The following is a 57671-nucleotide window of genomic DNA, read 5'->3' as shown; positions in this document are numbered from 1 at the left end:
TTGCGCACTTGATATTATTCTCTCTTTTAACGTATTTGCTTCTGATTTCTTCTTTTCTAGTATTTTTTCACTTATTACCTTTGCTTCCTTTACCCTTTCATCAATTATATGTTTTTGTTTTTTGTCTGCTTCTTCACTGATTCTACTAGCTTCAGCTTTAGCATCTTCCATTATTTTCTGGGTAAGGCTCTCTAAATTTTGCATAGCTTCACATCCTTACTTTATTCAAAATAAAAAATACTAAAAACTAACAGCGTTTACTAAAATCAAGGAAGTTACAAATGATAATAGTGCGTAGGTTTCAACCATTACTGCGTAAATGATACCATATGTTGAATTTTCTTCATTTTTTGCTAATAGTGTAATACCTGAAGCTGCTACTCTACCTTGTGATATCGCAGATTTCCAACCAACTAATGCAATCGGCAAACATGCAGCAAACAAATATAACCCTTCAGCTAATGGCATCCCAACATCTAATTTTCCTAAAACTAACAATCCTATTACGAAACCATAAAGCCCTTGTGTACCTGGTAACAATTGAAGTATCAAGGATCTCCCGAATTTCTGAGGTTCTTCTATCATCAACCCTGCTGCTGCTTCACCAACTATACCTACTCCTCTTGCTGATCCTATCCCTGATAATATTACTGCACACGCAATCCCTAGACCTGCAAAAAATATTCCACCATAATTAACTAAAAATTCACTAATTGTCATTTAAAATTCCTCCTTGTTATTTAATATTGATATATTTTGGTTTTGCCCTTAGTAAATTAAATTTAGGGCCTCCACCTTCATAAAACTTGCCAAAGAACTCTACATATATCAATCTGATAGAGTGTACATATGCTCCTAATAAACTCAAGCCTAGATTGAATAATTGTCCTGCTATAAATATAACAATAGCTAATATAAACCCTACGACTCCAAGTCCCGAAACCATACCAGCGATCATATTTATTGCACCTGCAATAAATCCACCTGCAAGACCTAAAGCCATAAGTCTAGAGTACGATACAAAATCCCCTATATAACCTGTTATGCCATAGAGTGAATAAAATCCACCTGCAAGCTTTCCTCCGATACTCCCAGAACTTCTACCACCAGTTGCCACGATTCCTAGCATTCCGACAATCATCATCACTAAACTTATAGTTTTTATGACTCCTCCAATTATCCCCATTGTGCTTAAGAGGAATACAATGCTTCCAATTAATGCAAAATACCAAAATCCAACATCAAATAATGCATCGAGGATTTTCCTATCTCGAATTAGCATGTACGCTTTCAATCCAAGTGCAAACATGACGTGTATAACTCCAAAGGCTATTGACATCAAAAGTACAGTATTGTAGTCATTAGCTGGATCTATAAGCCCAGGTATCTTTACGACTCCACCAAACAACGAACCATAGATAAACCCCCATATGATTACAGAGAAGCTAAGGTAGTAGAAAAATTTAATGGATTTTCTTTGTGCATCTGAGAGTTTAAATTTCTTTAATGCGAAAAATGTTCCCAAGAGCATTATCAATCCATACCCTACGTCTGCTGCCATCATTCCAAAGAAAAGTGTATAAAATGGTGCTAAGAAAGGAGTAGGATCAATTTCGCTGTACTTTGGTAAAGCATACATCCCCGTCAAAGATTCAAAAGTCTCAGCATAATTTGAGTTTTCAAGTAATATTGGAACTTTTGGATTCTCTTTTTCGGCTTCTTTGATTTCTAAATAATATACATTCCCCAGTGCTTCTCTTACACTTTTTTCAAACTCATCTTTTTTAGATGTTGGAATATACCCTTTAATAAAAACTACTTTTTCGGTCTTTATGAAATTTTCCGAAACAGAAAATCTAAGTTTGAGATTGTTCAAGTAATCGAATGCAAGTTTTAGATTTTCTAGATAATCTAGTCTTTCTTTCAAGTTGTTTTCAATTTCTTCTATTTCTAATTCGTATTTTTTAATTTTTTCTTCCCTTATCTTGATCTCTTCATCAGGCGTTAACTTTATCTGAAGTTTCACTTTTGTAAAACTCAAATTTTTTAAAGAGTCGATTAAATCATCAGTGTCTGATTTGTGAGATATCAAAAGTAAATAAAGATTATTCTTATCCTCATTTATAATCTCATAATAACCATTCTCTGCCTCGCTCATAATCTCAATAAGTTTTTCTTTTAGTTTCCTTGATACAGTACCTATTGTAATATCGGAAAAGTAAGTGTTAGATAGTGTTTCGATACTTGCACCCAAGTATTGCCAAGGTTTAAGTTCATCTATTTCTGTCCTTAAATGTTCAATTTTTTGCACAATATCATCTTTTTCCTTCGAAAGGCTCAAGATCTCATCTGCTAAAGCTATATAATCTATGTCTAAAACAATTTTTTCTAATTCTTCGAAAGAATATGTCTTATTGCCTTCCATCATGGCTTTTATACTTGATTCTTTCTGTTCATACTTAGAGAGAATACTTACAGCAGATGAAACTTTAGAAAGCTTTTCTTCTATTTCAGTTAGCTTATGTGGAACTTTTACTGGTTCAAGCCCTAGTGATTCATCTCCAAATTCTTCGGTTAGATTGCTAAAATGGACATATCCGAAATTTTGAAGAGTTTTTAAAAGAGCTTCTTTTTCAACATCAAAAGCAAACAAGCTAAACTCACTCATTTTAACTATTGCCATAGCCGTTCACAATCCTCTCGATAATAATATTACTAGCCTCTTTCAGTTTATCTTCATCTATATTTTTTATTTTTTCAATTCGCTTCATCCCGTCTTCTATGATTGGTTTTGCAAGATTGTTTCCATTTTCTTTTGCTGACTCAATTATTCTATCGCCTTCAAGTTCTGCATCAGCTATAATTTTATTGAATTGTTCTTCAGCTAATCTTTGAGCTTCAGCTACAGTTTTTTTTGCATAGGCTTTAGCATCTTCTATCAATTTCATAGCTTCATTTTCTGCATCTTTAATAATCTCAATAGTTTCCTTTGCCACTTTATCACCTCCATCTAAAAACTCAAAAACTTATCCCATTCTAATTATCAATTTTATAACAATCTAGGGGATAAATCAATAAAATAATCAATTTATTCTAATTTATTAAAAAATATTGTATTATTTAACAAATTGTTTATACCCAATATTTCCGGGTATCATTCGAGTATTATAATAGTAAATTATAAAAAATAATTAAAGGAGTGATTTTATATGGCTGGTGTATTAGGTTCATTAAGTGCTATTTTATTTTTATTTTTGATCTTGCCTTTTGTATTGAATCTCATCAATAAAAGATTTTACGATTATCACAATCAGGCCCTCATGAAATGGTCTAAAAGATTTAGAAAATATCATAAACAAGCCGGAGGTTTAATCGCAATTATAGCAATCATACATGGTAGTTTGATGTTAGGAGAATTTAAGCTCCACACTGGCTTTGTACTGTATGCAGGCATATTGATCACAGCAATTTTGGGCTTTTCTTATTACAAAACGAAAAATAAATCTCTTTATGTATGGCATAAGAGAATGATGTTTGTAGATTTAGTACTATTAGTTCTTCATTTAGCTGTTCCTGATTTGTTTGGTTAAATCATGTAAAAAAGAAATTAAAATTTTAACTTAGAGATTTTTCTCTAAGTTTTTTTATTTTTTTTTAAAAATTGTTGATTATTTTTTAAAGAAAGGGTATAATAAACTTACAACTTGAATATAAGTTGTAAGTTGTTAATGTTTATTATATTTAATTAATATAGATGGTTTGTGGTAAGGAGGTAATGATATGGTTTTAGGAAAAGGTGTATTAGTAAAAAATAAGCATAAAGAAGATATGCAGTTAGAAGAATATAAGATGAAATTAATTGATAAAAATAGATTAAGAGAAGTAGTTGAACTTCAGCAATACGTATATGAAAACCTACCAAATAAAGAAGTCCTATACATTGATTCATATGAAGATATGTTAGGTGACTTAGAAAACGGTGCTAAAATAATTGGTGTTTTAAACAGTAAAGATAGATTAATTGCCTATAGATACATTTCATTTCCTAGAGAAGAAAAAAGAAATTTAGGTTATGATATTAATCTCCCTGAAGAAGATTTGAAAAAAGTTGTTCATCTTGAAACAACTGTTGTGGATCCTCTTTACAGAGGCAACGGACTGCAACTAGTGACTTTAGAAAAAGCAAAAGAAATTGCAAAACAAGAAGGTTACAAACACTTTATGTGTACAGTTTCACCATATAACTTCTACAGTCTTTACAATGTAATGAGGGGTGGACTAAAGATAAAAGCTCTTAAAAAGAAATATGGAACAAAGCCCGATAATTCTGATGGTCTATGGAGATTCATTCTTCACAACGATTTAGATAAAAAATACTATAACCCAGTGGATTTAGTATTATCTAAATGGGCTAACTTAGAAATGCAAAAATCTCTAATCGATCAAGGTTATATCGGTTATGAAATAATCAAAGACACTAAAGAACTCAGTTATATCAAAGTCGATGAGGCTTATGCTTAATACATGTGATCTTTTTCCTCCTACTTAAAAAGTCGATAAAATTTTATCGGCTTTTTAAGTTTTATTTTTGGGTATTAATAAATTAAGGAGAGTGATAATATGTTAGATAAAAAAATAGAAGTGTTTGATGATGAATTAAGTCTTTTGAAGAGAATAACAGAGCTTGAACTTCTTGGTTATGAAGAACAGGACATGTATGTTATCGTAAGTAAAGATGAGGATATATCAATGGTAAAAGGAAGTACCGATGTACTGATAAAAGAAGATGATGAGTCTATATGGGATAGGTTTAAGAGTTTTTTAAGTGGTGAGGACTCGGTTATTGATGCTCTTAATCGTTTAGAACTATCCGAAGAAGAAAAGAAAAGCTACTATGATGAAGTTAAAAACGGTAAATTAGTTCTTTTGGTTGATCCAAATTATAAGAGTAAATACGAACTTAATGAAGATGGACTTTACTATCCAGTAGAAAACTCTAATGATTCTAATGAAAAAGAAAATATTGAGGATTTGCCAGATGATCTCAGGGAAGATGTAGGCTTAAATCCACAAGAACATAATGTTGATATAGGTAAAGAAGTTTCAGAAAATATTTTAAGAGAAAGACAAAGAGGAGTATAAGGATTTTCCTTATACTCTTTCTTTAAATAACTCAATGCTTCTATCTAGTATGCCGGTTAGATAAGCCATCGTAATTCCATAGTTTGTAATGGGTACATTTGCTTGTTTTGCTAATCTTATGCGCGATAAAATTTCTCTTCTATTTACCATACATCCGCCACAATGAATTATAAGATCATAATCGCTTAGATTTTCTTCAAAATCATAACCACTTTTAAAATCAAACTGAATATCAGAAAATGTTTTTTGCCTTATTAAATCTGGAATTTTTTTTCTTCCAATGTCTTCATGATTTGTGTTGTGTGTACAATTTTCAGCTATTAAAACTCTGGAGTTTTGATTCAGTTTTTCAATAGCTCTCACACCTTTTACAAATTCGTTTAATTCCCCCTTTTGCCTAGCAAATAGAATTGAAAAACTAGTTAGAGGTATGTTTTTTGGTACAATTTCATCAACTTCTTTAAATACTTGTGAATCTGTGATGACTAAATCTACTTTTTTAATATCTTTTAAAGCATTTTCTAATTCAGTATTTCTCACCACAAAGCTCTTTATGCCATGATCAAGTAAATCCCTCAAAGTCTGAACTTGTGGCAATATAATTCTGCCTTTTGGAGCTAATTTGTCTATTGGTATAACTAAAATTACATTGCTATCAGGTTTTAACATATCTCCTACAATGGGTTTATCTTCATCTATCGATTGTATCAATGCTATGAGCTTTGCTTTTAATAGCTCTATGTCATTTTCATTTTTAGTGGAAATAAATATTGCATCAGGATACTTGTCTTTTAGTTTAACTATACTTTCTTCATCCAATAAATCTGTTTTATTCACTACTTTTAACAGAGGTATGTCATAGTACTTTGACTCTGTTTCAATATTTTCTAAGTTTTTATCATCTTCATCTAATCCATCTATGATATATAAAGCTATGTCAGTTCTTCTTAAAATTTGAAAGCTCTTTTTTATTCTTAAATTCCCTAGATTCCCTTCATCATCGATCCCAGCAGTATCTATAAACAATACCGGACCTGCTGGAATCAATTCCATTGCTTTTTTTACTGGATCTGTAGTTGTTCCCTTTACATCACTTACAATCGAAACCTCTTGATTTGCAATAGCATTTAATAATGATGATTTACCTGCATTTCTGTTCCCGAAAATTGAAATTGTAACTCTATTTGAATTTGGTGTCTTTTCCATGATTTCTCCTTCTAAATGTAAACATCTCTTTGTCCTTGTTCAATGAGTTTGATCTTATTCTCTATCAGCTCTCTCCTATTTGGACTTTCTTTTCCTATTTTTTCTAATTCTTTTTCAATCATCTTCTCACCCATTATTTTGGTTTGTGGGCTTGCGTAGTCAATTAAATACTCTTTAAAAGTCAATATTCCATTTGCTGCACAAAAATGCTGTATATCTCCGGGCTTTGCTATGCACATAAAATCTTCACCAGTTCTGCCAGATCTGTAACAAGCTGTACAAAATGAACTTAGAAAGTTCATCTCTGACATCTCTCTTACTACATCATCTAGTTCTCTCGTATCCCCCAATTGAAATTGTTCTTTTGTAGGAACTAGAGTATCTAGCGTGTATCCACCAATTCCTATTCTTGAGCCTGCATCTATTTGAGAAATTCCATAGGGAATTATTTCTTTTCTCACTTCTTTAGTTTCTCTAGCAGTTAGGATCATGCCTGTATATGGAACAGACAGCCTTAATATAGCAACTATTTTCTTAAAATCATCATCAGATACTTTATATTGTGTTTGATTGTAGTACTCATTATTTAAAGCGGGTTCAATTCTAGGAAATGAAATAGTGTGAGGTCCTACCCCAAATTTTTCTTCTAAGTGGATTGCATGAAATAACAATCCCATAACTTCAAATCTCCAGTCATAAAGGCCAAACAGTGCTCCAATCCCTACATCATCTATCCCTGCCTCCATAGCTCTGTCTAAACCATAGAGCCTATATGAATAGTCTCCTTTCATATCGCCTTGAGGATGAAGGTATTGATAAGTTTCATGATGATACGTCTCTTGGAATATTTGAAATGTCCCTATCCCTGCTTCTTTTAGTTTTTTATAATCTTCAACTTCCATAGGTGCTGCGTTTATGTTTACTCTTCTTATCTCTCCATTCTTATTCTTAGTGTCGTAAACAGTTCTCATCGTTTGCGCGATAAAATCAGCATCATAATCAGGATGTTCTCCATAGACTAATATCAACCTCTTATGTCCTTTGCTTTCAAGAATTTTTACTTGTTCTCTTAATTCTTCTAAAGTAAGGGTCTTTCTTTCTATAGCTGTATTGTCTCTTTGAAACCCACAATATTTACAGTTGTTTATGCATTTATTTCCAATGTATAAGGGTGCAAAAAATACTATCCTATCTCCGTAGATTTCTTCCTTTAGGGTATTCGCAGCTTTGAATATCTCATCTAAGAGTTCTTTATCCTCTACATTTAGTAGCTTTGCTGTTTCTATCGGCTCTAATCTCTGCTTAGATAAAGATTTTTGAATGATTTCTAGTATTTCTTCTTTTGATGAATTTTTACCTTGCTCCAATAATGAAAATATCTTTTCGTCATCAATAAAACTTTTTAATTCATTTTCTGTCCTTGCCATTTCCCTTCCTCCTCTTTTGACCAATCAATGTGGTCACCTCTTTTTATATAAGCTTGATATCCAATGTTTTCTAATCTCTCTGCGACTTTTTCTAAATCATAGACGCTTTTAGTCTCCCTATTTTTGTATAGTTCATATTTTTCTTTTAATTCTTGAGGTGATAAATTTAACATAAGCACATTTCCACCTGAATCTATTCCCTTTTCTAACCCCTTTTTATCTAAAGTATTCACTGCGGTTGTCACAGGAATCATGGCTTTTGGCAGAAAAAGTCTTGTCAGCGATATATAAAATAAAGTGTCTTCTACAGAACCATCTTTATAATTTTTAAGTGGCGTGTCTTTATGTATTATCAATGGACCTATGCCAACCATATGAGGTTCTAAGTTTTTTAAAAATATAAGATTTTTTGCCATGATAGTCGGATTTGAGTTAGGCAGACCCACTAAAAACCCAGCACCCACTTGATAGTCCAATGCTTTTAAATCATATAAGCACCTCTTTCTTTCTTCAAAGCTCATATCAGGATGAAGTTTTTCATATTGCTTTTGGTCTGCTGTTTCATGCCTTAATAAAAATCTATCTGCTCCAGCTATTTTAAATTCTTTATATTCTTCAAAACTTCGTTCTCCGATAGATAGAGTTATTGCTATACCTTTAAAGTTTTCTTTTAAAGTAATAATTATATCTGATAATAAGTCTTTCGTATAAAACTCATCTTCTCCACTTTGCATGACAAATGATCTATATCCAAAATCATATGCTTTCCCTATAGACTCTATTATCTGATTCTTTGTAAGTCTAAATCTATCAACTTCTTCGTTGTCATTCCTTAAACCACAATACATACAGTTTCTCTTGCAGTAGTTTGAAAACTCTAATAATGCCCTGATGTAAATTTTATTTCCATAAATACTTAACGTGAGCGCTTTAGCATGGTCTTTGATATCGTTAATTATCGTTGTATCAGCATTTTCAATCAAATACACAAGCTCATCCATCTCTAAGTCATGGGTATTATAAAGTTTATTTAAGATTTCTCTCACAGCTACACTTCCTTTTTAGAAATAGATATCTTAACTGTACAGTTCTTTAAATTTCCAAGCTTCCCTGTGAAACTATTTATCTCATCGATATCACCGACTGCTACCAACGTAATGACAGATACATCGTATTCATTAAAAGGTATCCCCATCCTGCCTTTTATTATGTCTTTGTAGTTAGCGACAATTCTATTGAAATCATACTGAGTATTTACACTGTCTTCTAAAAGAGCACTTATTACTGCTATTTTTTTCACATTTTTCACCCCTAACAAAAAAACCTTCCCATAAAGGGAAGTTAAAGTCATGACAAAACCCTAAATCCCTTAAAGCTTAAAGAAAACTCTAAAAGCTTAGGTATTAGCTAATTTAAAACCCATTTCATCAAGGTTTCCCTCAAAAAAACGGAAAAATATTCTTTGTCATTATATTAACAAAAGGATGTTATGCTGTCAAGGTATTTTGGTATTGAGTTTTGCTTTGTGCTCACTTTAACAAATCTATTAAAAATTTTCTATACAAGATACGAGCACAAGCTTCAAATTCTTCAAAGACTTCTATAGGCAATTCATAAAAGTGAAGAAAAATATAAATACTACCATATTATTTTATCTCAATAATTTTATTTGTATATTTACTAGGAAGATCATTATGAGATATGACAAACACTATTTTATTTTTCATCTTCTCAAAAATCCTGTCGTATATTTCTTTAGCAGTTTCTTCATCAATTCCAGAAGTAATCTCATCAAGCAGTAGCAAATCTACATCATTATATAAAATTCTTGCCACAGCTATTTTTTGTTTTTCTCCTCCAGATAAATTGCCTGCCCCTTCTGTAATAATCGAGTCCATTGTTTTGTTTTTAAAGATAGATGCTAACAAAGGATCTTTTTTCATTTCTTCTTCTATTTTTGAGCTGTAAGGGATATCCAAGAATAAATTATCTCTTAAGGTTCCTTTTATAATTGGAACATTTTGCGACAGGTACTCTATTCTATGGCGCAAACTTTCTAGGGTGTACTCACTTATTTTTCTGCCATTAATTAGTATGCCATCTACAGTCCTAAACCGTGGAATTAGTTTTAAGAGTGTGCTTTTACCTGTTCCGCTATCCCCTTTAACCCATATAAAATCTCCTGGTAGGTATCTTTCATTTATGTTCATTTTTTTATGATGATCGCCTATTCTCATCTCATCTAAATTTATCTCAAGAGAGTTGATCTCTTTTAAATTAACACTTCCTTCCGTTTCAAGGTGTGATTTCCAAGTACTAAAAAATGAATTTGAAATGTCAAAATCTCTTCGATTTAGATTTGAGTTTGTAATCCCTTGTAGTGATTGATTAAATAGTGGAATAAGTACACTAATGAGAAGTATACTCATATAATTGTTGCTCTCCAGCCCTCTTAAAATAGTTAAAACCATAATCATAGTCTGTGCTACATTTGATATCCCAGATATTAAAGCAGAGGAAGATTGGGCATATACATTTACCTTTGATTGTGCTTTGTATATTTCTTCTAAGTTAAAGTCTATAATCTTATTTATATGTTGATAATCTCCCAATTGTTTTATATAATCCGTTTGATTTAATATTGATAAAATATCCCTCCATCTAGTGGAAGAAATTTCTTGAAGTTGTTTTGATCTTTCTGAAAGTTCTTTATTTAAGTGTTTATATCCAAAATAGTGCAATGGTATCAATAAAAATAAAATCAAAAAAATTACTTTGTTTTGTAAAAATACAATCGTTAGAATTCCAAGTAAAATAACAATGTTAGAGTAAATTTGGATTGCATCTCCAGTTAAATATTGGTATATACTGTTTACACCTATGATCATCCTTTCCATGAGTGTCATAGGTCCTTGTTCAGTTATGTAATCATAATCTAATTTATAATATTGGCTTAAATAATTTTTAAAATTCTTCTTGTTGAATTCTTTTGCGAATTTTTCTCTAAAATAAGTCAATACTATTTTAGTTCCGGTTGCTAGTATCATGACACCTAATAGAATGAGTATTTCTTCATTAGTTATCTCTTGACCGATATTTGACCAATAATTGATTAAAATTGGGCTTATTAGAGAAAACACACTGCTAATTAAAACTATAGCTACCATTAAAATTGTAAATTTTTTATATCCTTCTATATGTATTTTTGACATCCTACCATTCCCTTCTTTTTTATTTTTGTAGTATTCTGAAAATTATATTTACTATAAGTTTAACAAAGCTCTTTTGGAAAAGCAATCCACAAGTTTAGTTGCTAGAAATACTAGAAAAATAAGTGATTTTTACCACTTTTTAGTTTTATGTCTATAAAAAGTGCCTCCACTATATGTCATGTGGTAAATGATCATATATTAGAGGCATTTCTTATTTTTTATTTTCACAATTATATTTTCTTACATTATTTCTATGTCATCTCCAGCTTTTATCACTCCGCCTTTTAAAACTCTAGCAAATATACCCTCTCGTGGCATGACACAGTCGCCGACCTTTTTTTTAATCGCACAGCCTTCATGACATTTTTTGCCAATTTGGGTAACTTCAAGTTCACATTCTCCTACCTTTAGTTTTGTTCCTATTGGGAGTTCATATAAGAGTATGCCAGATGTTGTTATGTTTTCTGCAAAATCTCCTAATTGTAAATCATCAAGCCCTTCTCGTTTCATCTTGTCTATGCTTTCCACTCCAAGTAAGCTTACTTGCCTGTGCCACTTCCCAGCATGTGCATCGTCTTTAAGTCCAAAACCTTCTATGAATTCTCCTTTATCAATCGGAACTTTTACAACTCCTTTGGTTTCGGAAATGTTTACAGAAACTACTTTGCCTTTGATTTTTCTTAAAAATACTCCTGATTTCCCGCCTGTTTTTTTAATCAGTTTCACATCTTCTATTACCATAGCTCTGTCTACCGCTTTGGCCATGTCATATATGGTTAGCAATGCTGTGGTTACAGAATTTAAGGCTTCTATTTCAACTCCTGTACTTGATGTAGTCTTTACCTTTGAGTAAACCTCAATGAAGTCTTCTCCATAGTTAAAAGTCATATCGACAGAAGTTAAAAATATATTATGAGTCATTGGGATAATGTCACTTGTCTTTTTAGCAGCCATTATTCCTGCTACTTGAGCGACTGACAAGACATCTCCTTTTTTAATCTTACCATCTCTTATCAAATTGATAGTTTCTTTCTTAGCCGTTATTTTTCCATAAGCTATAGCAACTCTTTCGGTTTCTTCTTTATCTCCAACATCAACCATCTTAGGTAAACCCTCAGCATTAAAATGTGTAAATTCCATATTATCCCCCGATTTCATTCATATTTCTATTTATAGTGATATCCTTTTCTAGTTCATGTTCTTTTTCTTTAGACAAAATAGCCTCTCTAATCACTTCTTCTAAATTTTCACCTTCATAAAGGTATTTTTTTAAATCTATCTCTCTATTCGAGTGTAAACACAATTTTAATTTCCCCGTAGAAGTTAGCCTTACTCTATTGCAGTCTTTGCAGAATTTGCAACTTATAGGATTTATAAGTCCAACTTTGCCAATCGCATTTGGAAGCTTATAGTATTGTGCAGGTGAGTGAATGTCGTCATTTTCGATTTTTTCTAATGCACTCACTCTAGAAAGCACAGTAGAGTTTGGGATAAATTTAGCTTTAGCAAAGTTTTTAGCCTCTCCCATTGGCATAAGTTCAATAAATCTAACGTCTATAGGATGATTGATTGTTAAATTTACAAAATCTTCTATTTCATCATCATTGAATCCGCCAATCAATACTGTATTTATTTTTACAGGGTTTAAATCGTATTCAATTGCTTTCTTTATAGCCCTTTTTACCCTCTGTATATCTCCACCTCTTGTGATTTCTTTGTACTTTTCTGCGTCTAAACTATCAAGGCTTATGTTTACTCGATTAAGTCCTGCTTTTTTAAGGGGTTCAATATAATCCTCAAGTAATATACCATTTGTAGTCATCGTTATTTCTTTAACGCCTTCTAATTTGCTTACTCTTTCTATCAAGTCAACAGCTCCGAGCCTTACCAATGGTTCTCCACCTGTAAATCTTATCTTTTTTACCCCAGTATTTACGAAAACTTTTATTATCTCATACATTTCCTCTAGAGTAAGCATTTCTTCATGGGGTAGTTTATTTGCTATTCCCTTTTCAGGCATGCAGTAAACACATCTTAAATTACATCTATCAGTAAGTGAAACTCTCAAATAATCTATCTCTCTTCCAAACGCATCTTTCATATAATCACCGTCATTCTATTATTATTATTTCGCCAGTGTTTTCAAAACCATATCCACCTAAGGCGTCAACTCTGTTTTTAAACTCTTCGCTTTTTAGTATTTCTATGAACTCTTTTATCCTGTCAAGCTCTAAATTTTTAGCATAAGTTAAAAAGTCGTACTCCTCTGGTTTTAAAGGATAAAAATCCAAATCTAAAGCTTTGCTTGCAGAATATACACCTAAACCTACATTTGCGCTCTTGTTCTTAACAGCTGCAGCAACAGCCATATGAGTAGAAAATTCTCTTTGATATCCCTTTATTTTCTCTGGGTTCACGTCGTTTTTAGCTAACTCGTAATCTAATAGTACTCTTGTTCCAGAGCCCCTTTGTCTGTTTGCAAATACCACATCTTCCCTTACTAAGTCGTTGACCGATTGTATGTTTAGAGGATTTCCCTTTTCTACTATAAAGCCTTGTATTCTATTTAAGCCTTTTATGAGTGCCATCTTCTCCCCATTAAAATACTTTCTTACATAGCTGATATTGTATTCTCCTGTATCGGCATCTAATAAATGAATTGGTGCTAAATGGCATTCTCTACGTCTTAAAGATAGTATACCTCCCATGCTACCTACATGAGTGGATTTAAGTTTCATCATGTCGGCTACTATATCCATGCATATATCATGGCTTCCTATGGAAACAAGACTTTCTTTTATCTGATTGAGCGGCCTTAGTAGTTTCACATCTACTGTATCTGAAACGTCATAACCTTCTACATTCCTTGGTATTTTGCATAGTCCGTCTGCTTTTACTAAGCTCATTATAACTCCAGCTCCAGATTGTAGGGGTGTTGCAATGAGTTTATCATCAACAAACCCTAGAGTTACTCTGATTATTTCTTCATTTTTGAGAGATGAAACTACTCTTTTAGTAAGGGTGGCCTTTGCTATTTCATCCTTGTCATCTTCAAGTCCTAAAAATTTTAATATAACTGGTTTTACAAAAACATCAAACACTAAATAACTAGAAACGGGATATCCCGGTATTCCTATGATAGGTTTTCCCTTTACTATTCCTAAAATAGTTGGTTTCCCCGGTTTCATGGCTACTCCATGCACTACCACTTCTCCAATTTCATCGATTACATCTACTGTATAGTCCATTGTACCTGCTGATGAACCTGCATTTACTAATACTATGTCGTTTTTTTCAACAGCTTCTAAAACCATTGCTTTTATTGTTTCGTATTCATCTACTGCTATCGAACCCTTGTTGGGAATTCCACCTAATTCTAAAACTAGATTTTCGAATACATATGAATTTGAATCTATGATCTTTCCTTCTACTACTTCCTCCACATTTTCAACTATTTCACTCCCAGTGGGGATAAGGGCAACTTTTGGCTTTTCATAAACACTTATCTCATCAATCCCACCTGAGATAAGGGCTCCAATGTCTACAGGCCTTATCTTGTGCCTTGAAGGTAAGATCATCTCTGTAGCTACAATGTCTTCCCCAATCTGTCTAATGTGCTGATAAGGATACGCTGGAGATAAAATCTCTATGGTATCCTCATCTTTTATAATACAATCCTCTATCATAATCACTGCATCAAATGGCTCTTTTACAGGATTTCCAGTATTTATATAAATAAAGTCTTCATTTAGTTTCAATGTCTTTGGTTCACTCTCTGTTGCACCCGTGGTATAATCAGATATTACGGCTATTCCATCCATAGCGGCAGAATTGTAGCTCGGTGATGAAAGCTTAGCATACACAGCTCTTGAAGTCACTCTGTTTAAAGAGTCTTTTACTTTTATCAATTCTTCTTTAGGATTAATTTCTAATTTCTTAAAGTACTCATCAATTGCCAAATTTACATCTATATTATCGATATATGCTTTTCTACTCATATTAACCTCCTACAGTAAATAGACTTCTCTTATTTCTCCTTTGTTTACCCCTTCTTCATGAATTTTTATGACAATGTAACCATCGGCTTTTGAAAGATTTGTTATCATTCCTGACTTTCCAAACTTTGGTGTAGCATAATATTTTCCTTCTTCTTTTTTTATGTTTACAAAAACATACGTATCTTTACCAGCAGAAGATGGAAAATTTTCAGTCATCTGTGCGAATATGGTTGGTTTTATCGTGTTTAAGGAGTATAATTTCTCGATAAACGGTTCCACTACAGCCATAAAAACCGTCATAGCAGATACTGGATGCCCTGGAAGTCCAATGACAAGTTTTCCTTTTGCACTAGCAATAAGTGTAGGTTTCCCAGGTTTTATTGAGATTCCATGAGCAAGCACGCCTTTCCCTCCAAGAGAATTAATTGCCTCTTTAGTGTAATCTCTTTCTCCAACTGAACTTCCCCCTGAAAGCAATACTATATCACTTTTTTCTAGCCCATCTAATATTGCCTCTTTCAATTGAATAAAATCATCTTTTACAATTATATTTCCAACTACTTCTAGCCCTATCTTTTTAGATTGGGCTTTTAAACTATATGAATTGATATCTCTTATTTTCCCAAATTCTAATTTTTCTTCTATTCCTATTATCTCATCTCCTGTTGATATGATGAAAACTTTAGGTTTTTTAAATACCTGTACTTTTGATATCCCAAGACTTGCTAAAGCACCGATATGAGCAGGATTTAATTTTTTTCCTCTTTCTATTACAACTTCATTTTCTTTAATATCTTCCCCACGTTTAATTATGTTTTCCTGAATCCTCACAGGTTTTTGGACTAGGAGGGTTTTTTCATCCATCTTTTCAGTGTTTTCAATCATTATGACGGCATTGGCTCCTTTGGGTATCATTCCCCCAGTTGGAACATAAGCACATTTTCCACTGCTAACCACTAGTTCTGTCCTATCCCCCATTTTAACTTCTCCTATGATTTCCAGCACCGTTGGTATAGTATCAGTTGATCCATAGCTATCTTCTGCTACTATTGCATATCCATCAACTGTTGATCTATCAAATTCTGGTACAAACTCTTTTGATATTACATCTTCATAAAGTACCTTATCGTAAGCATCATCTAAATCTACAATTTCTGATTCCAATTTATAGTCTTTAAACTCCTCTTTTATAATATTTACTGCTTCTTCAATCAAAATGGTTTTAAAAAATTCCACTAAGAAATCCTCCCTCGTTCTAAAAATACTACCTCATCACAGATTCTATCTGATTGAATAGCATCATGTGTAACAATGATTATAGTAGCATTTGATTGTTTGTGAAAATTTAATATGCAATTTTCTATAGTAATCATAGCTTCTTCATCAATACTCGAAGTGGGTTCATCAAGTAGCAATAACTTGGGCCTTATCACTAAGGCCCTTGCTAAAGCGACTTTCTGTGCTTCTCCACCTGATAGTTGATTTCCTCTCTTATTTAGCAAATCTTCTATCTCTAAAGCTTTAGCTAATTCTAAAGTCCTTCTTTCAATTTCAACTTTGTCTAATTTTCTTAAAAGCATTGGATACTTAATATTATCTTTGACTTTTCGCTTAAATAAAAATGGTTTTTGAAAAACTTCTGTAATTTCTTTTTGTATTTTTTCATCTAAGGGTTTCCCGTCATAGAGTACTTCTCCTTCAAATTGTGGATCCAAACCAGCAATGATGTTTAATAATGTGCTTTTACCAACTCCATTTGGCCCTCTTAGTCCGATTATTTGCCCTTCTTTAAATGTATAATCAGCTATATCTAAAACTAAATTTTCTTTATAATACTTCTTTAAGTTTCTTACCTTAACTTCCATTTAATCCTCCACGTTGAAAGAATAAATTATACTGTGAATGGCAAAAGAAATCAGCAATAGTATAATCCCAAGAGCTATTGCCATAGGATAGTCTCCTCTTGAATTCATCATAGATATAGTCGTAGTCATCACTCTGGTTTGCCCTTTTATGTTCCCGCCGACAATCATAACAGCGCCAACTTCAGAGATTGCTCTTGAAAAAGCGGTTGCTATATTAGCTATTATATCTGAATTCAGTTCTCTGATTATAAGAATGGTGGAGTGAAAATCTCCTCCACCTAATGTCTTTACAACTTTTTTGTATTCCATTCCCCTGTGCATCGCTAAATTGTAGGTAAGCCCAAATATAAATGGCAATACCAGAAGTGACTGCGCTAATATCATGGCTTTTGGAGTGTACATAATCCCTAAAAAGCCCAAAGGGCCATTTCTCGTGAATAAAAGTGCAACAACCAAACCCACTATGACGGATGGAATGCTCATAAACGTGTAAACTAGCCTTGAAAAATGCCTTTTATGCTTAAATTCTTTGATTCCAAAATAACAGCCTAGAGGCACAAATATAAGCGAGGCAATTAGAGTAGCCGATGTTGAAACAAAGAGCGAAAGCCCTATTATTCCATATATCTCTTTGTCAAAATTTATCAATAATTCTATTGCCTTTATAAAACCATCCAATATATAATCCATATTGCACCTCTAAGCATTTATTTGCTATTTATAATTAGGAATGAACAATGCTTGACCATATTCCTCTATTCCATATTCTCCGATTAGCTGTTGAATGTCTTCTCTTGTAATCCATTCCATAAATTTAACAGCGCCTTCGTAATTTATAGTTTCAAACTTCTCTGGATTCACTGGCAATACGCCGTATTGATTAAATAAATTCTCGTCGCCTTCGACGATAATATCTAAATCCAATGTGTCTTTTAAGCTCAAATAAGTACCTCTATCAGCAATTGTATATGCTCTCTTTTCATCAGCAACTTTAAGTGTATCTCCCATACCGCTGCCAGTTTCGATATACCATTCTCCAGTTGGCTCTACATCAATAAGTTTCCAGAGAGATAATTCTTTTTTATGTGTACCAGAGTCATCGCCTCTAGATACAAAATTCAACTTGTTGTCGTTTATTTCCTTTAATGCGGCTAATATGTCATTCCCTTTTTGCAATTTACCGTCTGCAGGTCCAACTAAAATGAAGTCATTGTACATTACATCTCTTCTTTCAGTCGCAAAACCTTCTTCCACGAGTTTTAATTCATCTGGTTTTGCATGGACTAGCAGCACATCTGCTTCTCCATCTCTAGCCATTTGAATTGCCTTACCAGAACCAACTGCAATGGTTTTTACCTCTATGTTGGTTTCTTCTGTAAACAATGGAAGTAAATAATCCAATAATCCAGTATCCTGTGTGCTCGTTGTAGTAGCTAAAATAATGCTGCCAGCAGGAGATGCTGCTTCTTCTTCAGTGTTGTTCTCGCTTGTGTTTTCTTCAGTTTGAGTTGAAGTACAAGCGCTTAAAACAAGAATCAATGACAACAAAATCAAGAAAAACGTTTTTCTATTTTTCATACTATCCCTCCATTCTTTTATTGTATAGTATCACTCTAAATCAGCCAATGTCAAGCTTTGAGATTGATAGAAAGATAACCATACTTTAAGATATTAATACTATATCTTAAAAGGATGGTTATAATTCTTACGGTAGTAATTTCAGATGCTTAAATTAAAAAATAGGGGAATATCATGATTTATCTAAATGTTTATAAATTAGATTTATTACTCAAAACATTTAAATTCCAATCATTAAAGAGTCTATTCTTTTTCTAACAGTTTATAAAGAAATTCACAAAGGAATTTCACCCATACTAAAAGCACAATAGGTAGTAAGTATGTTATATAAAAACTGTATATATCCATCGCAAGTTGGCTACCGTTTGAGTCAATGGTGTAGCTTTGTAAATATATAAAACTATAAGAAAGTATAAAACTTAATACAAGCAAAACCGAACATATAGTTTTATTAGTAAACGTACCAAATCCAAATACCCTTTTCATAGAAACCTCCTTTTATACTTTTCCGTTTTGTAAACCTTTATAAATTATTTAGATAAATATTGAATACAAAGGTCTTAATTATTTCTATTTTTTTTAATAAACCAATTTACTAAAATAAATAGAATTACTATCAGCCCAATAGCATTAATAATAGGCATATAAAATAATATTTTATCTAACATCTAAATTACACTCCCCCAATCGCATTAATAGTAGACATATAAAACAATATTTTATCTAATAAATCACACTTGTTATAAAAATCATATGTTCCATGTTAAAATCATCTGACCAAAGCTTTACTAAACCATCTATAAGGAAATAATAATCAATCGTACATGTGCCTGTTGTCGTAATACTACTTCCTCGAGACGATATTGTAGATAAACAAGAAATATCTCTAATGTCTAGTCCCACAGTAAAACCAGTCAAACTCATAGACCCTGTAGCCTGAGTAAATCTATGCGTTGTCATTCCTGGAACTTGTTCATAACTATATAGTGTTTTTAAATTTAAAGAAGCTCCCGAAGCCGGAATAGTAGATGTTTGATATGAACCAGATCCAGATGAACGAGTTGCATAAATTAACAATTTATCCAAAGACTCAGAAGGATTAGCAACTTCCACGGATTCCGTTTTAATAGAATTTTTACTTGATAATTGTGTACTTAAGTATTCTTCAAGCTCTTCTTTAGTCTCAAATGCTAAAGGTTGAATATGTTGAGGAATATCCTCAGCACTAATGGTTTCTAAAGAATCAACCAAAGGCGTATAACTAACATATTCCGCATAAACATTAGATGATAATGAAAGAAATAAAATTAATAATAAACCAATTTGTTTTTTCATAAAAACCTCCTTTTATATTATACCGTTTTGTAAACTTAAATGAAAATTGAGGAATCCAAACTCTCTATGTACAATGTTTTCGCTTCGATTGTATAACTCTGGATTCCGAACGCCAATAATTTATATTTTTAAATTATATAGCGCATTCATATTCTTTACAAATTCAATAATAACCATATTCCCCTAATAGATTTTTACTAGAAATATATTTATTAGAATATTCAGTATAAATCTTAACATAAGTATATCATAGTAGATTTTCCATGTCAAATTTTTGTAAATAATAATACAGTATAAATTGTTTTTAAAAAAATGATTAATTAATACTATCTTATCCATATACAAATAGACAGTTTTATTAAAATTGTTTATACTAAAGTAGATAATAATTAAATATGGTGGTGGTTTAAATGGATCGTGCGACAATCCAAAGAGATAATATATTAAAAAATTCATATAGATTATTTAAAGAAAAGGGTTTTAAAAATACCACTACTAGAGAGATTGCAAATCAATCTCAAATTAATAAAGGTCTTTTGCATTATTATTACAATCAAAAGGAAGACATTGTAATAGAAATGTATGAAGATATTTTAGATGCATTATATAACTATGTTGAAAAAAACTATAAAGATAAAATAAAAGGTTATACTTATTTAGCACTCTTAAATATACTCTTTTACAAGGCTATGACATCAACTAATGAGAGTTTGAATTTTTTATCAGAAATGATGTCTAGTAGAGAATTAACAAAAGTAAAAATCGAAAAGTATATTGATTCTTATTATAAAATAATCGAAAATGATGATATCCCTATAACAAAATATCAGATGTTGCTAGCTTTGACTGTCGCAGTTGGAGCAGAATCTGAGTTGCTCCTAAGCATAAGAGAAGGAAAAATTAAAATGACTTATGATAAATTAGCAACGACTGTAAATAAAATTATGTTTACCATGCTAAAAGTACGAGAAAAAGATATCAAAAAAATTAATGATAAAGCTAAAGAGATAGCTGATACTGTTGAATTAAAAGAAATTACATCATTTTTGATAGAAAGCTGTAAATGGGCAAGGGACTGACCTTGCTTTTTTTGAATTATTTTTTAGGCAAGCCTAAATCTATACTTGCTAATTTGGTATCGCTGTAATATAATAAAATTAACAAGATTAGGCACGACCAATATTTATTATTGGATAAGAAAGGAGAGGTAATATATGCTTTATGGGTATGCAGGAAAAATGCTATTTATCGACTTGACAACAGGAGAGATTGAAGAGAAAGAGACTCCAAAAGAACTTGCTGAAGACTTCATCGGAGGTTATGGTTTTGGCGCTAAAATTCTTTACGATATGATGAAACCTGGTACAGATCCACTTGGCCCTGACAGTGTGCTTGGGTTTATAACTGGGCCTACAAGTGCTACAAAAGCTTGGTTTGGAGGCAGATACACAGTTGTAAATAAATCCCCTATAACTGGTGGGTGGAACGATGCAAATTCAGGAGGATTTTTTGGTCCTGAGTTGAAAAAAGCAGGATATGACGCATTATTCATCAAGGGAATATCCCCAAAACCAGTGTATATTTACATCAACGATGGAAAAGTAGAAATAAGAGATGCTTCTCATCTTTGGGGTATGGATACAAAGAAAGTTTGGGAAGCATTGAAAGAAGAAACTAATGAGCCAAGATTAAGAGTAAGTGCTATTGGGCCTGCAGGAGAAAGAGTTTCTTTGATTTCGTGCCCTATTAACGATGGACATCGTGCTCCAGCTAGAGGTGGTACAGGTCCAATAATGGGTTCTAAAAAATTGAAAGCTATCGCAGTTAGAGGAACTCAAAATATTCCTGTCGCTAACCCTGAAAAAGTTTTAGAAATCAATAAAAAAGTAACTGAAGCCATGAAACAAAGCGAATTAGCACAGGCTTTTGGAGCCTATGGCACAGGTGTAGGAACTCCTGCATCAGCTTTGAATGGGGACTCGCCTGTTAAAAACTGGGGTGGTGTAGGTGTAGTAGACTTTGGCGAAGAAAAAGCTGAAAAAATGGGTTCTATCGCACTTGACCGATACAAAACAAAAAAATACAATTGTGCATCTTGCCCATTGGGATGCGGTGCTGAATACGAAGTAAACGATGGACGTTGGCCTTTAGGCCCAACCGAAAGACCTGAATATGAAACAGCTGCTGCTTTCGGAAGTACTCTTTTATGTGGAGAACCTGATGCAATGCTTAAATGCAATGAAATCTGTAACACTTATGGTTTCGATACAATTTCAGCTGGTATGACAATAGCTTGGGCAATGGAATGTTATGAGAGAGGTATACTTACAAAAGAAGATCTAGATGGTATTGAATTGACATGGGGCAACGGTGAGGCTATAGTAAATATAATGCAAAAAATGGCTGATGGTGAAGGCTGCGGTGCTATATTATGCCATGGTTCTCAATACGCTGCTAAATATTGGAATAAAGGAGAAGAATATCTCCAAACTGCTTCAGGAATAGAACTCCCAATGCACGACCCAAGACACTCTCCAGGTTTAGCTAGAACTTATAAATTCGATCCAACTCCTGGAAGACACGTTAAAGGTGGTATAGGTGGAGTCCAAATGCTAGAGCCTATTAAAGAAGAAAACTACATCTTCGATGGCACTGGCCCAGCAGATTTAGGTATGACTCTTTTTGTAGAAGTTCTAAATGCATCTAGCATGTGCTATTTTAGTACACTTTGTGCTCCTCCTGAAACAGTTTATGAGTATATAGCTGCAATTACAGGCATGAACTTTGATCAAGAAACTGCTTTTAATACTGGTTTAAGAATATTTATGATGAGATATGCATTTAATCTCAGAGAGGGTATAAAACCAAAAGACATGACTCTTACTAAGAGAGCAGTTGGTGAACCTCCTCTAGAAGCTGGACCATTAAAAGGATATAGTGTTGATGTAGAAAAATTAGGTAGAAATTTCTTTAAAGAAGCTGGTATCGATTTTGATAGTGGTCTACCAGATAAGGCTCTTTTAGAAAAATTAGGTGGATTAGATGAAGTGATAAAAGATATTTATGGGGAAGATAAATAAATGGTAATAAAACTAAAATACATGGGTGTCATTCACGATAAAATGCCTGATGTTTTAGATTTAGAAGAAGGCACAAATGTAAAAACTCTCAAGACAATTCTAATAAATATGTCTGATGAAGAACTAAAACCAATCCTATCGAATGCCTCGTTCATCGTTAACAATATGAATGCAAACGATGATACAGTCTTAAATGATAATGATAAAGTACTAGTGTTGACACCTTTGGGTGGGGGTTAAAAAATATATAATATAAGCTCATCTTTTGATGAGCTTATATTATAATCTAAATAGAGGTGTGTTATGAAAAGATACTTAAGAAATATGGATATGCTTTCACTTGAAGAAAATGAAAGCTTAAGAAAATGTAAAGTCTGTGTAGTTGGATGCGGTGGATTAGGTGGCTATGTAATAGAAATGCTTGCACGGCTTGGAATTGGCTATATAACTGCTATTGACGGCGATGTTTTCGAAGAAACCAACCTCAATAGGCAAATTTTATCAACCATGGATAATTTAGGTCAAAACAAAGCTCTAGCAGCTAAATTGAGAGTTAATGAAATTAATCCTGATGTAATTGTAAATAGTGTCAATTCACATATTTCAGAAGAAAATTACGTGGATATTTTAAAAGGGCACGATGTGATTGTCGATGCGGTGGATGACATAAAGACAAGATTTTCACTTCAACGTTTTGCAAAAGAACTTAATATACCATTAGTCCATGGAGCTATCTCAGGATGGTTTGGACAAGTTTCGACGATCATGCCAAATGACAACACACTAAATCTCATATATAAATCTAGTGAAAAATTAGAAAACAAACTAGGAAATCCCTCTTTCACACCTGCTTTAGTTGCAGCAGTTGAAGTGAGTGAAGTGGTAAAATTATTAATAAAAAGAGGAGAGATCCTTAGATACAAACTCCTCTTAATAGATACTTATACTCAAAATTATTCCGTGGTTGATCTAAAAAGTAATTAAGTTTCAATAAATTATATTATCGAAATTTGTGTAGATATTTAACCTCTTCCCTCTTACAAACCCAACTAGTGTGATATTCAATGCATTAGCTAGTTCTATTGAATAAGATGTGGGAGCAGAGTGGGATACTACCATAGGGATAGCTCTTTTTGACATCTTTGAGATCAGCTCATGAGAGACCCTCCCAGATGTAAGAATAATCTTGTCGCTATAATGAGTTTTTTGTATGTCTGCTCTGCCAAGCACTTTATCTATGCAATTGTGCCTTCCTATATCTTCATAAAAGTACAATATGTCTTTTGCATTCGCTAAAGCTGCAGAATGTACCCCCCCTGTTTCTATGAACAATTTTGAACTCTTATTAAATTTTTCCATGAGTTGAAATAAATCAAGAGCTTTGATTGAAAAATCGTTAGTTATTTTTTTGCTCTTTATAGAATCAATTACATTGTAAAATAAAGGTGCATTTCCACAGCCCGAACTAATTAACCTCTTGTTTAACAACGATTGCTTTAATGTCTTATCTTCAAAAGTAATTACTCTTGCTTCGAGGGTTTTTTCATAGATTTTTACGTCTTTTATCTCTTTAATTGAATCTATTAACCCTTCAGAAATCAAAAATCCTACCGTCAGCTCATAGAGCGAATCTGGGCTTACCATCAATGTAGCAATTTCTACGTCATTAACAAAAATTGTGAATGGCTTTTCTACTGCCACAAAATCATTCTCTACTGAAGTGTTCGCATCTTTTATTTTTACTATTTTGACTTCTTTTTTGGTAGATAAATCATCTGCTTTGGGATCTCTCATATTTTTCTAAATCCTCTTTTGTATTTAAATTTAAGAACATACTCCAATCAGGGCTCATTTTTAAAGCTTTCTTATGAGGAATATAGGTAGTATTCACTGTTTGAAGTAAAGTCTTTATATCTATTTTGTCGTTATTAAGATATAGTTCAATTACCTTATATAAGTCTCTCGAATAAAAAGCATTAAATGGTTCTATGCCTATTCTATCTTCTGTGACCACAGCATCGCTTTCTTTTATCTTCAATAAGGCCATCATGTATCGAATGTAGTCTAGATTGACTATTGGCATATCACAAGCTATAAGATATGCGTATTTTGATTTAGATTCTTTTAGGCCAATGTGAATGCCTGAGAGTGGCCCTTTATCTTTTATTTCATCGCTTACCAGCTTTATTTTTTCATATTTTATTTTTTCATCATCATACTCATTTGGTTTATTTGTTACAATTATAAAATCATTAAAAAGAGGGGATAATTTTTCTATAAGCAATTCGACATTGGATTTATTTTCTAGTTTTAAAAATTGCTTGTCAAACCCCATCCTCATGCTCTTTCCACCAGCTAAAATTATTGCGCTCCCAAATGAATTAACACTATTCTCTAGCACATTCACTCGCCCTTCCCGTCAAAATCTCTAGTCCATGTGGCAATGCTTTTAATATGACTTCTAGTGATTCTTCAACAGCTCTTGGACTGCCAGGGAGATTTATGATAAGTGTGTCATTTCTTATGCCACTTACAGCTCTAGAAAGCATTGCATGGGAAGTCTTTTCAAGACTTTTATTTAAAATAGCATAACTTATCCCCATGGCCAATCTGTCTACAACTTCTAAAGTGGCTTCTGGGGTTACATCTCTTTTGCTAAATCCAGTGCCACCTGTAGTTAAAATCAAATCTACTTTTAGCTCATCTGCCATATACATAAGCTCTTTTTTTATCTTCTCTTTATCATCTTCTACAATTGTGGTACTTAAAATTTCAAAACCATTTTCTTCCATGATTTCTTTTATTCGTTTGCCTGATATATCTTCTCTCAAACCTTTTGAACCCTTGTCACTTGCTGTCAAAACACCTACTTTAAACATAGTCCTCCTCCTTATCTAACTTTTCGATGTTCACCGCAGATACTTTTAGTTCTGGTATCTTTGCTATCTCATCTACAAAAGTATTTGTCAAGTAATTAGCCTGCCCATCTGTAAAATGAAAAGGCATAAATACAACATCTCTATCTATTGTATCAACCACTTTTGCCTTCGTTATGATCTCTCCTCTTCTGGACTTGACTCTTACTTTATCGCCATTTTCTATGTTCATTCTGTTAGCGGTTTCTTCATTGATCTCTATATATGAACTATTTACTATATCATTGAGTCCTTCTTCTCTTCCTGTCATTGTCCTGGTGTGATAGTGATAAAGAATCCTACCCGTAGTGAGTATAAATGGATAGTTTTCATCTGGCGTTTCTCTGCTTTTCACATATTCAACAGGCATGAATAAACCCTTGCCTCTGGAAATCTTATCTTTGTGTAAAAATTTAGTTCCCATGTCATCTTTGTCTTTGCACGGCCATTGTATTCCGTTATCATCTATTTTCTCGTAGGTAATCCCACTGTATTGAGGTGTTAGAAAACTTATTTCCTCCATTATCTCTTGAGGATTAGAATATTTCTTGTCATAACCTAAAGTATTCATTATCTCCATGATGATCTGCCAATCTGGTTTTGCTAATCCGTTTTCTTTTACTGCTTTTCTAACTCTTTGAACTCTCCTCTCTGTATTAGTGAAAGTTCCATCTTTTTGAGCAAACGAAACTGCTGGCAAAACTAAATCTGCATATTCACAAGTTTCAGTAAAGAATATGTCTTGAACAACTAAAAAATCTACTTTTTTTAATGCACTAATCACATGATTAGTATCAGGATCAGAAACTACAGGATTTTCTCCCATGATGTATAAAAACTTTATTTCGTCTTCTTCAATAAGATTAAACATCTCAGTTATAGTCGCACCGACTTTATCAGAAAGTTTTGTACCCCATGCTCTTTCAAATTTCTCAAGACTTTCTTTGTGAAAAATCTTTTGATAACCTGTTAACTCCGCAGGTGTAGCTCCCATATCACTTGCCCCTTGAACATTGTTCTGCCCTCTAAGAGGATTTATACCTGCATTTTCTTTCCCTATATTTCCACATAAAAGAGCTAAATTAGATAAGCTCATTACAGCATGTGTGCCAGTGGTATGTTGAGTGACTCCCATTGTATAGTAAATTCCTGCGTTTGGGGAGTTTGCATAAATTAAAGCTGCTTTTATAATTAAATCCTCATCCACTCCACAAATTTCTGCACTTCTCTTTGGTGGATAGTTTTTTACAAGTCTGACTAATTCATCAAAGTTTTCGCAATTCTTCCTGATGTACTCTTCATCATACAGTTTGTTTTCAATGATGACATTCATCATCCCATTTATGAGTGCAATATTTGTCCCTGGTTTGAGCTGGAGATGAACATCTGCAAATTTAGTAAGTTCTATTTCCCTTGGATCTGCTACAATCAATTTCGCACCACTTTTAACTGCCTGTTTTATAAACGCTCCTATAACAGGATGTGTCTCTGTGGTATTTGAGCCAATTACAAATATCGTGTCATTGTGTTTGATTTCTGAAATACTATTTGTCATAGCGCCTGTACCAAGTGTAGTTGCAAGCCCTGCAACTGTTGAGGAATGTCAGAGCCTAGCACAGTGATCAATGTTATTTGTCTTTAAAACTGCCCGAAAAAGCTTTTGGAAAAGATAATTTTCCTCATTTGTACATCTTGCTGAACTTAAACCTGCAAAGGAATCAGGCCCATTTTCAGCCATATATTTATCTACCTTTTCTTTTATAATCTCATATGCCCTATCCCAAGAAATTTCTTTAAATACCCCATCTTCTTTTAACAATGGTGCGTTTAACCTATCTGGATGATTTATAAAATTAAATGAAAACTTTCCTTTAACGCACAATAGTCCTTCATTGACAGCATTTTTAACAGGCTCTACGCCAACTACTTTATCATCTTTAGTAAGTAAATTAATTTGGCAGCCTACTCCGCAAAATGTACAAGTAGTCTTGACTTTTTCCACTTCCCATGTTCTAAATTTTTCTTTAGATTTTGGCATCAGTGCTCCTGTTGGGCAAACTGAAACACAATTCCCACATGACACACAGTCTGAATTTATGAGTCCATCATTAAATGGCGTTCCAATTATTGTATCAAACCCACGATTTACAAAATCTATTGCCCCTGTGACTTGAAGTCTTGAACATACTCTCACACATAAACCACATAAAATACATTTTTGAGCATCATATACATAAAATGGATTCGAATCATCTATATATCGATCTCTAATCTTTCCTGTGTGATTTCTAAATTTAACATCGTATTCATAAGCGTAATCTTGAAGTAAGCAATCCCCTGCCTTCTCACAAGTAAGGCAGTCATTTGGGTGATTGTCTAATAGCAGCCTTAGTATCTCTCTTCTTGCCTGTATAACTTTTTCTGTTTTAGTATGTACCACCATTCCATCTCTCACTTTTGTAGAACAAGATGTTTGGAGTTTTTTACTTCCCTCTATCTCTACAACACACATTCTACAAGCTCCAAAAATATCAAGTCTTTCGTCATAGCAGAGATTTGGTATCTTGATCCCAACTGAATTTGCTGCTTGCATAACTGTAAGTGAACTATCAACCTCAATTTCTTTGTTATCTATAGTAAGTTTTACTGTTTTCATGATTTCCTCCTAGTATATCTCTACTGCTTTTACTGGTTTTACAGGACAAACCTCATAGCAGCTGCCACATTTTATACATTTTTCTATATCTATGCTGTGTTTTACTTTGAGTTCCCCCTGAATAGCATCTACAGGACAGTTTTTCTTGCACAAAGTACAGCCTATGCATTTGTCTGAAATGGTGTAAGTTATAAGTGGTTTGCAGCTTTTTGCAGGACATTTCTTATCAACTATATGTGCAATATATTCATCCTTATAGTATTTTAAAGTAGTTATAACTGGATTTGGAGCGGTTTGCCCAAGCCCGCATAACGAAGTATCACTGACGACATGCGCAAGGTTTTCTAGCTCTTCTAAGTCACTCATCTGCGCTTTTCCTTCAGTTATGAGCTCTAATATTTCATACATTCTTCTTGTGCCCTCTCTACATGGAATGCACTTGCCACATGATTCATCTACGCTAAACTCCAAAAAATATTTAGCGATATCCATCATACAAGTGTTCTCGTCCATAACAACCATTCCACCTGAACCCATGATAGAACCTATGCTAGCTAAAGACTCAAAATCAACAGCTACATCTAGATATTCTTTAGGGATACACCCTCCTGATGGTCCTCCAGTTTGTACTGCTTTATATTCTTTGTTGTTTTGGCAACCTCCCCCAATGTCAAAAACTATATCTCTTAACTTAGTGCCCATTGGAACTTCTACAAGCCCTGCGTTTTCAATTTTCCCAACGAGTGAAAATACCTTTGTCCCAGGGGATTTCTCTGTGCCTATGCTTCTAAACCATTCGGCACCATTTAATATTATTGGAGCAACATTTGCAAAAGTCTCTACGTTGTTTATTATCGTAGGCTTGCCCCACAATCCCACATGCGCAGTTCTCTGTAATTTAGGTCTAGGCATACCCCTATGCCCTTCAATAGATTCTATGAGAGCAGTACCCTCTCCACAGACAAATGCACCTGAACCAAGCCTTAATTCAATGTCAAAATCAAAACCCGATTTGAATATATCTTTGCCTAAAAGTCCTAGAGTTTTCGCCTCCTCAATCGCATGTTTTAAAGTCTTTACTGCCTGAGGATACTCTGCTCTTACATATATAAAACCTTTATTTGCACCTATTGCATATCCACCTATTGCCATGCCTTCTAGTACACTGTGAGGGTCTTTTTCTAAGATTGACCTATCCATAAAAGCACCAGGATCGCCTTCGTCTGCATTGCAAATTATGTATTTTTGGTCTGCATCAAATGTAAATGCTTCCTCCCATTTCTTTCCTGTAGGAAAGCCAGCGCCACCTCTTCCTCTAAGAAGTGAATTTTTCATTATATCAACTACTTCTCTTTGAGAAAGATTAGTTAAAACATTATGTAGCGCTAAATAACCGTCAAAGGCTATGTATTCTTCAATATCAAAGGGATTTATTATATCGCAATTTCTTAAAGCAATGCGCAGTTGATTTTTATAGTAATCCCCCTTTAACACCACTTTATCTTCTACTAACTCAATCAAGTCATTCTGCAATAGATTCTCTATTATCTTTGCCCTTTTCTCCTCTTTAATGGAAATAAGTCTATTTTTATCCATGCCACACCTCTATCGTAAATCTTCGAGTATTTTCTTTACATCTTTTTTCTTAACTAGCGGAAATAAAGTAGAATTGATCATAACGACTGGCGCTTTTGAACAATCTCCTAAACACCTAGCCTCGTTAATTGAAAATTTCAAATCACTCGTGGTTTCCCCTTGTTTTATACCTAGCTCTTTTTCAAATTCTTCTAATATTGCTTGTGCTCCTTTTACATAGCATGCAGTCCCTAGACAGACACTTATTTGGTTTTCTCCTTTAGGTATAAAAGAAAACTGCGCATAAAAAGTAGCTACCCCATAAATTTCTGCAAGTGGTATCCTCAATTCTTCGCTAACTATTTTCAATACTTCTTTAGGGAGATAATTAAAAAGCTCTTGTGCTTTTTGAAGCGCTGGCATAAGCGCTCCATTTGTAGCTTTAATCATTTTTAAAAAGTCTTTGTACTCTGTCAATTTATCTTTGTTCTTTTCTAAATCAAATGTGTATTCCATATAGCACCTACCTAAAATTGCATATATTTTAAGTTTACACTATAATAAATTTTAATGATTGTCAATGTAAAAACTCACTATTTGATTAAATTTTTTAATAATTCTATGGAGTGTGAATAATTTGTCAAATTCATATAATGCTTTATTGATCTATGCTATAATCATAAATCTGTATTCTTTTTATCTCTTTGGAAAAGACAAAAAACTATCTAAAAATCATAAATGGAGGATAAGTGAAAACAGATTATTGTTAGTGTGCTTTATAGGCGGTTCATTAGGGGGACTTTTGGGAATGAAGTATTATTCTCACAAAACAAAAAAGAGGAAGTTTACAATCCTCATTCCTCTTTTTTTGATATTGCAATTGTATTTAGTTTATGAATTTATTTTATAGGTATTTATTCAACCATTCGGCTGATTTTTCGAGCATGCTAACTGTGAAATGATGGTTTAAATTAGGATAAGTAATTAAATTTATGAGCTCCTTATTTTTGTATAGTTTTTTTGCCGTTTCATAAAATTGCTTTTGAGGGTTTATATCCACTATACTATCTGCTTCTCCATGTAAAAGTAAAAGAGGCCTATCTACAATGGTCTTTATATTTCTTAGCGGATCATTGTTTGATATATGTCTTTCCATTTCTTCAAATTTCTCATCATCTTCAATACCAAGTTTGTTCTTAAATATTTTATTGCTTTCTAAATAGTCACAAGAGCCATTCACAATTATAGCTGTCTTTAGAGCTTCATCTTTTCTAAATATACCGCTTGAAGTGAAACCTCCCATTGAATGACCCATTACTGCCATTCTATTTGGATCTGAATGCAATTTTTCTGTGGCGAAGTCTTTGATGGTATCATATTCTTCGATGTTTTTTAAAACTATCCTCCAAAAAACCCCCTCATAAACTTCTTTTTCATAGTCTATATTACCTCTTTCGCCGTGATATAAACTGTCGGGAAGTATTATTTGATAGCCAAGTGAGGCTAAAATTTCGGCTCTAAATTTTTGGTTTTCTTTATTTGAAGTAAATCCATGATAAAAGATTACAGTAGGGTAATTTCCTTCTATAAATGATGGTCTAATCACTAATACAGGTATATTTTCGATGTATAACTTGTTTTCTTCAACGCCAAATAAATTCATTTCTTCCTCCTATATATTTTCTATTTTCCAATCTATAGGGTCTTCTCCATTTCTTACTAAAAAATCATTCGTCTTTGAAAATGGCTTTGAGCCAAAAAAACCCCTTGCTGCTGAAAATGGACTTGGATGAGGTGATTTTATTATTAGATGTTTTTTATTTGTAATAAGATTCTGTTTTGATATGGCATTGTTACCCCAAAGTAAAAAAACAACTGGTGTCTCTTTTTTATTTACAAGCTCTATCACTCTATCGGTAAATATTTCCCAGCCCAACCCTTTATGGGAATTAGGCTGTCCTTTTCTTACTGTAAGTACTGTATTTAATAGTAGTACTCCCTCTTTAGCCCATTTTTCTAGATTTCCATGATTTGGGATGTCATATCCTAAATCAGATTTTAATTCTTTATATATGTTCATCAAAGATGGCGGTATGGCCACCCCTTTTTTTACACTAAAACTCAATCCATGAGCTTGATTTTCCCCATGATAAGGATCTTGCCCTAATATGACCACTTTAACGTCATTATACGGAGTGTAATGAAGTGCATTAAAAATGCTATACATGTCAGGATAAATTATGTAATCTCTATACTCTTTGATGAGTATCTGCCTTAAATTTATGTAATAGTCCTTTTCAAACTCATCTTTTAAAATTTCTTGCCAATCATTCTTTAAAATCTCTTTCACACTATATCACCTTCATTTTACGATAACATTTGCCGCAGTGTAATAATCTTTAACTCCTGAAATTAAATTGTTTTCACTTACCCTAGTGTACATCCCAGCGTATTTTTTATTGTATAAAAATGCACCAACTAAATATTTTAATTTCTTCTTTTTTAATCCTTCCTCATAAACTATAAATTCTCTCTCAAAAGGTTCTACAAACTCTTGATAGATGTAGTTATTGTCAAAGGCTTTTTCTAATCCCTTTTGCCATGTTGCGCTGTCTAAATCTCTTCCAATCAATACTCCTTGTGAAGCGTTCATATCCATAGGTTTTATCACATATTTATCTTTATTCACAAGTACTTCATTAAATACACGTTTTTCTCCACCAAATATCCCCGTATACGGTATGTGTTTCTTTATAAAATCAATTTCTTCATCTTCAAATAAATATCTAATATCCTCATCGTGCAAAACTTTGAAAAATATCTTATTGTGCGCTACTTGGCTTCTCAATGAACCTATAGTTACCACGCTTTTATTTTTATATGCTTTTATAAATGCTTCAGCTTCACTGAATTTCTCGATTAATTCAAATGTCACAATCCTTCTATATATTAAATCTATCCTAGTATTATCATAGTACAGTTTTTCATCTCTATACACTAAATCCCTTGGGTCTACTATAAATGCCTTTAGTCCTCTTCTTTCATAAGCTTTTTTAAATTCTATGAATTCATAAATAGTGGCGCTCTCTTTAAAATCAACTATTGCCACGTTAGGATTTCCTTCACGAAATCTAGCTTTTTCATATAATTTTAAACTCTCATCCACCCATTTATCTATCAGTTCTCTATTTATAAACTCTTTTCCATTTTTAAAGTCTTCCATGGCTTTTGACTCTAATAATATCCTTGCTATGGTGTTATCTTCATTCATAGCCGATGACCCATCAGTATTTAGTTCACAAAATTTAAAATTATCATTGTCTTTGTAGAACATGTCAAATCTAGCTATTGGAATATTTACATCATAAGGGTTTTCTAATAGAATCAGCTCTTCAATCTCTTTGGGAAATAAAAATCTCTTTCTGAACTCAGCATTTTTAATGTATTCATAAGTTACTTTATCACAAATTTTCATCATGTATTCCATGATATACTTTATATTCTCTTCATCCTCTTTAGTAAAAAACATTGGGTTGTAAGTAAAAGGAACAGGCTTACCCTTGTAGATGGCAGATGAATTTTTTACTTTTTCCGCTATATTTAAGTAATCTTTTTCATAATAGTCTTTCTCTCTTAATACCATCTCTATAAAGCTATTGTTTATATATTCACCTTTCAAACCACTTCACCCTTTACTTTTGCCCAATCCAAAGCATTTAATCTATCTTTACTTTCATAAAGCATTTTAGTTCTTTCATATAAATTGATTTCATTATAGCACAGATTATTAAGTGGCACTAAATAATTTTTTTCTTCATCATCTAACCCATCGTGCGCTATATTTAGCAAATGTTTTGCAATATCTATCATCTTATGATTTCCATACAAACTGAAAAGCCCATTTTTTATTATTTCCTCTTTGCCTAGATTTACTTCTTTTTCATCTATTTCTTTTACCTTTTCATATAGGAAGTCTAAGTTTTTCTTGTTATAAAACAATCCCTTTATCAGCGCCACTGCACCTAGAGCAAAGTCAAACGGCACTGAATCCATCATTCTTATCTCAATATATGTCTTAGTTCTCACATCTGGAAAAAACATGCTCATCAAATGCATTATCTCTTCTTGAGTCAAATTCTTTTCATCTACTACTTCTATTACTTTTTTTTCAAAAGTTCTTATGATTTTTCCATCTCTTATTGTAAATATAGGAGGTCTATTTAATATATAATTTACATAATCAGTGTATTTGAAATTATCTTTTAAACTTCCTGGAACTATCCCCGTTCTATCATCATCACAATTTTTCCAAATCAAAGCTCTTGTACAGTGATTTTCTGTAGGCTTTCCCTCAAAAATATATGCATTTTCAAACATTGCATAAAGTACAGGTGATAAGGCATTGATTACTCTTATTTTCTTAGCATAGTCATTTTCATCTGTATAATCTATCGAAACTTGTGTTGCAGCAGTACCTTTCATCATGTTGTGTGCATACTTTCCTTTTGAATAAAAGTGTTCATACATTATACTGTATCTTTCTTTAGGAATTAACTTTATTTCATCGATCTTAGTCACTGGCTGATATCCTAAGTTTATTAAAGTTTGTTTTTTCTTTTTTAATATGGGTAAAAATTCATTCAAAAAATTTATATATATTTGCTCAATTTCTATAATAGAGTCCTTCTTTTCAACGCTTATTTCGAGCTGAGCTCCAGGTTCTAGAGTGATGTAATAACCATCTTTATCTACTCCTATGATATGGCCGTTTTCCCTTTTCACATTTTTTGCATCTTTAGAAAATTCTTCTAAACTTGATTCAACTCCATCTGATCCATAGTAAGATACAGTGCTTAAATCTTTTTCATAAACAATAAAATGTTCTAGCTCTAAGCCTAATCTTAAATTATCTGGTTCTTTTTCTCCTGATTTTATATACTCCAAAAACTTGTTTTCTATATTTTTTTCTGTCAAACTTATCCCCTCGTTCCATCAAAGTCAATATCTATTATTACTTTTACTCTTAGCCCATTTGATATAGATTCTATTCTTTGCTCTATTTCCTGCTTTATTTTTTCATTTATTTCTTCTTTGTCAATCTTCTCTCCATTTATAACTACGTGAAGTTCAATGTATTCACCATGTTCGTCTTCTAAAACTCTAAAGTCGTGCATGGATTCAACTCTTTCGTCTTTTTTAATTATATCTTTTACACTTCTCCTAAGCTCATATCTCTCTTTAGTCTCTTTTTCAAGTGGATCCATGTGAATGACTAGAGAAATATTGTATTTTTCTCCCAACTCTTTTTCTGCTTTGTCAATTACATTGTGTATTGTTATTACGTCAATATCTGCTGGAAATTCAACGTCTACAGTGCCCATGTATTTGCCTTCTCCATAAGAGTGTATCAATAGATCGTGTGCTCCAGTTATATAGTCGTATTTTTTTAAGTCTTCATAAATATTTTGAACCATTTCACGAGATGGTGCCTGTCCTATTAAAGGCCCTATTGTGTATTTTATAAGCCCTATCCCTTGGTAAATGATAAAGAAAGAAACAATTAACCCTACAATACCATCAATTGGAAAAGTAGTCACTTGCGATAGCGCAATTGACAGCACAACTACACTTGTTATGAGTACATCCCCAAATGCGTCTGTAGCTGTTGCTTTTAAACCTGTTGAGTTAATTTTTTCACTTAATTTCCTATTAAATATAGCTAGCCATACCTTTGAAAGTATTGATATTATAAGAATACTAAATGAAATGATTTCAAAATCAACTGGTTTAGGATTTCTAATCCTGTCAATTGAAGATGTTGTAAATTGCAATCCTACTAAAATTACCATAAATGAAACAATCAATGCTGCTATGTATTCTACTCTACCATGACCATAAGGATGTTCTTTGTCGGCGGGGGAATTTGATATTTTAAAGCCTATTAAAGTTGTGATAGATGATGCCGAATCCGAAAGATTGTTTACACCATCAGCAAGCACACTAATAGATGATATGAGTAAACCAATGATTATTTTAATAACAGATAAAATAACATTTACAATAACTCCCACTACTCCAGCTAAATAACCAACCCTTTGCCTTATTATCGGGTCTTGAAAGTTAGTATTATCATTTAACACTTTTTTTAAAAGCCAATCTGTCAATTTATTTGCCTCCTATAATTAATTTATCTAATGTATATACCCATATATAACAATATAAAACCCCTTAAGAAGGGGTTTTATATTGTTCATTATAACATTTTATAGACTTTTTAGTGATTATTTTTTTATTATAATCTTTTGATTAGGATAAATTAAATTTGGATTTGCTAGTTTATTATCTTCTGCTAAGTCTTTCCAGTCTACTCCATATTTAAGAGCTATTTCTGAAAGTGTATCCCCTGATTTAACAGTGTAAATAATTTCAGTTGATTCATTTTCATCAGATGTAGTTGGTATCAGTAACTCTTGATTTGGATAGATTAGGTTTGGATTTGATAGTTCGTTTAATTCAGCTATCTTCTTCCAATCCACTCCTGTTTTTTGTCCTATTTTGTAAAGAGTGTCCCCTGATTTAACTATATAGATCTCATTTTCAGGTTGTTGAGGTTCTTCTGGTTCTGTTGGTTGTTGAGGTTCTTCTGGCTCTGTTGGCTGTTGTGGTTCTTCTGGCTCATATGGTTCTACTTCTATTCCATATTCTTTTAACACTTCATCAGGTATTAAGCCTTGTTTAATCATATCATCAGCATTTATTGCTGCAGAGTTAAAACTTCTCCCATCTTCTGATACTGGCAATGATAATCTGCCTGCTTTTATTTCTTCAATTAGATATGGTCTTAGAGGATGACTTAAATCAGCTCCTACAATTTCCCAATTGTTATCTACTTGAGGTTCTAATGGTGAATTTTCTCTTATATAGTCTGCTATATAGCTTCTCAATGATTTTGGATCTGATTCAAAGTATGGCTCACCGCTTATGATTCCCATGCTTTTTAGACCGCCATATCTGTAATTATTTATTGCTAATTTAAATGTATCTGTATCTTTCACTGGTTTCCCATTGAATGTAATGTCAATTATTCTTTCTCCTACTGGTTTAGTTATATCAATCTTATAGTCAACTCCTTGGAACATATCATAATTGTAGCCTCTTATATTTGGGTTAAAACTTATATTGATATCTCCAGGTTTGAATGTATTGTAATAAGAAGCTGACCATTCCATGTAGTCTTTGAGTTCTTTTCCTGTGATTTCTATTCCTACTAATGTGTTTGGATACTTATATATCTCAAATATATTTGCGTAGGTTACATCGCCTTTCCTTAAATTAGAATTTTGGCTAAACAATGCAGCAGCTGCAATATCAGCTCCTGTAGCCTCCAATTGAACATTGTTTATTAAGTCAATAACTGCAGTATCTCTTATTTGAGCTTCAGGTATTCCAGGAATTTCTGATGGTGGTGCGAAGTCTTCTGTTACTGTCCCAATGACTTCTTTCAAAAATTCCAATGTTCTTTCATGATAAGGTTTAGCATAGTTTATTAAATCTTCATCTGCTTGATAGTCTTTTACACTTATTACATCGACTTTCTTGTCAACTATTGTAAACTCACCATTTTCTTCTTTTACTTCGAAATCAAATCTAACAACTTCAGCACCTGCATTTTTAGCAGCTCCTACTAAAGTATCGTTTATGACTGTGTTTTGTGTAACATGAGCATGTCCTGTTAAAACAGCATCTATGTCTGGGTATTTTTCTATTAATTCCATAGCTCCATCACCAGTTGAAGCGTATTCTTCTTCTAAACCAGTATGAGTTGAAACTATTATGATGTCAACACCTTGCTGTTTCATCTCTTCAATGTATTTTCCAGCTGTATCAACTGGTTTTGTAAACTCTAAATTAGTTACTTTAGGTCCGTCCCACTTTGGAATATTTGGGTTGGTAAAACCAAGTATGCCTATTTTTACTCCATTAACTTCTTTTATTATATAAGGAGTTGCAAAGTTAGAAGAATTAGATTTATTTGTAACATTCGCAGCTAAAATCGGAAATTCCGCCTCTTCTTTGATCTTGTCAATCAATTCTATTCCAAAATTAAACTCGTGATTGCCTAAAACCATTGCATCATACCCCATGAAATTCATTACATCTATAACAGGATTTTTTAGGCTTAAATCGTTGTTATATAAGTCGTCAGATAAGATTGTCCCTTGAATAGTATCGCCATTGTCGATAAGTAAAGTATTTGGATTTTCTTCTCTTACTTCTTTTACTACAGAATAAACTTTTGTCATTCCTAAGTTGTCTACTTCTTTGCCATCTTCATAAGAATAGTTGTAAATGTTTGCATGTAAATCAGTAGTCCCTAAAACTGTGATCTTTATGGTTTCCCCTGCAGCATTTGAGCTAATTGGAAATGAAAAAATAGTTAATACAAGAGCTATTGCCGATAAGAATGCAACTAATTTTTTACTTCTATACATTGTCATACCTCCTTTAATTTTAAGTGCATCTTATATATTCCCTAATTATAGGATGATAAACAAAAAAACCGATTGATCAATCGGTTTTTTGTGTCTATGCTAAGAAATATTCAATATCGCTTTCTACATCTTTTATAGTTCCAATTCCAAAATTATCTACTAATACTTTTGCTACATTCGGAGATAAGAAAGCTGGAAGTGTAGGTCCTAAATGAATATTTTTTACACCTAGGCTCAATAGTGAAAGTAACACTATTACAGCTTTTTGTTCATACCAAGCGATATTATATGCTATAGGTAGTTCGTTTATGTCGTTTAGTTCAAAGATTTCTTTTAGCTTCAAAGCTATCAAAGCAAGTGAATAGCTGTCATTACATTGCCCTGCATCTAAAACTCTTGGTATCCCATTTATATCTCCTAAGTTTAATTTATTGTATCTGTATTTAGCACATCCTGCAGTGAGTATAACTGTATCTTTTGGTAAAGCTTGTGCAAATTCAGTGTAATAATTTCTGCTCTTCATCCTGCCATCACAACCTGCCATAACGAAGAATTTCTTTATATCTCCATTTTTAACTGCTTCTACAATCTTATCTGCTAGAGCGAATACTTGTGCATGTGCAAAACCTCCAACTATTTTCCCTGTTTCTATTTCTGTTGGTACAGGAAGTCTTTTGGCGTGTTCAATTATTTCACTGAAATCTTTAGGATTATCACCTTTCCTATCAGGAATGTGTTTGAATCCTGGGTATCCGGAGCTACCTGTCGTGTATACTCTGTCTTTATACGACTCTTTAGGTGGTATAATACAATTTGTGGTAAATAATATTGCTCCATTGAATTTCTCAAACTCTTCATTTTGTTTCCACCATGCATTTCCATAGTTCCCAACAAAATTATCATACTTTTTAAATGCTGGGTAATAGTTTGCTGGTAGCATTTCACTATGAGTATAAACATCCACACCAGTGCCTTGAGTCTGTATCAGCAATTCTTCAAGATCTTTTAAGTCATGCCCTGATACAAGGATCGCTGGGTTGTTTCTTACACCAATATTCACTTCGGTTATTTCAGGGTTTCCATAAGTAGTTGTATTAGCCTCGTCTAACAAAGCCATAGCCTTGACTCCGTGTTCACCAGTTTCTAATGTGAGTTTTACTAACTCATCAACTGTTAAACTATCATCTGTGATCATGCTCAAAGCTTTTCTCATGAATTTAGGTATTTCTTTATTTTCAAAACCTAAATTGTGTGCATGCTCATAATACGCAGCCATACCTTTAACTCCATAGGTTATTAGCTCCCTTAGAGATCTTATGTCTTCATCTTTGGTACTTAATACACCTACTTCTTCAGAGTTTGATTTGTATATTATGTCATCATCTGTATTTACTCTAAAGCTTGCATAATCTGATAAATTACTTAAATCAACGTTCTTTTCTAAAAGAATTTTCTCTATTTCTTCTCTTTTGACAAGAGCTTCTCTTATTTTTTCTAAGAATCTTTCTCGGTCAAAATTAGCATTGGTGATAGTCATAAATAATCCATCAACTATAAATCTATCCAATCCTTCAATTTCTAACCCTATCTCATCAGCCTTAGTAGCCAGTTGTGAAATACCTTTTAATGCATATATCATAAGGTCTTGAAGATTTGCAACCTCACTTGTTTTTCCACAAACTCCTACCCTTGTGCAACCTGTACCTTTTGATGTCTCTTGACATTGAAAACAAAACATATCCATAATATCCCTCCCATTTGATATATATGATACCTTTAAATTGGATTTTCTTAAGTAACATTTGTTACAAAACTAAATTTAACATGTATTTTATAAATTTTTTTGCATTATTTTATATAAAATTGGTATATATTGATTGAGGTGAATATATGGATAACAAAGAATATAAGCTTTTACCAAAACAAGAGAGGAGTAATAGACAGCTAGAAATAACTAGAACATTTCTCAAATTAGGTTTTTTAGCTTTTGGAGGACCAGCAGCACATATAGCAATGCTGGAAGAAGAAGCTGTGACTAAAAAGAAGTGGCTTGATAGAGATAAGTTTATGGATTTTTTTGGAGCAACAAATTTAATACCAGGTCCAAATTCAACAGAAATGGTCATAATGGTAGGTTATGATTACGGAGGCGTTTTAGGTCTAATAAATGCGGGAGTTTCTTTTATCCTTCCTGCAATGCTCATAGTATTGTTGTTTGCAGTTTTTTACGTCAACTACGGTGCTCTCCCCGAAGTTGGAGCAATACTAGATGGAATAAAGCCTGTTATCATGGCAATAATATTAAATGCTCTTTTTAGACTATTTAAGACAGTGATAGACTCTAAAAAGAAGATAATATTTGCACTATTAGCAGCAATTCTTTACTATGTGGGTTTAACAGAAATTGGGCTTATCATATCTATAGGTGTAATCATGATGATTTTTGACAATAGAGATAAGCTAAAGAGTAAATTGTTTAGCATTTCTCTGCCAATGATATTTTTAGTATTCTTAAAAATTGGTGCCTTCTTATATGGAAGCGGCTATGTATTGTTAGCTTTTTTAGAGTCAGAGTTTATTGAAAAAAGAGGGCTTCTCACAATGACACAACTGCTTGATGCTATCTCTGTCGGACAGTTTACTCCAGGCCCTGTTTTTACGACAGCTACTTTCATAGGTTATCTGCTGGGAAGTTTCCCAGGTGCGATATTAGCTACTATAGGAATCTTCTTACCTGCGTTTGTAGTGGTTTATCTAATAAAACCACATATTCAAAAGCTAAGAAGTTCAGTGTATTTTTCAAGTTTACTGGATGGAGTAAATATCGCTTCTTTAGTGATGATGGCTTTTGTAAGCATAAATCTTGGAATAGCTTCTTTATTTAACCTAACCACTGTAATAATCTTTTCACTAAGCTTGATGTTGATGACTAGGTTTAAAGTCAACACTGCAATATTGATAGTTTTAGGTGGAGTAGTAAACTATATACTAACAATTCTTTAAAAGCCTCAGGTTTAACCTGAGGCTTTTCTTTTTAATTATGCAGCAAACTGACTATTGTAAAGATCAGCATAGAACCCATTGAGTTTCATTAGTTCTTCATGTGTCCCTTGCTCGATTATTTGCCCGTTATTCATAACAAGTATCATGTCAGCATTTTTTATTGTCGAAAGCCTATGAGCTATTACAAAACTAGTTCTTCCTTTCATCAATACATCCATGCCTTTTTGAATTAATATTTCAGTTCTTGTATCAACACTTGAGGTAGCCTCATCCAATATCAAAATTGTTGGATTTGCTAATATTGCTCTTGCGATAGTTAAAAGTTGCTTTTGCCCTTGCGATATATTAGATGCTTCTTCATTTAATACAGTGTCATATCCTTTTGGAAGTGTCCTTATGAAGTGATCTGCTTGAGCTAATTTAGCAGCTTTCATTATCTCTTCATCTGTTGCATTTTCTTTACCATATGCTATGTTTTCTTTGATTGTCCCATTAAATAACCACGTATCTTGCAATACCATTCCAAAGAGCTTTCTTACATCTTCTCTTTTTAAATCTTTTGTGTTTACTCCATCTATGAGAATTTCTCCATCATCAATTTCGTAAAACCTCATGAGTAAATTTACAATGGTTGTCTTGCCAGCACCTGTCGGTCCAACAATTGCCACTGTTTCACCAGGAGATGCATATAGATTCATGTCTTTTATCAAAGGTTTTTCTTTAGTATAACCAAATGTAACATTTTTAAATTCAACTTCTCCTCTAGGCCTTTCTAATTTCAATACTTTATTGCTTTCATCGTATTCTTCGTCTTCATCCAATAATTCGAATACCCTTTCAGCAGAGGCTACAGTTGACTGAAGAATGTTAATGATCTCTGCAGTCTGTACTATAGGCTGAGTAAATTGCCTTGTATATTGCATGAAAGCTTGTACCGATCCTATGGTTATGTTCCCTCTTAGCACAAATATCCCACCAACTACAGCTACAAATACGTACCCAATATTATTGACAAGTGACATAAGAGGCATTATTATCCCAGATACAAATTGTGCTTTCCACGCATGACTATACAGTCTATCGTTTATTTCATTGAATTCTTCAATAAACTGATTTTCTCTGCTGTAAGCTTTAACCGTTACATGCCCAGTGTAAGTTTCTTCAACATGCCCATTTAATTCTCCTAATGCATTTGCCTGTTTTGAAAAATAAACTTGAGATCTCTTCGCAATATTTCTTGTAATCAATATGCTCAATGGAATTGTAACTAGTGTAATCAGTGTGAGCGTTGGACTGATTATAAGCATCATCACAAATATGCCTATGAATGTCAGTGCAGATGTTATCAGTTGTGTTACTGATTGTTGCATAGTTGAAATAATTGTATCGATGTCGTTTGTGACCCTACTTAAAATTTCTCCCACTGTCTTTGAATCAAAATACTTTAATGGCAATTTGTGTATTTTGTCGTTTGCTTGTTTCCTTAAATCATACCCTAATCTTTGTGACACACTAGCCATTAAAAATTGTTGCAAATAACTAAAGGAAGCTGCTACCAAATAAATACCTATTAATAAAAATATGGTGTTTTTAATAAAATTAAAGTCAATTGGGGTATTTGTGGTTATAGAGTTATACAATGAAGTTGTTATTTGCCCTATTATTATTGGACTTATGACGGTAAAAATTGTAGCTCCAATAGCCATAAAAATGACAATAGCCATCCTAACCCTATATGGTTTCAAATATCCAGCTAGTCTTCTTACACTTCCTGAAAAATCTTTTGGCTTTTCTAAAGTTGCAAACCTTCCTCCTTGCCCTCTACCTCCTTGTTGATTATTTACTCTCTTAGCTTTTCTTTTCTTCTCTAAATCTTTATTTTCTTCACTCATCTTTTAATGCCTCCTCACCGAGCTGAGATTGAGCTATTTCCCTATAAACTTCACAAGATTTTAACAATTCTTTATGATTTCCCATTCCTACTATTTCTCCGTCATCTAATACTACAATTGTTTCAGCGTCCATGATAGTTGAAATTCTTTGTGCTACTATTAATACTCCTGAATTTTGTGTAACTTTTTTTAGTTCTTCCCTTAGTATTTTATCTGTTTTAAAGTCAAGGGCAGAAAAGCTGTCGTCAAACAGATAAAAATCAGGTCTTCTAACTATTGCCCTAGCTATTGATAACCTTTGTTTTTGCCCACCTGAGAGGTTCTTTCCTCCTTGAGATAATATATAATCTAATCCTTCTTTATTTTTTTGAACAAAATCATAAGCTTGTGCTATTTTTAGAGCTTCAATTATCTCTTCATCTGTCGCGTCTTCTTTCCCCATCTTTATGTTATCCCTTATTGTCCCTGTAAACAGGACAGTTTTTTGAGGGATTAATGAAAAGTGTTTTCTCAACTCATCCTGAGAAATATTTTTTATATTTTTGCCGTTTAACAGTATTTCTCCACTTGTAGGCTCAAAAAATCTCATGATCAAATTTAAAATAGTTGATTTTCCACTACCAGTTCCACCTATGATGGCAGTTGTTTGTCCTTTTTTTACTTTAAAGCTAATGTCTTTCACCGCTGGTGTTTCTGAATCAAAGTAGTTAAACGTTACATCTTTTAATTCTAATATATCTCCTTCTTTGTTTTCAGGTAATTTCTCCACTCCATCTACTATATCTGATTGTAATTCTAAGACTTCATTTATTCTAGTTGCTGAAGCGCTTGCTCTTGGAATCATTATAAATATAACTGATACCATTATCAAAGAAAACATAATCTGCATTACATATTGAATAAATGCCATCAATTGTCCAACTTCCATGTTGTTTGTACTTATTAAATTGCTTCCAAACCAAATTACTGCAACATTTGTAAAATTTAGTATGATCATTATCAAAGGCATAACCAAAGTCATAATTCTAGTGACTTTTAAAAATGTCTCTGTCAAATCTTTATTTGCTTTTTCAAATCTCTTTTTTTCAAAGTCAACTTTATTAAAAGCCCTTATTACTCTAATGCCTGATAACTCTTCTCTCATTACCTTGTTTATCTTATCTATTTTTTCTTGAATCTTTTTGAAAAAAGGAAATGCTACTCTCCCTATCGTTGCAATTACTATCAATAATAGTGGCCCTGATATTAGAAGAACCCTCGATAAAGTAGAATTAGTCGAAAAAGCCATTACAAAGCCCCCTATTAACATCAAAGGGGCTCTCACCATCATTCGCAATGACATAATTGCTACTTGCTGTATTTGATTTATGTCGTTTGTGGTTCTTGTTATCAAAGAAGAAGTCCCTAGCTTTTCCATTTCGTTTAATGAATATCCTTCTACTTTTGTAAATACCATTCTCCTTAAGTCCCTACCAAATCCTGTAGCAGTCTTTGAAGAAAGATACGCCGATACAATCATTGAACTAGTTCCAACGATTGCAAATATGATCATTTGTAACCCAGTCTTTAAAATGTAGTTTATATCGCCATTTACAACTCCATTGTCTACTATGTTTCCCATAAGTCTTGGTAAAAATAGTTCGCACAATACTCCAATCATCGTAAAAGTAAGCACTCCAACTATATTTTTCCAATAAGACTTTAAATTTTTAAAAAGTTTTATCATTTACATACGCTCTCCTTATTTTGTCTAGTCTGTTTGTTTATTCTATCATTTTAGGGTATAATATAAAAGTATAAAAATGATTATAACAAATATAATTTTGCTTTTCAAGGTGAGGAGGTTTATCATGCAATTGTCGGTTGGAAATACTATCAAAAAATTAAGAGAGAATAAGGGAATAAGTATTGAGGAGTTTGCTTATGGATTAGGTGTGTCTAGAGAAGTCGTGGAAATGTGGGAAAATAATATATCATATCCCGATATCACCATCATATCCTCTATAGCAAGGATCTTAGGAACAACTATTGACTCACTCTTGATGTTTGAAACAGAACTTACACCGGAAGATGTAAACAACATATATAAAATCTGTGCAGAAAAATTTTCCACTTCAGATTATTATGAAGCTTTGAAAATCTGCGAACAGTATTTAGAAGAATACCCAGATAGTCTTTTTCTTAAATTTAGGATAGGAAGCCTTTTACAAGAATATATTCAATTAGCTCATTCAGAAGAAGAAGCTGATAGAATGTTAAATCGATCAATAGAGCTTTTAGAAGAAGCTTCAAAGATTGGTGATCTAGAAGTAAAACAAGCTGCGTTATACGTTTTATCAAGCCTTTATACGATGAAAGGTGAGTATGAAAAAGCGATTGATCTATTAAATACTCTCCCAAAGATCAATGTAAATACTGGCTTCATGCTCTCAACGATTTATTCTATAACGGGGGATAAAGAAAAAGCAAAGAAAATAGAACAAGAGAGTCTCTTTAACAATATTAACAATTCAATTATTTCCTTAGCTAGTTTATGGGGCATTGCTTTAGAAGAAAGAAACTTTGAATATGCATTGGAATTAGCTAATCTTCAAAGAAAAATTATTCTTGATTTTGAATTAGAAGGTTATTTGTTAGGTAACAACATCCTAATGTTTGCTGATACTTTTGCTGTGATGAAAGATAAAGAAAAAACTCTATCATATATTGACAAATATGTTGATTGGCTATTAATGACAAATGAAGAAATGTTAAATTTATCAAAAAATAGATATTTTAATTTAGTTGAAAATCTAACTCCAAATATGAGTTATGAATATAACAAACAAAATTTTATTAGTTCAGTTATTAAAAATCCAGAGTATGATTTCGTAAAATACACAGAGAAATATAAAAAAATTATTGGAAGAATATTTTAGGTATTTAGATGCAAACTTTATTCTATAAAAAGAATGAAAAACATATAAAATATTTTATTTTGTTTTTTTACTGTATATTACTGTTTTCGTCTGCATTTATGTTCAATACACCAAATCAAATATTTAGCGGATTAAAAACCATTATAGAGCATCCCGACGTATTAATAGTTGATTATTTCGAAGTGGCAAACATTGGTGCAGCATTATTAAACAGCAGCATAGTTATGCTCATTTTGTTGATAATTGTGAAAGTTCAAGATATAGATCCTAACGGCCCTGTTATATCTGCAATATTCACTGTTACAGGTTTTTCAATGTTTGGCAAAAACATTATCAATGTGCTAGCAATAATTTTAGGAGTATTTATTTATAGTAAAATAAAGAAAGAAAAATTTGCTAAATTTACAGTAATTGCTTTCTTTAGTACTGCACTTAGCCCTTTAGTGACTCGTGTTGGCTTTGGCAGCGAGTTGATATTTCCTTTTAATTATATCTTTGCTGCAGTATCTGGTTTATTAGTTGGATTTATAATGCCACCATTGGCAAATAGTTTTGTACGATTTCACCAAGGCTATAGTCTTTACAATGTTGGTTTTACCTCTGGAATCATTGGTATGATAATTGCTTCACTGTTTAGAATATTCGACAGGCCATTAGAACCGATATTCGTAGTATATCAAGGGCCTGATAGTAAAATAAAAGTATTGATATACTTCATATCAATTAGCATGATAGCGTTTAAACTCATTATAACAAAGCTAGATATCCATAGGTATAAAAATCTAATCAAGCGTTCTGGAAGATTAGTTACTGATTTCATAAGCTTAGATGGATTTGATATGGCTATTTTTAACATGGGCATTCTTGGATTAATCTGTTTAATTTATATTGAAATAATAGGTGCAAATTTAAATGGCCCTACCATTGCAGCGATATTTACCGTAATGGGTTTTGGATCTTTTGGGAAACATCCAAAAAATGTACTACCTGTTATGTTGGGAGCTATCATTATATTAAAAATAACGGGCAGTGACTTATCCGATATAAACTCTATCTTAACAGTATTTTTTTCAACCACTTTAGCTCCTTTAACAGGAGAATTTGGGTTTTTCGTAGGTTTATTAGCAGGTGGTTTACATGCAGCTTTGGTTTCCAATCTGTCATACCTCCATGCAGGTCTAAATCTATATAACAACGGATTTTCTGGAGGGTTTATAGCAGCATTTTTAGTTCCCATAATAACTTCTTTTAGAGAGGATAAGTTCAATGAATAAAAATGATTCAATAATGATTAGAGTAATGAATGAATTGTTGAAAATTTATCTATTCTATAAGTGTGATGATATAATTATCGATTTTAAAAAGTCTGATAAAATGAATATAATAAATCTCGAAGGTTATATTGAAAACATAGATGAGACGGTTATTAAAGAACTTCAAGTTTTTTTAAATACGCCTCGGAGGGATGACACAGAGGAATACTATTATAAATTGTTGGGGAGTGACTATTCTTTTGAATTAAATTTACTTGATTCCTTGGTTGATGAGGGAAATGTAAATTATGAAAACGGAAAGTTAAAGATAAGTGTAATAAGAAGAATTTAGGGAGGCTTTAAGCCCCCCTTATTATTCATTATCTATTTCTTCAGTCAATTCTATAATCTCATCTATTAAGCTTCCAATATACTCTATTGTGTTTAATAGAGGTTCTTCAGTTGTGATATCTACTTTTGCCATTTGAGCTAATTCAACTGGAGTCTTTGTTCCACCTGATTTTAGCACATTTTTCCAATCCTCTACTGCACTTTCTCCTTCTCTTAAAATCCTTTGGCTTACTTGTGTAGCTATAGTAAGACCGGCTGAATATGTGTAAGGATAAAGTCCCATGTAATAGTGAGGTTGTCTCATCCATGTGAGCTCTGCGCCTTCATTTATTATAACATCATCTCCCCAGAATTTCTCTAAGGTTTGTCGCTTTAATTGATTTAATATTTCTGCATTTACACTTTCTCCATTGTCAATTAGCTTGTAAACTTCTCTTTGATAATGAGCCTCTAATAGATGAGTTACAAAATTGTGATAATAAGTCCTAGCTATGATTGTTGATATTACCCATCGTTTCATCCTCTTGTCTGCAGTGTTTTTCATCAGATAATTTGCCATTAGCATTTCATTCATCGTCGATGGTGACTCAATAAAATAAAGTGAAGGTCTTGAATTAAATATGCTTTGGTTTTTATGCGCTAAAGTAAAATGACCTGCATGTCCAAGTTCATGAGCTAACACAAAAGCTTCTCTCATTCTCTCTGTCCATGATATGAGTATATATGGATGTGATCCATAAGGTGACGAACAGAATGCACCTGTTGATTTCCCTTGATTTTGAACAAAGTCTATCCATCTTTCGTCAAATGCTCTATTTAGCATCTCTACATAGTCTTCTCCTAAAATACCTAAAGCTCCTAATATATATTCTTTTGCTTCTTTTACACTTATCTTAGGTTCAAAATCTGGATCTACATCAATTTTTAAATCTGCAAACGTCATTTCATCTAAAGAATATATCTTCTTTAATAATCTTGCATACTTTCTCATGTGGGGTGCTAGATTTTCCATTATTAAATCTATTTGTCTATCGTATAGCTCTCTTTCTACTTCTTGAGGAAATAACAGGCTATCTATGACTGATTCAAATCCTCTGAGCTCAGAAATCGTCTTTTCTGTTTGCACATGAGTGTTGTAGGCTGCTCCTATTGTATACTGATATTCTCTTAATTTATTGGAAAAAACTTCAAATGCTTTCCTTCTTATTTTTGTATCTTTCTCATATTCCCATTCGCCTTCAAACAATACAAAGCTCAAAGGATACTTTTTCCCATCAACTTCAAACTCGCCAAACTTCATATCTGCTAATTTTGCCATGTTGTATATATTTTCTGGCGCTTCTAAACTATTGCTTAAACTTATTAATACTCTTTCTGCTTCTTTATGCAATCTATGTGGTTTCTTTCTTAGTATATTTTTGAGAAATCCAAAGTTATCTGCTGACTGACTGATTGCTTGTTCTATTATCTCTTTTGGTAAATTTGAAATTTCTTCCTCAATGAAGTCAATCTCTGCAAGTATTTTGGTAAAAGTTGTCATAACTTTAGAGTATAGGGCTTGATTGTCCATATTCGTCTGGTCTTCACTCACTTTTAATGATGCATATGTCGCAAGCCATGTGAAAAGCATTTCAAATTCTCTGTATTCATCTAGGCATAGATTTATGTCTTCTGGTGTTTTAAGTTTTCCTTTATAGTCCCTGATTATTTTCTCTGCATGTTTTTTAGTCTTATCCAATGCTTCGTTAAAAGCTTTTTCTGTTTTAAATAGGCTAGTCAGATCCCATGTCAGATTTACATCAACTTCATTTCTTTTAGGCAATGCTTTTACCATTTTAACACCCCTCTTATTTCGATAATCTAAATATTATTATATCAGATTTGTAAAAAAATACTAGCAAAAAATGCGGCATGTTTAAACTGCCGCATTTAATTATCTCGATGCTTCCAATGTCACCTCTAATGTTTTTTCTTCTCCATTTCTGATGATCTCAAGTATTACTTTGTCATTTACTTTATATGAGTAGAGGCCATTTCTTAAGTCATTCATATCTTCTATCTCTCTATCATCTAATTTTGTTATGATATCTCCTGTTTGTAATCCTGCTTTGCTTGCGGGACTATTTGCTTGAACTTCCAATACGACAACTCCGTTGTCAGCTTCCAAATCTATGCCCAATCCAATCTCATATTCTTCAACTGAGACTCCCTTTATACCCAAATACACTTTTTGATAGGTTCCAGTCTTTAAAACTTCGTCTATTATTGGCTTTATTGTATTTATTGGTATTGCAAATCCAAGCCCTTCTGCTGAAGATATCTTTGCTGTATTTATACCAACCACTTCACCTTTTGCATTTAACAAAGGCCCTCCACTATTTCCTGGGTTTATTGAGGCGTCAGTTTGTATTAGATTTTCCATTACTACATTGTTGTCAACTTGAACAGATCTATTTAGTCCTGAGATGATACCACTCGTTACAGTCCTTTGGAATTCAAGCCCTAGAGGATTTCCAATAGCTATCGCCAATTCTCCTACAACCAATGAATCTGAATCCCCTAAAACTGCTACAGGTAAATTGGTCCTGTTTACTTTTATGATGGCTAGATCCATATAGCTATCAACCCAAACTACTTTAGCATCTAACTTTTCTCCATCTTCAAATAAAACTTGGATTTCTCTTGCATTGCCGTCAGATATTACATGGGAATTAGTTAGAATATATCCGTCAGAATTTACAATGACACCTGAACCTACACCACTAACTAGCTGTTGAGTATATAAATAATCTTTTATTTCCACAGTTGTTATCCCTACAACTGAGCTCATGCTCTTTTGTACCACTGCAGAAACTGTGGTATAGCTATCATTAGGGTTTATGACAATTTCTTGTGTGTTGTTTGTGTTTGTATTGATATTTGAAGCAAATATTCTAATGCCAATGTATGAACCTGCTAAGCCACTCAATAATGAAATGATCAAAACAACTACTATCAACGATTTCCATCTAAAAGTCATGTTTGCGATTGCTTCATTGTTAGAGTTATTTAAATCTTTCTTCTTTGGTTCATCTTCTTTCATCTCTTCTTTTGCTTCTTCAGATTTACTATTACTTTCAAAAATTTCTTCTTGATTTTCTATTTCTTCTTGATTTTCATCTTTGTACTCATCATCGTTCATAACTCATCCCTCCATTTGTGATTATATTGTATATCTTGTTTGTGAAAACTATATGATAAATTAATGGATTGTTTCTAAAATCACTTTATCTCCAACTCAACTGGGCAATGGTCAGAACCATATATGTCAGAATGAATTTTAGCGTCTACAAGTCTATCTTTTAAACTCTCTGATACTAGAAAATAATCGATTCTCCATCCTGCATTTCTTTCCCTTGCTTTAGTTAGATAACTCCACCAAGTGTATGCCCCTTCTTTGTCAGGATAAAAGTATCTAAACGTATCAATAAATCCAGCATCTAATAACTCAGTAAATTTATTTCTTTCTTCGTCTGTAAACCCCGCGCTTTTTCGGTTAGAACTTGGATTTTTTAAATCTATCTCTTTATGAGCAACGTTTAAATCCCCACAGACGATTACTGGTTTAGTCTTTTCTAATTCCTTTAAATAATACCTGAACTCATCTTCCCATATCATCCTGTATTCAAGTCTTTCTAATTCAGTTTTAGAGTTTGGCGTATATACATTGACTAAATAAAAGTCATCGTATTCTACTGTAATTATCCTGCCTTCTTTATCGTGTTCTTCCTTGTCCATTCCATAGGTGACATTTATAGGTTTTACTTTGCTAAATATCGCAGTGCCAGAGTATCCCTTTTTTTGAGCAGAATTAAAATACTTTTCGTATTCTTCAAGATCGACATCTAAGTCGATTTGACCTTCTTGCATTTTTGTCTCTTGAAGGCATAATACATCAGGATTAATTTTTTTTACTGATTCTATAAATCCTTTTTTCATAATTGCTCTCAATCCATTTACATTCCATGATACCAATCTCATCAAATCATCTCCTTCTAGTACTCATCTAAGAATGAATTTTTTATTCCTTTTTTCTCATATCCTAAAACTTGATCAAGGTTGACATTTTGAGCAGCCCTAAAAATCGACATTTCTACATTTTCATTTGATTCTTTTAACTTATCTATCAATGCTTTTATTTCATATCTCTTATTCCCAATTTTTTTAGCTGCCACCATACAAGCACAATTAAGTGGCCAAATTCCACTTGATTTTATAAATCTTTCAATGTATTTTTCTTCTATTAAATACAACGGTCTAATCAGCTCTAACCCTTCGTAGTTTTGGGACTTTAATTTAGGCATCATAGTTTTAAAGCTACCCGCATATAATAAATTGAGCATTGTAGTTTCTATGACGTCGTTAAAGTGATGCCCCAATGCTAATTTGTTGCAGCCTAGTTCTTTGGCCTTACCATAAAGAGCTCCCCTTCTCATTCTCGCGCACATATAGCAAGGGTATTCTCCAGCAATTCTATCAGCTACCTCAAATATATTTGCATCGAATATATGTGCAGGAATTTGTAAATAATCTAGGTTTTCTTCAAGGAGTTTGCGGATATCCTTATGATACCCCGGATCCATCACTATAAATTCAACTTCAAAATTATTTTTTCCGTATTTTTTTAATTCTTGAAATAGTTTCGCCATTAAAAGGCTATCTTTGCCTCCAGATATAGCTACTGCAATCTTATCATTGTCTTTTATAAGGTCATATTCCTTGATTGCTTTTATGAATTTGGACCAAATTGGTTTTCTGTAAGTCTTTATTATGCTCCTTTCAATTTCCTTTAAAGCCTTTCTATCATTTTCAACAATAATTGGCTCACAATAGTTTATTTCGCTTGTCATATTTCATTACCTCTCTATTATATTTAAAAGGAGAGTTTCAACTCTCCTATACATTAAATCTAAAATTGATTATATCTCCATCTTGTACAATGTATTCTTTCCCTTCCAAAGTTAGTAGTCCTAGCTCTTTTAATTTAGTCATGCTTTTATGTTCTTTTAAATCTTTAAATTTACAGACTTCGGCTCTTATGAAGCCCTTTTCTATGTCGGAGTGAATTTTGCCTGCAGCTTCTTTTGCTGTGATTCCTTTTCTAATAGGCCAAGCTCTAACCTCATCTTCTCCTGCTGTCAAGAAAGAAATAAGTCCTAAATAATCATAAGCCGTCTTTGAAAGTAAATCTATACCTGATTCTTTTATATTTAAATCTTCCATGAATATTTCTCTGTCTTTCTCATCTAGCTCCCTAAGTTCAAGTTCAGTTTTTACCGATATCTCTATGATTGGTGTATTTGAGGCTTTGGCGTATTCATAAAGTTCATCTTTTTTAGGGTAAGTTTTATTTGCCAGTTGATTTTCATCAATATTTACTACAAATATCATAGGTTGCTGTGAGAGAAATGAAAAAGTTTTTAAGACATCTTTCTCTTCGTCACTTAAATCGAGATTGTTAAGTAATAATCCATTCTCTAAACATTCTCTGCATTTCTTTAAAACTTCTAGCTCTAGTAAGTTTTCTTTTGTTACTTTTTTAGAATTTTCAATTCTTTCTATTCTATTTTCTATTACTTGCAGGTCAGAAAAAAGTAACTCTAAATTCAAAGTCTCCACATCTCTCATGGGGTCAATATCCCCTTCAACATGTATTACATTGTCATCTTCAAATGCTCTGACAACGTGCACGAGTAAGTCTGTCTTTCTTACATTATCTAAAAATAGATTACCTGCTCCTTTACCGCTTGATGATCCCTTAACTAATCCAGGAACATCTACTACTTCAATTGTAGCATGAGTAGTTTTTTTTGGTTTATAAAGCTCAGTCAAAAACTTTAACCTTTCATCTGGTATCTTAGCTATACCTATATTTGCATTGATTTTTCCTGTTGCATAACCAGATACTTCTATATTTGAACCTGTCAATAGGTTAAAAAGTGATGTCTTTCCAACAGAAGTTAACCCAACTAATCCTATCTTCATATTTTTTCCCCTTTTCTATATATTATGTAAAAATTGTATCAGTAAATAAGTAATATTTCAATATAATAAAAAAACGGGGGAAAATCCCCCGATTTTACATCTCTATTACAGTTCCCGATATTCCATCTAATGCTTCTTTTGCTTTGTAAAGAGAAGTTATGATTGCTTTTCTACCTGGTTTTGATTTTGCAAAGTTTACAGCCGCTTTTACTTTAGGAAGCATGCTTCCAGGTGCGAAGTGTCCTTCTTCCATGTATTTAAGTGCCTCTTCTACACTCATATGGTCTAGGCTCTTTTGATCAGGTTTGTTGAAGTTTATAGCCACTTTTTCAACTTCTGTCAATATTAAAAGTATATCAGCATCCATATCTTCAGCTAATCTTTGCGCTGCTAGGTCCTTATCTATTACTGCGGCTACGCCTTCTAGAGAGCCATCTTCTTTTTCAATTACTGGGATTCCACCACCACCACAGGTTACAGCAATAGTTGTATCCCAAAGCGTTTTTATGGTGTCTATCTCAACTATTTTTTTAGGAAGTGGTGAAGGTACAACTCTTCTATACCCTCTCCCAGCATCTTCTTTTACTACATAACCTTTTTCTTCTGCTAATTTCTTAGCTTCTTCTTCTGTATAGAATGGTCCTATTGGTTTAGTTGGATTATTAAATGCTTCATCATCTTTATCTACTACAACTTGTGTGATAACCGTTGCTACTGGTATGTTTTTGCCTCTTTTCTTTAAAGCAAATTTCAAAGCTTGTTGTATATGATATCCAATATAACCTTGACTCATGGCGCCACAAACATCAAAAGGCATCGGTGGAGTCACATCTTTTGCTGCTTCTGTAGCAAGTAAAATTCTTCCTACTTGAGGTCCATTTCCATGAACAACTGCAATCTCATAACCTGCTAAAGATATATCTGCAATATATTCGCTTGTTCTCTTAACTACTTCTAGTTGTGCCTCTGCGGTTGAAGGCATTGATTTATCTTCTAATGCATTTCCTCCTAGTGCTACTACTACTCTTGTTGGTCTCACCTTAAATCCTCCTCTAACCTATTGTCGCTACGATTACTGCTTTTATTGTATGCATTCTGTTTTCTGCTTCATCAAAAACAACCGAATGTCTGCTTCTAAACACTTCATCAGTGACTTCTCTTATGTCATAGCCTTGTTCCATCTGATCTTTTGCCATTTTAGTTTCAAAATCATGGAAGCTTGGCAAACAATGCATGAATATGCAGTCATCATTTCCTGTCAATTTTATCATATCCATAGTTACTTTGTAAGGAGTCAACAATCTTACTCTTTCAGGTATTTGTGCTTCTTCTCCCATAGATGCCCATACATCAGTGTAGATTACATCAGCACCTTTAACTGAATTTATATCATCTGACAACTCAATGATTGCTCCGGTTTCTTTTGCAACTTCCAATGCCCTATTCAACGCATCTTTATCAACTTGATCTATCAATTCTTTTGGTCCAATAGCTACAAAGTGCATACCCATTTTAGCACACCCATACATCCAAGCATAGCTCATATTGTTTCTTACATCACCAGCAAAGACTAATTTTACTTTGTTTAAAGGTTTTGCCACATGTTCCTCAATGGTCAATAAATCCGCTAAAATTTGAGTTGGATGATCAACATCAGTCAGTCCATTCCATACAGGAACTCCAGCGTATTTAGCTAAGTCTTCAACAACTTCTTGTTTGTATCCTCTATACTCTATTCCGTCATAAAATCTCCCCAATACTTTAGCAGTATCTTCAAGAGATTCTTTTTTGCCCATTTGAGAACTTGCTGAATCTAAGAAAGTAACATGAGCTCCTTCTTCTAATGCTGCAACTTCAAATGCACATCTAGTCCTTGTTGAAGTTTTTTCAAATAGCAATACTATGTTTTTTCCTCTCAACACATAGTTGTATATGCCTGCTCTTTTCTTAGCTTTTAAATCATGCGATAAATCCAATAAATACCTGATTTCCTCTGGAGTAAAATCCATAAGTGTTAAAAAACTTCTACCTTTCAAATTGACTGCCATATTATTCTCCCCCTTATATTTTTTCTCTAACAAAAGGCATGCTCATGCACCTAGGGCCACCTCTGCCCCTTGACAGTTCTGAGCTAGATATTATATTTAACTTAATGCCTTCTTTGTCAAGTATGTCATTTGTCACATAGTTCCTAGAATATACTATCACTTCTCCAGGTGCTATGCAAAGAGTATTTGAACCATCATTCCACTGTTCCCTAGCTGCATCTACTACACTGTCCCCACCGCATTTAATTAGCTTTATTCCATTGACTTTTAAATTTGATTCCAATATTTCTTTCAATGTACCTATTTGAGGGGTTATTTTCAAACTATTCTTGTCTTTTTTCTCTAAAACAAAAGATTTCATAGTATGCTCTATATTTGGATGTATGACGAATTTGTCATAATCCACCATTGTAAACACTGTGTCTAAATGCATAAAAGTCCTTTGTTTTGGAATATCTATAGCAATGATTTTTTCAAAAGTTGTTTCAGTTTTAAATAAATTGAGCGCAAATTTTTCTATAGCATTTGGATCAGTTCTTTGTGAAATTCCGACAGCTAAAACTTTGTCATTTAAAACTAATATATCTCCACCTTCAATTGAAAATTCCTCTTGTCTTTCATAAAGGTGGGCTATCTTTTCATATTTAGGGTGATAGTTAAAAATATACTTAGCAAATAAAGTTTCTCTATTTCTAGTGTGCGTGTTCATTCTGTGTATAGTTACTTTATCCCCTACACACGCAAACGGGTCTCTAGTAAAATAAAGATTTGGCATGGGATCGATTAAAAATGGATAGTCGCTTTCTAAATACTCTGCTAAATGAACTTTTTCGAAATTGGTAATTTCTGATTTCCTAACTCCCGCCATCATCTGCAATACCATTTCCTTTTTATCTAAAGATAAGAAATACTCCTTTAGTGCGATAATATTAAATTCTTCTTTTATTCCTGCTTCGTATAAAAATTCTTCTACAAAAGAATTTAACACTTCTTTTTCAGATAAGGATTCTACAACTAAGTCTTCGAGGTATAGAACCTCTACATTCTTAGATTTTAGTATTTCAGCAAATTCATCATGTTCTTTTTGAGCAATTTTTAAGTATGGAATGTCATCAAATAATAACCTTTCCAGATATTCTGGCATTAAATTTTCTAGTTCTCTCCCAGGTCTATGCAACATGACCTGCCTAAGCCTGCCAATCTCTGTGTTAACCTCTATAACAGGATTTTTCAAAAATAACTCCACCCTTCTTTTGATATGAAATCGTTAACAATATTATATAAATTAGATAATCTCTTGTCAAACAATTCTAATCTTTCTAATATCTTATTGTTCTTTCATATCTTCTAAAAATCCTGTCATCATATCATAAGTCATCATCCCAGGAAACACACCGTAAATCATTCCATTTTCATCTATAAAATAAGTTGTTGGCAACCCTGAAACAAGATAATCACTTGCAATTTCAGTTGTCTCATCTAAGACAATAGGAAAAGATAAATTTTTTTCATCAACATACTCCTTAACTAAATCTATATCTTCACCGACATTTACCCCCAATACTAAAATTCCCTCATTTTCAGTATATAGCTTTTCTAAATCTGGCATTTCAATGTCACAAAACTTACACCATGTTGCCCAAAAATTTAATAGTACTATTTTGCCTTCAAAATCACTTAAACTTACATCATTTCCTTCCA

At 32.9% G+C, this 57671-nt stretch carries 53 protein-coding genes and 1 pseudogene (2 of these 54 cut by a window edge); 12 read left to right on the top strand and 42 right to left on the bottom strand.

Going from position 1 to position 57671, the window contains the following annotated elements; all coding sequences use genetic code 11:
- The 4 genes in view from E4100_RS02130 to E4100_RS02115 are tightly spaced (at most 36 nt apart) and all read right to left on the bottom strand, a layout consistent with a single transcriptional unit that may run on beyond the window.
- Positions 1-204, bottom strand: partial view of a V-type ATP synthase subunit E gene (locus E4100_RS02130; RefSeq protein ID WP_135270382.1) — the beginning only. Its footprint begins 354 nt before the window's first position; 204 of the gene's 558 nt are visible here — the first part of the coding sequence; the start codon lies at positions 202-204; its stop codon lies beyond the left edge, outside the window.
- 36 nt (positions 205-240) lie between these two features.
- Positions 241-714, bottom strand: coding sequence for a V-type ATP synthase subunit K (locus E4100_RS02125; protein ID WP_425596609.1), 474 nt, complete (start codon positions 712-714; stop codon positions 241-243).
- A 22-nt stretch (positions 715-736) separates the two neighbouring features.
- Positions 737-2683 (bottom strand): V-type ATP synthase subunit I, encoded by a 1947-nt coding sequence (locus tag E4100_RS02120; RefSeq protein ID WP_135270378.1) that lies wholly within the window; start codon positions 2681-2683, stop codon positions 737-739.
- On the bottom strand, positions 2670-2996 hold the full coding sequence (locus E4100_RS02115) for an ATPase (protein ID WP_135270376.1): 327 nt from the start codon (positions 2994-2996) through the stop codon (positions 2670-2672). The genes E4100_RS02120 and E4100_RS02115 overlap by 14 nt, the downstream gene beginning before the upstream one ends.
- A 213-nt stretch (positions 2997-3209) precedes the next feature.
- Between E4100_RS02115 and E4100_RS02110 the strand changes: the two genes are divergently transcribed.
- From E4100_RS02110 to E4100_RS02100, 3 genes are all read left to right on the top strand, one after another.
- Positions 3210-3590 (top strand): hypothetical protein, encoded by a 381-nt coding sequence (locus E4100_RS02110; RefSeq protein ID WP_135270375.1) that lies wholly within the window; start codon positions 3210-3212, stop codon positions 3588-3590.
- A 190-nt stretch (positions 3591-3780) separates the two neighbouring features.
- Positions 3781-4521 carry a GNAT family N-acetyltransferase gene (locus tag E4100_RS02105; protein ID WP_135270373.1) on the top strand — a complete coding sequence of 247 codons (741 nt, stop codon included), beginning with the start codon at positions 3781-3783 and terminating at the stop codon, positions 4519-4521.
- A gap of 99 nt (positions 4522-4620) precedes the next feature.
- A complete protein-coding gene (locus tag E4100_RS02100) occupies positions 4621-5142 on the top strand; it encodes a general stress protein (RefSeq protein WP_135270371.1) in 522 nt (173 codons plus the stop codon).
- Between the two features lie 9 nt (positions 5143-5151).
- Here E4100_RS02100 and hydF read toward each other — a convergent pair whose 3' ends face one another.
- The 14 genes and pseudogenes from hydF to E4100_RS02035 form a co-directional block, all read right to left on the bottom strand.
- Entirely contained in the window at positions 5152-6348 is a 1197-nt protein-coding gene (hydF, locus tag E4100_RS02095) for a [FeFe] hydrogenase H-cluster maturation GTPase HydF (RefSeq protein WP_135270369.1), read from the bottom strand.
- A gap of 11 nt (positions 6349-6359) precedes the next feature.
- Positions 6360-7775, bottom strand: coding sequence for a [FeFe] hydrogenase H-cluster radical SAM maturase HydG (gene hydG, locus E4100_RS02090; RefSeq protein ID WP_135270367.1), 1416 nt, complete (start codon positions 7773-7775; stop codon positions 6360-6362).
- Entirely contained in the window at positions 7751-8821 is a 1071-nt protein-coding gene (hydE, locus tag E4100_RS02085) for a [FeFe] hydrogenase H-cluster radical SAM maturase HydE (RefSeq protein WP_135270365.1), read from the bottom strand. The genes hydG and hydE overlap by 25 nt, the downstream gene beginning before the upstream one ends.
- Before the next feature lie 2 nt (positions 8822-8823).
- Positions 8824-9075, bottom strand: a complete 252-nt coding sequence (locus E4100_RS02080; RefSeq protein WP_135270363.1) for a TM1266 family iron-only hydrogenase system putative regulator — start codon at positions 9073-9075, stop codon at positions 8824-8826.
- Between the two features lie 346 nt (positions 9076-9421).
- Complete coding sequence (locus tag E4100_RS02075) at positions 9422-10987, bottom strand: ATP-binding cassette domain-containing protein (RefSeq protein ID WP_135270361.1); 1566 nt, start codon at positions 10985-10987, stop codon at positions 9422-9424.
- Positions 10988-11227: 240 nt separating this feature from the next.
- On the bottom strand, positions 11228-11662 hold the full coding sequence (locus tag E4100_RS09445) for an MOSC domain-containing protein (protein ID WP_245196346.1): 435 nt from the start codon (positions 11660-11662) through the stop codon (positions 11228-11230).
- 15 nt (positions 11663-11677) lie between these two features.
- Positions 11678-12127: pseudogene (gene moaC / locus E4100_RS09440) on the bottom strand (cyclic pyranopterin monophosphate synthase MoaC); the annotation flags it as partial.
- A 1-nt stretch (position 12128) separates the two neighbouring features.
- The gene (moaA, locus tag E4100_RS02065) at positions 12129-13088 is read right to left on the bottom strand and encodes a GTP 3',8-cyclase MoaA (protein WP_135270357.1); all 960 of its coding nucleotides are present in this window, start codon (positions 13086-13088) and stop codon (positions 12129-12131) included.
- A gap of 10 nt (positions 13089-13098) precedes the next feature.
- Positions 13099-14985, bottom strand: coding sequence for a molybdopterin biosynthesis protein (locus E4100_RS02060; protein ID WP_135270355.1), 1887 nt, complete (start codon positions 14983-14985; stop codon positions 13099-13101).
- Between the two features lie 9 nt (positions 14986-14994).
- On the bottom strand, positions 14995-16221 hold the full coding sequence (locus tag E4100_RS02055) for a molybdopterin molybdotransferase MoeA (RefSeq protein WP_135270353.1): 1227 nt from the start codon (positions 16219-16221) through the stop codon (positions 14995-14997).
- On the bottom strand, positions 16221-16850 hold the full coding sequence (locus E4100_RS02050; protein ID WP_135270352.1) for an ABC transporter ATP-binding protein: 630 nt from the start codon (positions 16848-16850) through the stop codon (positions 16221-16223). The genes E4100_RS02055 and E4100_RS02050 overlap by 1 nt, the downstream gene beginning before the upstream one ends.
- Complete coding sequence (locus tag E4100_RS02045) at positions 16851-17540, bottom strand: ABC transporter permease (protein WP_135270350.1); 690 nt, start codon at positions 17538-17540, stop codon at positions 16851-16853.
- A gap of 24 nt (positions 17541-17564) precedes the next feature.
- Positions 17565-18428 (bottom strand): ABC transporter substrate-binding protein, encoded by an 864-nt coding sequence (locus E4100_RS02040; protein WP_135270348.1) that lies wholly within the window; start codon positions 18426-18428, stop codon positions 17565-17567.
- A gap of 723 nt (positions 18429-19151) precedes the next feature.
- Positions 19152-19763 carry a hypothetical protein gene (locus E4100_RS02035; RefSeq protein WP_135270346.1) on the bottom strand — a complete coding sequence of 204 codons (612 nt, stop codon included), beginning with the start codon at positions 19761-19763 and terminating at the stop codon, positions 19152-19154.
- A gap of 410 nt (positions 19764-20173) precedes the next feature.
- On the opposite strand from E4100_RS02035, the gene E4100_RS02030 reads away from it, so the two are divergent.
- The 4 genes from E4100_RS02030 (at position 20174) to E4100_RS02015 (ending at position 23827) form a co-directional block, all read left to right on the top strand.
- The gene (locus tag E4100_RS02030) at positions 20174-20842 is read left to right on the top strand and encodes a TetR/AcrR family transcriptional regulator (RefSeq protein ID WP_135270344.1); all 669 of its coding nucleotides are present in this window, start codon (positions 20174-20176) and stop codon (positions 20840-20842) included.
- A 135-nt stretch (positions 20843-20977) separates the two neighbouring features.
- Positions 20978-22843: an aldehyde ferredoxin oxidoreductase family protein gene (locus E4100_RS02025; protein WP_135270342.1), complete on the top strand. Its 1866-nt coding sequence runs from the start codon at positions 20978-20980 to the stop codon at positions 22841-22843.
- Positions 22844-23083: a MoaD/ThiS family protein gene (locus E4100_RS02020; RefSeq protein WP_135270340.1), complete on the top strand. Its 240-nt coding sequence runs from the start codon at positions 22844-22846 to the stop codon at positions 23081-23083. It begins immediately after the preceding gene.
- 63 nt (positions 23084-23146) lie between these two features.
- Positions 23147-23827: a HesA/MoeB/ThiF family protein gene (locus tag E4100_RS02015; RefSeq protein WP_135270338.1), complete on the top strand. Its 681-nt coding sequence runs from the start codon at positions 23147-23149 to the stop codon at positions 23825-23827.
- A 3-nt stretch (positions 23828-23830) separates the two neighbouring features.
- Here the strand turns inward: E4100_RS02015 and fdhD are convergent, their stop codons facing one another.
- The 6 genes from fdhD to E4100_RS01985 are packed head-to-tail and all read right to left on the bottom strand — an operon-like array spanning position 23831 to position 30505.
- The gene (gene fdhD / locus E4100_RS02010; protein ID WP_135270336.1) at positions 23831-24637 is read right to left on the bottom strand and encodes a formate dehydrogenase accessory sulfurtransferase FdhD; all 807 of its coding nucleotides are present in this window, start codon (positions 24635-24637) and stop codon (positions 23831-23833) included.
- Positions 24615-25244: a molybdenum cofactor guanylyltransferase gene (gene mobA / locus E4100_RS02005; protein WP_245196343.1), complete on the bottom strand. Its 630-nt coding sequence runs from the start codon at positions 25242-25244 to the stop codon at positions 24615-24617. Before mobA ends, fdhD begins: the two co-directional genes overlap by 23 nt.
- The gene (locus E4100_RS02000; protein WP_135270334.1) at positions 25231-25722 is read right to left on the bottom strand and encodes a MogA/MoaB family molybdenum cofactor biosynthesis protein; all 492 of its coding nucleotides are present in this window, start codon (positions 25720-25722) and stop codon (positions 25231-25233) included. Before E4100_RS02000 ends, mobA begins: the two co-directional genes overlap by 14 nt.
- Positions 25715-28414 carry a formate dehydrogenase subunit alpha gene (fdhF, locus tag E4100_RS01995; RefSeq protein WP_135270332.1) on the bottom strand — a complete coding sequence of 900 codons (2700 nt, stop codon included), beginning with the start codon at positions 28412-28414 and terminating at the stop codon, positions 25715-25717. Before fdhF ends, E4100_RS02000 begins: the two co-directional genes overlap by 8 nt.
- 9 nt (positions 28415-28423) lie before the next feature.
- Positions 28424-30010: an NADH-ubiquinone oxidoreductase-F iron-sulfur binding region domain-containing protein gene (locus E4100_RS01990; RefSeq protein WP_135270330.1), complete on the bottom strand. Its 1587-nt coding sequence runs from the start codon at positions 30008-30010 to the stop codon at positions 28424-28426.
- Between the two features lie 9 nt (positions 30011-30019).
- Complete coding sequence (locus E4100_RS01985; protein WP_135270328.1) at positions 30020-30505, bottom strand: NADH-quinone oxidoreductase subunit NuoE family protein; 486 nt, start codon at positions 30503-30505, stop codon at positions 30020-30022.
- A gap of 112 nt (positions 30506-30617) precedes the next feature.
- Between E4100_RS01985 and E4100_RS01980 the strand changes: the two genes are divergently transcribed.
- Positions 30618-30899 (top strand): DUF1294 domain-containing protein, encoded by a 282-nt coding sequence (locus tag E4100_RS01980; RefSeq protein ID WP_245196342.1) that lies wholly within the window; start codon positions 30618-30620, stop codon positions 30897-30899.
- On the opposite strand, the gene E4100_RS01975 is transcribed toward E4100_RS01980, so the two are convergent.
- The 7 genes from E4100_RS01975 to hcp all read right to left on the bottom strand — a co-directional run bounded on the left by E4100_RS01975 (position 30894) and on the right by hcp (position 40225).
- Positions 30894-31652 (bottom strand): alpha/beta hydrolase family protein, encoded by a 759-nt coding sequence (locus E4100_RS01975; protein ID WP_135270326.1) that lies wholly within the window; start codon positions 31650-31652, stop codon positions 30894-30896. The genes E4100_RS01980 and E4100_RS01975 overlap by 6 nt on opposite strands.
- A gap of 9 nt (positions 31653-31661) precedes the next feature.
- Positions 31662-32339 carry a uracil-DNA glycosylase gene (locus E4100_RS01970; protein ID WP_135270324.1) on the bottom strand — a complete coding sequence of 226 codons (678 nt, stop codon included), beginning with the start codon at positions 32337-32339 and terminating at the stop codon, positions 31662-31664.
- Positions 32340-32351: 12 nt separating this feature from the next.
- The gene (locus E4100_RS01965; protein ID WP_209315225.1) at positions 32352-33668 is read right to left on the bottom strand and encodes a glutathionylspermidine synthase family protein; all 1317 of its coding nucleotides are present in this window, start codon (positions 33666-33668) and stop codon (positions 32352-32354) included.
- Positions 33665-34963 carry a glutamate--cysteine ligase gene (locus tag E4100_RS01960; protein WP_167792048.1) on the bottom strand — a complete coding sequence of 433 codons (1299 nt, stop codon included), beginning with the start codon at positions 34961-34963 and terminating at the stop codon, positions 33665-33667. The genes E4100_RS01965 and E4100_RS01960 overlap by 4 nt, the downstream gene beginning before the upstream one ends.
- Positions 34964-34965: 2 nt before the next feature.
- Positions 34966-36153, bottom strand: a complete 1188-nt coding sequence (locus tag E4100_RS01955) for a cation diffusion facilitator family transporter (RefSeq protein ID WP_135270320.1) — start codon at positions 36151-36153, stop codon at positions 34966-34968.
- A 117-nt stretch (positions 36154-36270) separates the two neighbouring features.
- Complete coding sequence (locus E4100_RS01950) at positions 36271-38481, bottom strand: LysM peptidoglycan-binding domain-containing protein (protein WP_167792047.1); 2211 nt, start codon at positions 38479-38481, stop codon at positions 36271-36273.
- 94 nt (positions 38482-38575) lie between these two features.
- Positions 38576-40225, bottom strand: coding sequence for a hydroxylamine reductase (gene hcp, locus E4100_RS01945; protein ID WP_135270318.1), 1650 nt, complete (start codon positions 40223-40225; stop codon positions 38576-38578).
- A gap of 146 nt (positions 40226-40371) precedes the next feature.
- Here hcp and E4100_RS01940 point away from each other — a divergent pair, with 146 nt between their 5' ends.
- A complete protein-coding gene (locus E4100_RS01940) occupies positions 40372-41484 on the top strand; it encodes a chromate transporter (protein ID WP_135270316.1) in 1113 nt (370 codons plus the stop codon).
- Positions 41485-41519: 35 nt separating this feature from the next.
- Here E4100_RS01940 and E4100_RS01935 read toward each other — a convergent pair whose 3' ends face one another.
- Positions 41520-43376 carry an ABC transporter ATP-binding protein gene (locus tag E4100_RS01935; protein ID WP_135270314.1) on the bottom strand — a complete coding sequence of 619 codons (1857 nt, stop codon included), beginning with the start codon at positions 43374-43376 and terminating at the stop codon, positions 41520-41522.
- The gene (locus E4100_RS01930) at positions 43369-45102 is read right to left on the bottom strand and encodes an ABC transporter ATP-binding protein (protein ID WP_135270312.1); all 1734 of its coding nucleotides are present in this window, start codon (positions 45100-45102) and stop codon (positions 43369-43371) included. The genes E4100_RS01935 and E4100_RS01930 overlap by 8 nt, the downstream gene beginning before the upstream one ends.
- Positions 45103-45226: 124 nt before the next feature.
- Here E4100_RS01930 and E4100_RS01925 point away from each other — a divergent pair, with 124 nt between their 5' ends.
- From E4100_RS01925 to E4100_RS01915, 3 genes are read left to right on the top strand one after another with little or no spacing between them, the layout of a single operon-like run.
- The gene (locus E4100_RS01925; protein ID WP_167792046.1) at positions 45227-46294 is read left to right on the top strand and encodes a helix-turn-helix domain-containing protein; all 1068 of its coding nucleotides are present in this window, start codon (positions 45227-45229) and stop codon (positions 46292-46294) included.
- A gap of 8 nt (positions 46295-46302) precedes the next feature.
- Positions 46303-47568 (top strand): DUF1576 domain-containing protein, encoded by a 1266-nt coding sequence (locus tag E4100_RS01920; protein WP_135270308.1) that lies wholly within the window; start codon positions 46303-46305, stop codon positions 47566-47568.
- Positions 47561-47899, top strand: coding sequence for a hypothetical protein (locus E4100_RS01915; protein ID WP_135270306.1), 339 nt, complete (start codon positions 47561-47563; stop codon positions 47897-47899). Before E4100_RS01920 ends, E4100_RS01915 begins: the two co-directional genes overlap by 8 nt.
- Positions 47900-47920: 21 nt before the next feature.
- On the opposite strand, the gene pepF is transcribed toward E4100_RS01915, so the two are convergent.
- The 9 genes from pepF to E4100_RS01870 all read right to left on the bottom strand — a co-directional run.
- The gene (pepF, locus tag E4100_RS01910; protein WP_135270304.1) at positions 47921-49732 is read right to left on the bottom strand and encodes an oligoendopeptidase F; all 1812 of its coding nucleotides are present in this window, start codon (positions 49730-49732) and stop codon (positions 47921-47923) included.
- A gap of 99 nt (positions 49733-49831) precedes the next feature.
- The gene (gene htrA / locus E4100_RS01905; protein WP_245196341.1) at positions 49832-51079 is read right to left on the bottom strand and encodes a serine protease HtrA; all 1248 of its coding nucleotides are present in this window, start codon (positions 51077-51079) and stop codon (positions 49832-49834) included.
- An 80-nt stretch (positions 51080-51159) separates the two neighbouring features.
- On the bottom strand, positions 51160-51918 hold the full coding sequence (locus tag E4100_RS01900; protein WP_135270302.1) for an exodeoxyribonuclease III: 759 nt from the start codon (positions 51916-51918) through the stop codon (positions 51160-51162).
- Positions 51919-51932: 14 nt separating this feature from the next.
- A complete protein-coding gene (locus E4100_RS01895) occupies positions 51933-52787 on the bottom strand; it encodes a tRNA 2-thiocytidine biosynthesis TtcA family protein (RefSeq protein WP_135270300.1) in 855 nt (284 codons plus the stop codon).
- A 46-nt stretch (positions 52788-52833) separates the two neighbouring features.
- Positions 52834-53922, bottom strand: a complete 1089-nt coding sequence (gene ychF, locus E4100_RS01890; RefSeq protein WP_135270298.1) for a redox-regulated ATPase YchF — start codon at positions 53920-53922, stop codon at positions 52834-52836.
- A 94-nt stretch (positions 53923-54016) separates the two neighbouring features.
- Positions 54017-54961, bottom strand: coding sequence for a carbamate kinase (gene arcC, locus E4100_RS01885; RefSeq protein ID WP_135270296.1), 945 nt, complete (start codon positions 54959-54961; stop codon positions 54017-54019).
- Positions 54962-54974: 13 nt separating this feature from the next.
- On the bottom strand, positions 54975-55970 hold the full coding sequence (argF, locus tag E4100_RS01880; protein WP_135270294.1) for an ornithine carbamoyltransferase: 996 nt from the start codon (positions 55968-55970) through the stop codon (positions 54975-54977).
- Between the two features lie 13 nt (positions 55971-55983).
- A complete protein-coding gene (gene arcA / locus E4100_RS01875) occupies positions 55984-57204 on the bottom strand; it encodes an arginine deiminase (protein WP_209315224.1) in 1221 nt (406 codons plus the stop codon).
- 93 nt (positions 57205-57297) lie between these two features.
- Positions 57298-57671: the 3' portion of a TlpA family protein disulfide reductase gene (locus tag E4100_RS01870; protein ID WP_135270292.1), read on the bottom strand. Its footprint extends 214 nt past the window's final position; 374 of the gene's 588 nt are visible here — the last part of the coding sequence; the start codon falls outside the window, past its right edge; it ends in the stop codon at positions 57298-57300.

The organism is Soehngenia longivitae, assembly GCF_004684055.1.
Taxonomy (GTDB): Bacteria; Bacillota; Clostridia; order Tissierellales; family Tissierellaceae; genus Soehngenia; species Soehngenia longivitae.
The sequence above is the reverse complement of the archived record's forward strand: the minus strand, read 5'-3'. Positions and strand labels throughout refer to the sequence as shown.

Coding starts and splice junctions, on each gene's coding strand:
- E4100_RS02120 (WP_135270378.1), bottom strand. CDS start 2,683: ATGGCAATAGTTAAAATGAGTGAGTTTAGCTTGTTTGCTTTTGATGTT.
- E4100_RS02110 (WP_135270375.1), top strand. CDS start 3,210: ATGGCTGGTGTATTAGGTTCATTAAGTGCTATTTTATTTTTATTTTTG.
- E4100_RS02105 (WP_135270373.1), top strand. CDS start 3,781: ATGGTTTTAGGAAAAGGTGTATTAGTAAAAAATAAGCATAAAGAAGAT.
- E4100_RS02100 (WP_135270371.1), top strand. CDS start 4,621: ATGTTAGATAAAAAAATAGAAGTGTTTGATGATGAATTAAGTCTTTTG.
- hydF (WP_135270369.1), bottom strand. CDS start 6,348: ATGGAAAAGACACCAAATTCAAATAGAGTTACAATTTCAATTTTCGGG.
- hydG (WP_135270367.1), bottom strand. CDS start 7,775: ATGGCAAGGACAGAAAATGAATTAAAAAGTTTTATTGATGACGAAAAG.
- E4100_RS02075 (WP_135270361.1), bottom strand. CDS start 10,987: ATGTCAAAAATACATATAGAAGGATATAAAAAATTTACAATTTTAATG.
- moaA (WP_135270357.1), bottom strand. CDS start 13,088: ATGAAAGATGCGTTTGGAAGAGAGATAGATTATTTGAGAGTTTCACTT.
- E4100_RS02060 (WP_135270355.1), bottom strand. CDS start 14,985: ATGAGTAGAAAAGCATATATCGATAATATAGATGTAAATTTGGCAATT.
- E4100_RS02050 (WP_135270352.1), bottom strand. CDS start 16,850: ATGGAAGTTAAGGTAAGAAACTTAAAGAAGTATTATAAAGAAAATTTA.
- E4100_RS02045 (WP_135270350.1), bottom strand. CDS start 17,540: ATGGATTATATATTGGATGGTTTTATAAAGGCAATAGAATTATTGATA.
- E4100_RS02040 (WP_135270348.1), bottom strand. CDS start 18,428: ATGAAAAATAGAAAAACGTTTTTCTTGATTTTGTTGTCATTGATTCTT.
- E4100_RS02035 (WP_135270346.1), bottom strand. CDS start 19,763: ATGAAAAAACAAATTGGTTTATTATTAATTTTATTTCTTTCATTATCA.
- E4100_RS02030 (WP_135270344.1), top strand. CDS start 20,174: ATGGATCGTGCGACAATCCAAAGAGATAATATATTAAAAAATTCATAT.
- E4100_RS02025 (WP_135270342.1), top strand. CDS start 20,978: ATGCTTTATGGGTATGCAGGAAAAATGCTATTTATCGACTTGACAACA.
- E4100_RS02020 (WP_135270340.1), top strand. CDS start 22,844: ATGGTAATAAAACTAAAATACATGGGTGTCATTCACGATAAAATGCCT.
- E4100_RS02015 (WP_135270338.1), top strand. CDS start 23,147: ATGAAAAGATACTTAAGAAATATGGATATGCTTTCACTTGAAGAAAAT.
- fdhD (WP_135270336.1), bottom strand. CDS start 24,637: ATGAGAGATCCCAAAGCAGATGATTTATCTACCAAAAAAGAAGTCAAA.
- E4100_RS02000 (WP_135270334.1), bottom strand. CDS start 25,722: ATGTTTAAAGTAGGTGTTTTGACAGCAAGTGACAAGGGTTCAAAAGGT.
- E4100_RS01990 (WP_135270330.1), bottom strand. CDS start 30,010: ATGGATAAAAATAGACTTATTTCCATTAAAGAGGAGAAAAGGGCAAAG.
- E4100_RS01985 (WP_135270328.1), bottom strand. CDS start 30,505: ATGGAATACACATTTGATTTAGAAAAGAACAAAGATAAATTGACAGAG.
- E4100_RS01975 (WP_135270326.1), bottom strand. CDS start 31,652: ATGAATTTATTTGGCGTTGAAGAAAACAAGTTATACATCGAAAATATA.
- E4100_RS01950 (WP_167792047.1), bottom strand. CDS start 38,481: ATGTATAGAAGTAAAAAATTAGTTGCATTCTTATCGGCAATAGCTCTT.
- hcp (WP_135270318.1), bottom strand. CDS start 40,225: ATGGATATGTTTTGTTTTCAATGTCAAGAGACATCAAAAGGTACAGGT.
- E4100_RS01940 (WP_135270316.1), top strand. CDS start 40,372: ATGGATAACAAAGAATATAAGCTTTTACCAAAACAAGAGAGGAGTAAT.
- E4100_RS01935 (WP_135270314.1), bottom strand. CDS start 43,376: ATGAGTGAAGAAAATAAAGATTTAGAGAAGAAAAGAAAAGCTAAGAGA.
- E4100_RS01930 (WP_135270312.1), bottom strand. CDS start 45,102: ATGATAAAACTTTTTAAAAATTTAAAGTCTTATTGGAAAAATATAGTT.
- E4100_RS01925 (WP_167792046.1), top strand. CDS start 45,227: ATGCAATTGTCGGTTGGAAATACTATCAAAAAATTAAGAGAGAATAAG.
- E4100_RS01920 (WP_135270308.1), top strand. CDS start 46,303: ATGCAAACTTTATTCTATAAAAAGAATGAAAAACATATAAAATATTTT.
- E4100_RS01915 (WP_135270306.1), top strand. CDS start 47,561: ATGAATAAAAATGATTCAATAATGATTAGAGTAATGAATGAATTGTTG.
- pepF (WP_135270304.1), bottom strand. CDS start 49,732: ATGGTAAAAGCATTGCCTAAAAGAAATGAAGTTGATGTAAATCTGACA.
- htrA (WP_245196341.1), bottom strand. CDS start 51,079: ATGAACGATGATGAGTACAAAGATGAAAATCAAGAAGAAATAGAAAAT.
- E4100_RS01900 (WP_135270302.1), bottom strand. CDS start 51,918: ATGAGATTGGTATCATGGAATGTAAATGGATTGAGAGCAATTATGAAA.
- E4100_RS01895 (WP_135270300.1), bottom strand. CDS start 52,787: ATGACAAGCGAAATAAACTATTGTGAGCCAATTATTGTTGAAAATGAT.
- ychF (WP_135270298.1), bottom strand. CDS start 53,922: ATGAAGATAGGATTAGTTGGGTTAACTTCTGTTGGAAAGACATCACTT.
- argF (WP_135270294.1), bottom strand. CDS start 55,970: ATGGCAGTCAATTTGAAAGGTAGAAGTTTTTTAACACTTATGGATTTT.